General features: G+C 30.4%; 52 protein-coding genes, 1 tRNA gene and 1 other RNA gene (2 of these 54 running past the window's edge). 21 read left to right on the top strand and 33 right to left on the bottom strand.

Features of this window, described 5'->3' with window-relative positions; genetic code table 11:
* The 3 genes in view from D6T69_RS14255 to D6T69_RS14245 are tightly spaced (at most 5 nt apart) and all read left to right on the top strand, a layout consistent with a single transcriptional unit that may run on beyond the window.
* A protein-coding gene (locus D6T69_RS14255) for a T9SS type A sorting domain-containing protein (RefSeq protein WP_125068565.1) crosses the window boundary here: on the top strand, positions 1-1,331 show its 3' portion. The gene continues 343 nt to the left of window position 1, outside the view; only the last 1,331 of its 1,674 coding nucleotides appear in the window; the start codon falls outside the window, past its left edge; it ends in the stop codon at positions 1,329-1,331.
* A gap of 5 nt (positions 1,332-1,336) precedes the next feature.
* Entirely contained in the window at positions 1,337-3,673 is a 2,337-nt protein-coding gene (locus D6T69_RS14250) for a Tox-REase-5 domain-containing protein (RefSeq protein WP_125068563.1), read from the top strand.
* Positions 3,673-4,158, top strand: a complete 486-nt coding sequence (locus D6T69_RS14245) for an Imm52 family immunity protein (protein ID WP_125068562.1) — start codon at positions 3,673-3,675, stop codon at positions 4,156-4,158. The genes D6T69_RS14250 and D6T69_RS14245 overlap by 1 nt, the downstream gene beginning before the upstream one ends.
* 465 nt (positions 4,159-4,623) lie before the next feature.
* On the opposite strand, the gene D6T69_RS14240 is transcribed toward D6T69_RS14245, so the two are convergent.
* The 3 genes from D6T69_RS14240 to D6T69_RS14230 form a co-directional block, all read right to left on the bottom strand.
* Positions 4,624-4,697: transfer RNA gene (locus tag D6T69_RS14240), tRNA-Arg, on the bottom strand.
* 76 nt (positions 4,698-4,773) lie between these two features.
* Positions 4,774-5,007 carry a putative signal transducing protein gene (locus tag D6T69_RS14235; RefSeq protein ID WP_125068560.1) on the bottom strand — a complete coding sequence of 78 codons (234 nt, stop codon included), beginning with the start codon at positions 5,005-5,007 and terminating at the stop codon, positions 4,774-4,776.
* Positions 5,008-5,018: 11 nt separating this feature from the next.
* A complete protein-coding gene (locus D6T69_RS14230; RefSeq protein ID WP_125068558.1) occupies positions 5,019-5,171 on the bottom strand; it encodes an SsrA-binding protein in 153 nt (50 codons plus the stop codon).
* Positions 5,172-5,761: 590 nt separating this feature from the next.
* On the opposite strand from D6T69_RS14230, the gene D6T69_RS14225 reads away from it, so the two are divergent.
* From D6T69_RS14225 to D6T69_RS14215, 3 genes are all read left to right on the top strand, one after another.
* Positions 5,762-8,146, top strand: coding sequence for a TonB-dependent receptor (locus D6T69_RS14225; protein ID WP_125068557.1), 2,385 nt, complete (start codon positions 5,762-5,764; stop codon positions 8,144-8,146).
* An 89-nt stretch (positions 8,147-8,235) separates the two neighbouring features.
* Positions 8,236-9,309, top strand: coding sequence for a PepSY-associated TM helix domain-containing protein (locus D6T69_RS14220; RefSeq protein WP_125068554.1), 1,074 nt, complete (start codon positions 8,236-8,238; stop codon positions 9,307-9,309).
* 86 nt (positions 9,310-9,395) lie between these two features.
* Complete coding sequence (locus D6T69_RS14215; RefSeq protein ID WP_125068552.1) at positions 9,396-10,337, top strand: calcium/sodium antiporter; 942 nt, start codon at positions 9,396-9,398, stop codon at positions 10,335-10,337.
* Between the two features lie 72 nt (positions 10,338-10,409).
* Here D6T69_RS14215 and D6T69_RS14210 read toward each other — a convergent pair whose 3' ends face one another.
* A complete protein-coding gene (locus tag D6T69_RS14210; protein WP_125068549.1) occupies positions 10,410-11,420 on the bottom strand; it encodes a glutamine synthetase beta-grasp domain-containing protein in 1,011 nt (336 codons plus the stop codon).
* 184 nt (positions 11,421-11,604) lie between these two features.
* Here D6T69_RS14210 and D6T69_RS14205 point away from each other — a divergent pair, with 184 nt between their 5' ends.
* The 4 genes from D6T69_RS14205 (at position 11,605) to D6T69_RS14190 (ending at position 18,263) form a co-directional block, all read left to right on the top strand.
* On the top strand, positions 11,605-13,785 hold the full coding sequence (locus D6T69_RS14205; protein ID WP_125068547.1) for a glutamine synthetase III family protein: 2,181 nt from the start codon (positions 11,605-11,607) through the stop codon (positions 13,783-13,785).
* Between the two features lie 23 nt (positions 13,786-13,808).
* Positions 13,809-14,303: a GNAT family N-acetyltransferase gene (locus tag D6T69_RS14200; protein ID WP_125068545.1), complete on the top strand. Its 495-nt coding sequence runs from the start codon at positions 13,809-13,811 to the stop codon at positions 14,301-14,303.
* Positions 14,304-14,350: 47 nt separating this feature from the next.
* Positions 14,351-15,529 (top strand): AIR synthase related protein, encoded by a 1,179-nt coding sequence (locus D6T69_RS14195; protein WP_125068543.1) that lies wholly within the window; start codon positions 14,351-14,353, stop codon positions 15,527-15,529.
* A 178-nt stretch (positions 15,530-15,707) separates the two neighbouring features.
* Positions 15,708-18,263: an adenosylcobalamin-dependent ribonucleoside-diphosphate reductase gene (locus D6T69_RS14190; protein WP_125068541.1), complete on the top strand. Its 2,556-nt coding sequence runs from the start codon at positions 15,708-15,710 to the stop codon at positions 18,261-18,263.
* 41 nt (positions 18,264-18,304) lie between these two features.
* Here D6T69_RS14190 and D6T69_RS14185 read toward each other — a convergent pair whose 3' ends face one another.
* Positions 18,305-18,736, bottom strand: coding sequence for a DUF6265 family protein (locus D6T69_RS14185; RefSeq protein WP_125068539.1), 432 nt, complete (start codon positions 18,734-18,736; stop codon positions 18,305-18,307).
* 79 nt (positions 18,737-18,815) lie between these two features.
* On the opposite strand from D6T69_RS14185, the gene prfA reads away from it, so the two are divergent.
* The gene (gene prfA / locus D6T69_RS14180) at positions 18,816-19,892 is read left to right on the top strand and encodes a peptide chain release factor 1 (RefSeq protein ID WP_125068537.1); all 1,077 of its coding nucleotides are present in this window, start codon (positions 18,816-18,818) and stop codon (positions 19,890-19,892) included.
* A gap of 311 nt (positions 19,893-20,203) precedes the next feature.
* Entirely contained in the window at positions 20,204-20,392 is a 189-nt protein-coding gene (gene rpsU / locus D6T69_RS14175) for a 30S ribosomal protein S21 (RefSeq protein ID WP_125068535.1), read from the top strand.
* A 102-nt stretch (positions 20,393-20,494) separates the two neighbouring features.
* On the opposite strand, the gene D6T69_RS14170 is transcribed toward rpsU, so the two are convergent.
* The gene (locus D6T69_RS14170) at positions 20,495-21,061 is read right to left on the bottom strand and encodes an RBBP9/YdeN family alpha/beta hydrolase (RefSeq protein ID WP_125068533.1); all 567 of its coding nucleotides are present in this window, start codon (positions 21,059-21,061) and stop codon (positions 20,495-20,497) included.
* Between the two features lie 717 nt (positions 21,062-21,778).
* Here D6T69_RS14170 and D6T69_RS14165 point away from each other — a divergent pair.
* The 3 genes from D6T69_RS14165 (at position 21,779) to D6T69_RS14155 (ending at position 25,177) form a co-directional block, all read left to right on the top strand.
* Positions 21,779-22,738, top strand: a complete 960-nt coding sequence (locus D6T69_RS14165; protein ID WP_125068531.1) for a phospholipase D family protein — start codon at positions 21,779-21,781, stop codon at positions 22,736-22,738.
* Between the two features lie 6 nt (positions 22,739-22,744).
* Positions 22,745-23,671: a restriction endonuclease gene (locus tag D6T69_RS14160; RefSeq protein WP_125068529.1), complete on the top strand. Its 927-nt coding sequence runs from the start codon at positions 22,745-22,747 to the stop codon at positions 23,669-23,671.
* Positions 23,672-23,923: 252 nt separating this feature from the next.
* Entirely contained in the window at positions 23,924-25,177 is a 1,254-nt protein-coding gene (locus tag D6T69_RS14155; RefSeq protein WP_125068527.1) for a tyrosine-type recombinase/integrase, read from the top strand.
* A gap of 86 nt (positions 25,178-25,263) precedes the next feature.
* On the opposite strand, the gene D6T69_RS14150 is transcribed toward D6T69_RS14155, so the two are convergent.
* The 22 genes from D6T69_RS14150 to ssrA all read right to left on the bottom strand — a co-directional run bounded on the left by D6T69_RS14150 (position 25,264) and on the right by ssrA (position 48,133).
* Complete coding sequence (locus tag D6T69_RS14150; protein ID WP_125068525.1) at positions 25,264-25,989, bottom strand: AbiV family abortive infection protein; 726 nt, start codon at positions 25,987-25,989, stop codon at positions 25,264-25,266.
* A 32-nt stretch (positions 25,990-26,021) separates the two neighbouring features.
* Positions 26,022-29,177 carry a type I restriction endonuclease subunit R gene (locus tag D6T69_RS14145; RefSeq protein WP_125068523.1) on the bottom strand — a complete coding sequence of 1,052 codons (3,156 nt, stop codon included), beginning with the start codon at positions 29,175-29,177 and terminating at the stop codon, positions 26,022-26,024.
* Positions 29,174-29,626: a DUF6998 domain-containing protein gene (locus D6T69_RS14140; RefSeq protein ID WP_125068521.1), complete on the bottom strand. Its 453-nt coding sequence runs from the start codon at positions 29,624-29,626 to the stop codon at positions 29,174-29,176. The genes D6T69_RS14145 and D6T69_RS14140 overlap by 4 nt, the downstream gene beginning before the upstream one ends.
* A 59-nt stretch (positions 29,627-29,685) precedes the next feature.
* On the bottom strand, positions 29,686-30,255 hold the full coding sequence (locus tag D6T69_RS14135) for a hypothetical protein (protein WP_125068519.1): 570 nt from the start codon (positions 30,253-30,255) through the stop codon (positions 29,686-29,688).
* 4 nt (positions 30,256-30,259) lie between these two features.
* On the bottom strand, positions 30,260-30,919 hold the full coding sequence (locus D6T69_RS14130) for a hypothetical protein (RefSeq protein WP_125068517.1): 660 nt from the start codon (positions 30,917-30,919) through the stop codon (positions 30,260-30,262).
* Positions 30,916-32,253, bottom strand: a complete 1,338-nt coding sequence (locus tag D6T69_RS14125) for a Fic family protein (protein WP_125068515.1) — start codon at positions 32,251-32,253, stop codon at positions 30,916-30,918. The genes D6T69_RS14130 and D6T69_RS14125 overlap by 4 nt, the downstream gene beginning before the upstream one ends.
* A 20-nt stretch (positions 32,254-32,273) precedes the next feature.
* Positions 32,274-34,343, bottom strand: a complete 2,070-nt coding sequence (locus D6T69_RS14120; protein WP_125068513.1) for a hypothetical protein — start codon at positions 34,341-34,343, stop codon at positions 32,274-32,276.
* A 12-nt stretch (positions 34,344-34,355) separates the two neighbouring features.
* Positions 34,356-35,513: a restriction endonuclease subunit S gene (locus D6T69_RS14115; RefSeq protein WP_125068511.1), complete on the bottom strand. Its 1,158-nt coding sequence runs from the start codon at positions 35,511-35,513 to the stop codon at positions 34,356-34,358.
* Positions 35,497-37,080, bottom strand: a complete 1,584-nt coding sequence (locus D6T69_RS14110; RefSeq protein WP_125068509.1) for a type I restriction-modification system subunit M — start codon at positions 37,078-37,080, stop codon at positions 35,497-35,499. Before D6T69_RS14110 ends, D6T69_RS14115 begins: the two co-directional genes overlap by 17 nt.
* 177 nt (positions 37,081-37,257) lie before the next feature.
* Positions 37,258-38,862 carry a hypothetical protein gene (locus D6T69_RS14105; RefSeq protein ID WP_125068507.1) on the bottom strand — a complete coding sequence of 535 codons (1,605 nt, stop codon included), beginning with the start codon at positions 38,860-38,862 and terminating at the stop codon, positions 37,258-37,260.
* Entirely contained in the window at positions 38,859-39,881 is a 1,023-nt protein-coding gene (locus tag D6T69_RS14100; protein ID WP_125068505.1) for a hypothetical protein, read from the bottom strand. The genes D6T69_RS14105 and D6T69_RS14100 overlap by 4 nt, the downstream gene beginning before the upstream one ends.
* A 337-nt stretch (positions 39,882-40,218) precedes the next feature.
* The gene (locus tag D6T69_RS14095) at positions 40,219-41,208 is read right to left on the bottom strand and encodes a myosin/kinesin family protein (protein WP_125068503.1); all 990 of its coding nucleotides are present in this window, start codon (positions 41,206-41,208) and stop codon (positions 40,219-40,221) included.
* Between the two features lie 238 nt (positions 41,209-41,446).
* The gene (locus D6T69_RS14090) at positions 41,447-41,677 is read right to left on the bottom strand and encodes a hypothetical protein (protein ID WP_125068501.1); all 231 of its coding nucleotides are present in this window, start codon (positions 41,675-41,677) and stop codon (positions 41,447-41,449) included.
* 42 nt (positions 41,678-41,719) lie between these two features.
* Complete coding sequence (locus tag D6T69_RS14085) at positions 41,720-42,310, bottom strand: ParA family protein (protein WP_125068499.1); 591 nt, start codon at positions 42,308-42,310, stop codon at positions 41,720-41,722.
* A gap of 1 nt (position 42,311) precedes the next feature.
* A complete protein-coding gene (locus D6T69_RS14080) occupies positions 42,312-42,758 on the bottom strand; it encodes a DUF6730 family protein (protein ID WP_125068497.1) in 447 nt (148 codons plus the stop codon).
* Between the two features lie 2 nt (positions 42,759-42,760).
* Positions 42,761-43,519 (bottom strand): relaxase/mobilization nuclease domain-containing protein, encoded by a 759-nt coding sequence (locus D6T69_RS14075; RefSeq protein ID WP_125068495.1) that lies wholly within the window; start codon positions 43,517-43,519, stop codon positions 42,761-42,763.
* Complete coding sequence (mbpA, locus tag D6T69_RS14070; protein ID WP_125068493.1) at positions 43,516-43,812, bottom strand: mobilization protein MbpA; 297 nt, start codon at positions 43,810-43,812, stop codon at positions 43,516-43,518. The genes D6T69_RS14075 and mbpA overlap by 4 nt, the downstream gene beginning before the upstream one ends.
* A 72-nt stretch (positions 43,813-43,884) precedes the next feature.
* Positions 43,885-44,736 carry a toprim domain-containing protein gene (locus D6T69_RS14065; protein WP_125068491.1) on the bottom strand — a complete coding sequence of 284 codons (852 nt, stop codon included), beginning with the start codon at positions 44,734-44,736 and terminating at the stop codon, positions 43,885-43,887.
* A gap of 224 nt (positions 44,737-44,960) precedes the next feature.
* Positions 44,961-46,166: a primase-helicase family protein gene (locus D6T69_RS14060; RefSeq protein WP_047789884.1), complete on the bottom strand. Its 1,206-nt coding sequence runs from the start codon at positions 46,164-46,166 to the stop codon at positions 44,961-44,963.
* 88 nt (positions 46,167-46,254) lie between these two features.
* Positions 46,255-46,563, bottom strand: coding sequence for a hypothetical protein (locus D6T69_RS14055; protein ID WP_125068488.1), 309 nt, complete (start codon positions 46,561-46,563; stop codon positions 46,255-46,257).
* Between the two features lie 62 nt (positions 46,564-46,625).
* The gene (locus tag D6T69_RS14050) at positions 46,626-47,582 is read right to left on the bottom strand and encodes a hypothetical protein (RefSeq protein ID WP_125068486.1); all 957 of its coding nucleotides are present in this window, start codon (positions 47,580-47,582) and stop codon (positions 46,626-46,628) included.
* A 155-nt stretch (positions 47,583-47,737) separates the two neighbouring features.
* Positions 47,738-48,133: a transfer-messenger RNA gene (ssrA, locus tag D6T69_RS14045) on the bottom strand.
* A 230-nt stretch (positions 48,134-48,363) separates the two neighbouring features.
* Between ssrA and D6T69_RS14040 the strand changes: the two genes are divergently transcribed.
* From D6T69_RS14040 to D6T69_RS14030, 3 genes are read left to right on the top strand one after another with little or no spacing between them, the layout of a single operon-like run.
* A complete protein-coding gene (locus D6T69_RS14040) occupies positions 48,364-49,572 on the top strand; it encodes an NAD(P)-dependent oxidoreductase (protein ID WP_125068484.1) in 1,209 nt (402 codons plus the stop codon).
* A 40-nt stretch (positions 49,573-49,612) separates the two neighbouring features.
* Entirely contained in the window at positions 49,613-49,834 is a 222-nt protein-coding gene (locus D6T69_RS14035) for a DUF3820 family protein (RefSeq protein WP_125068481.1), read from the top strand.
* An 8-nt stretch (positions 49,835-49,842) separates the two neighbouring features.
* Complete coding sequence (locus D6T69_RS14030; protein WP_125068479.1) at positions 49,843-50,217, top strand: DUF1801 domain-containing protein; 375 nt, start codon at positions 49,843-49,845, stop codon at positions 50,215-50,217.
* Here the strand turns inward: D6T69_RS14030 and D6T69_RS14025 are convergent.
* Genes D6T69_RS14025 through kdsA form a run of 3 tightly spaced genes read right to left on the bottom strand, consistent with a single transcriptional unit; the run spans position 50,210 to position 53,026 of the window.
* Positions 50,210-51,175, bottom strand: coding sequence for a transglutaminase domain-containing protein (locus tag D6T69_RS14025; RefSeq protein WP_125068477.1), 966 nt, complete (start codon positions 51,173-51,175; stop codon positions 50,210-50,212). The genes D6T69_RS14030 and D6T69_RS14025 overlap by 8 nt on opposite strands.
* 42 nt (positions 51,176-51,217) lie before the next feature.
* A complete protein-coding gene (locus tag D6T69_RS14020) occupies positions 51,218-52,168 on the bottom strand; it encodes a transglutaminase domain-containing protein (protein ID WP_125068475.1) in 951 nt (316 codons plus the stop codon).
* 39 nt (positions 52,169-52,207) lie between these two features.
* Positions 52,208-53,026: a 3-deoxy-8-phosphooctulonate synthase gene (gene kdsA / locus D6T69_RS14015; RefSeq protein ID WP_125068473.1), complete on the bottom strand. Its 819-nt coding sequence runs from the start codon at positions 53,024-53,026 to the stop codon at positions 52,208-52,210.
* 67 nt (positions 53,027-53,093) lie between these two features.
* On the opposite strand from kdsA, the gene D6T69_RS14010 reads away from it, so the two are divergent.
* The 3 genes from D6T69_RS14010 to D6T69_RS14000 all read left to right on the top strand — a co-directional run bounded on the left by D6T69_RS14010 (position 53,094) and on the right by D6T69_RS14000 (position 56,366).
* Positions 53,094-54,092: a M28 family peptidase gene (locus D6T69_RS14010; protein WP_125068471.1), complete on the top strand. Its 999-nt coding sequence runs from the start codon at positions 53,094-53,096 to the stop codon at positions 54,090-54,092.
* 171 nt (positions 54,093-54,263) lie between these two features.
* Entirely contained in the window at positions 54,264-55,748 is a 1,485-nt protein-coding gene (locus tag D6T69_RS14005) for a S8 family peptidase (protein WP_125068469.1), read from the top strand.
* A 102-nt stretch (positions 55,749-55,850) separates the two neighbouring features.
* Positions 55,851-56,366 carry a DUF4136 domain-containing protein gene (locus D6T69_RS14000; RefSeq protein ID WP_164506732.1) on the top strand — a complete coding sequence of 172 codons (516 nt, stop codon included), beginning with the start codon at positions 55,851-55,853 and terminating at the stop codon, positions 56,364-56,366.
* A gap of 68 nt (positions 56,367-56,434) precedes the next feature.
* On the opposite strand, the gene D6T69_RS13995 is transcribed toward D6T69_RS14000, so the two are convergent.
* The gene (locus D6T69_RS13995) at positions 56,435-57,499 is read right to left on the bottom strand and encodes a phytase (RefSeq protein ID WP_125068464.1); all 1,065 of its coding nucleotides are present in this window, start codon (positions 57,497-57,499) and stop codon (positions 56,435-56,437) included.
* 2 nt (positions 57,500-57,501) lie between these two features.
* Positions 57,502-57,671: the final stretch of a TonB-dependent receptor gene (locus tag D6T69_RS13990; protein ID WP_125068462.1), read on the bottom strand. The gene runs 2,578 nt beyond the window's last position; 170 of the gene's 2,748 nt are visible here — the last part of the coding sequence; the start codon falls outside the window, past its right edge; its stop codon occupies positions 57,502-57,504.

Genomic DNA, 57,671 nt, shown 5'->3' with positions numbered 1-57,671 from the left:
TTAACATTGAGGAAGCAATGTATTATCTGAATCTAGATAAAAATAATGAAAAATCCTTATCAAAAGCTGTAGAATATTTAACTCCATGTGTTGAGTCAGGTAATGCTACGGCTCAACTTTTAATGGCTAGATTATATGCTATTAAAAAGACAGAAGAAGATTACATAAAAGCTTTTCAGTTGTTAAAAAAATCGGCAAAACAGGGTAACGTTTCTGCCATGACTGATTTAGGTGTTTTATATAAATATGGTAAAGGGTGTAAACTTAACTATAACAAAGCTATAAAATGGTTTAAAAAAGCTGCTGAAAAAAGAAATAACAAAGCTGCTTATAGTTTAGGGTATATGTATTTAAAAGGTTTTGGTACCGTTAAACAAGATTATGTCAAAGCAATTAATTGGTTTGAAAAAAGCGACTATCCAATGGCTAAATATTGGTTAGGAGTATGTTACTATTATGGTTATGGAATAGATAAAAATGTGGTAAAAGCAAATGAGTTTTTAAAAACCAATTTTGACAGAACAAAAGAAGTATCCCAAAGCTCAGAAATAGTAAATGTAGAGGAAATTAAACAAGCTCTGGAGAAAGAAGAAACCTCTACATTAGCAAAAGTTACCAAAAAACAACTTAATGGAGTATGGGAAGGAGATTTACTATTTTTTGATTGGTCAGCAACTCATATTGAAAATAAAATACCCTTTAAAATTACAGCAAAGTATGATGCAGGGAGTGACGTACTACATGTAACCACTACAATTGCTGACAAAGAGCAAAATGTAGATTTTATAAAACTAGATAACAGTCTTTATTTTAATGATGTTACTGTTGAATTACCTCATATTTCATTTAGCAAGAATATTCCTTCTGTTTTAGAACATCAATTACTTTCTTCTGATGTTTCTATCAAACAACTTAATTCAGAAACTTACTTAACAGGAAGTTTAGAAACATATGTGAATGCTTGGAAAGAATCAGGAGTACCTATTCGCTTTGTCTTAAAAAAGAAAAGAGGATTAGAGAATTCAGAGGAAGAACTTTCAGAAGAAGCCCTAGCAGCGCTTTCGAAACAAGAAGATAGTTTTATAAAACTATACCCTAACCCTTTTGAAAAAGATTTAATTGTTTCCTATTCATTAGAAGAACCAACAAATACAAAAGTAACCATCACAAATATAAATGGATTACAAGAAAGAGTCATAAAACCATACACAAGCCAAGAAGTAGGAAGTTATCAATACTACGTAGAGGGAAGAAACTTACCAAAAGGAGTGTACGTGGTAACAATACTATCGGGAGAAGAAAGAAACACAAGAATTATCATAAAAAAATAACTACAATGAAAAAGAATATATTACATATAATATTAATGGTTTTAGTATTTGCCTCTAGTGTAATATCCGCACAAGTAACACAAAGGATAATGCCTGGTGATGAATTTTTAGAAGATGGTCCAGTAATAATTGGTAACCCACAACCAAAAGCAGAATGTACAGAGTTTCGTTGCGAAGGATATGAAAATATCAGTTTTAGAAAGTATGATATTGAGCATACTTTACGAATGGAAAATTTAATTCATTCTATTCAATCTAAAGGGATAAGTGATTGGTTGTTTATACAAGAGAAATTAGTGAAAACTGAGTTAGACCGAATAACTTTTACCAATACCACTAGTAAATATGGTGATTATTATAAAGTAGCAAGAGACATTTATTTTGAAAGGCTAGAAAGGGGTATAACAACCAATAATGTAAATTACTACAATCGATCTTATGGTAGTTCTATAAATTCAAAAAAAGTAATGGGAACAGCTATAATGAAAGACGTAAAAGGTTTAACATTAAGGCATCAAGAAATAAAAAACGGAAACATTTATAATTCAAAATACGGCTTATACAAGTATAATGGACAACCTTTATCTAATTATAAATCATTAAGTGAAGTTGCGAATCTTTTAAAAAATGAATTATCAAAATACTATAGTAACGATGTTGCTATGAACGATAATCAAAGGATTAAGAACAGGCTAAACCAAATGATTAAAGATATGAGTCCTTCTTCTGTTTCTTCCGATATACTCCTAAAGAAGAAAAACTTTTTTGTTGATTTGTTAAGAAGCAAAGAATCACATTTTAAAAGCTTTAGTACTTGGAATGAGTTAAACTTGATGCAAAAATATATAAACAAGGTTTATAAAGGTAGCAACTCAGGAACTGTATGGCCTAAAGATTTTGGAACAAAAACATTTGTTTTAAATCATGCCAAAGCTAATAAATTAGGAGAGTTAACTGTTTTTCATCCAGATTATTGGAAAGTAATACTTAAAAACAAGTATGGAAATAGTTTTTTTAAACAACCTCAAGCTAAAGCAGACCATTTAAAACTTAAAGAAGCTGAAATTAATAGATTAATGGCGTTAACCCCCATTAATAATAATTTAGCAGTAGATTATATTGTTGAGGATATAAATATAACCAACCAAAACCAGTTAACATGGTTGAATAGTATTTCCGAAGAAGAAGCTAACCGAATAAAAGGAATTTTACAAATGGCTAAGGCTAGTTGGGGTTCTGATTTAGATTTAGGAAGTATTTACAGGCAAAAAAAGCAGATAGAGATACAGCGTATAAAAAATGCTGGATTGGTAGTGCAAATGGTAAAAGATTTAGGTATTACCAATACTACTCAAAAATCATGGTTATATAATAATATACCAGAAGCAACTGAAATAAGACTTTTTGTAGATGCTAATAAAACTAATGGAATAGTTAGTGCAGAAGCTAACAATTTTGTAGAGCAAGCTATAAAATTAGACATAATTTTAGACAGTAATCTAGAGGTAAAAACTACAGGGAAATATCCTGATGAAATTAGTGGTTGTTGCCCTGGAGATTGTTGCCCTGATCCAAATATTTATAATAATGATCCGATTATACAAGAATATGGAATAAAACCCGTGCAAGCAGCTGTAGATGCTACTTTTAATGCTTTAGCTATAATTAGTGGAGTTGTAGGTAGTAAAGAGTGGGTTGGGAAAAGAGCTCGACGAATTATGAAAGAATTAGGTATAGCAGTGCCTAATGATATTTCAAATGAACAGTTGGCAGAGTTATTTCAAATACGTAAAAAAGACGGTTTAATAATTGTAGAATACAGAGAAGGTATTTTAAAAAGTATGTTAAGTTTAGGTTTAGATTCTTTAGACATTCTTTCCTTTATATCTCCTAGCAAAGGGGGAGGAGCTTTTTTAGCAGTTAAAGGAGGAGGTATTATAGCAAAAACTAAATTAACTGAATACTTAAGAGTTTTAGCTAAAGGACAATGGAAAACTGTTAGTGAAAGTATGAGTGATGCAGCCAAAAGTTACCAAGAACTTATAAGTGGTAGAAAGTGGAATGAGAGCTTTGTTTTAAACAGTGTTAAGTTTGATGGGCTTAGAAATGGAATACTTAGCGATGCTAAATCAGGAATGCTTAATTTTGTGAATTCGGATGGTACTTTTAAATCTTTTTTTACAGGAAAAGACGCTATTGTTAGTCAAGCAAGAAGACAAAGGGCAGCAGCAGGTGATTTACCAATTGAATGGCATTTTGAGCACGATAATGTAAGATTAGCATTTGAAAAGTTATTAAAACCGCTTGGGTTAAATATTAAATTTATACATACACCTAGATAATGAAAAATAATAGTATTCAACAAATAACAATTACATGGGGTTTCAGGAAACAAACACTTAAAGAATGTACGGAAGAATTAATAATTTTTCTAGAGCGTTTAAAAAGATTTGATAACCGTTTGAACACTTGGTATAAAACAGGTTCCAGTAAAAAAGAAGCCTTGAAAGATAAAGTAGTTATTGAATATGATTATATAAAAAAAATGTTTTGTAAAAAATGTGCAGATGATGAATATCCTGAGTATTCATTTAACCTAGGTTTATGGAATGGTAATGTTATTGAGTTATTATCTTACAGTATATTTTTTACAATAGGAGGTTCTAAAGTCGGTAATAATATGGTTCAATTCACCTTTCCTAAAGAAGGGGAACTTTACGAGTATTATAGTATTAGAGAAAACTGGGAGAAACTTTTAGAGCTATTTATTAATCACTGGAAGCCAAACCAATATTATAATTTTAAAGATGATTTAATAGAATTGTAAATTATTAAATAGGGGTGCTATTTTAAAGTGTCCCTATTTTATATTCAGTAAAAATAAGAAGTTTAATAACTATGAAAAAACCATTAATAGTAGGTGTTGTAAATTTAGTATTTACGTTGCTGCTTTTTATGTTGTTAATATCTTTCGGTAAAGAAGAGAGTGTTTTTTTGTTACTACTAATTTTCTTGCTAATCTTATTAGGAATAATCTTAAGTACTCTAGGTTGGTTAGTAGGTTTTAAATATTTGAAAAGTAAGTTAATTTCGAGAACCGCTTTTTTGTTTAGCTTGTTTTTAAATTCTTTCTTTCCTTTAATTATTTTAATTTTAATATTAAGTAATTTGAAAGATGTTTTAAGATTATTTTGATGGATATGGAAATAACCTAAAATTTAATATACTTAACACTATACTTACCCTTAAAAATAAAACCCACTGAAAATCAGTGGGTTTTTCTTTGTTTTTGTGACCTCGGCAGGATTCAAACCTGCAACCTCTTGAGCCGTAATCAAGTGCACTATTCAGTTATGCTACGAGGCCTTTTTGCGGGTGCAAATATAAGAATGTTTTTTAAAATGTAAAGCAAAAAAATAATTTTTTTTTCAAGCTTTTTAAATTATTTGTCAGCTTCTATTTGATGCTTAAAATCGTCAATAATGCGTTGAGCTTTTTCAAGGTCTGATTCATAGATAAATACGTCAATAGAGTTACCTAAAGTTCCAAAACCAGCAACTCTTCCAGCTTCTTTATTATCTTTTACTAAATATGGAACTTCAATTTCATTAAGTAACTGACTTAGCCTGTTCACAAAGATTTGAGAACCTGAGAAAACTTTAATATGTTTGTTCATAATGGTAAATTTTAATCCAACGAATTTATTGTAACATAAGCACGCCATCCAATAATAGCCAATTGAAATTTTGATGCTTTCGATATATCCAATTCCTTTTTAGTAAAGGAAGGTAGTAGCGCCTTGTTTAGTTTGGCTAAAAACTTAAAATTTTTTTTTTTCATTAGTAGTTGATTCTACTATCAAAAATAACGAAAAATAATTTGTTATGATAAGAAAAACTAAACTTTACTTAGTTTAAAATGAAAAGTATAAGCTAAGGTTAGTCAATTTCTTAAAAGATAAATTCCAGTAATAAATAAGCAATTTTAATGGTTATTATAATTAGTTTTAAAGCAAGTATAATCATGTTAGGTTCATGTGTTTTTAGTTAGTAAATAATGATGAATTCCGGAATTGTTTTTTCAATATATGAGAAAGGAAATATTACAACCAAATTTTTGAATCTAATTTAATTGGATTGAGTTTGAATTTAAATCTATAAAAACACTATTAGTTTTAATTTATAACCTTATAATCTATGTTTAAATTATTAAATGAAACTTAAAAGTATCTTATTGGTCATATTTAATAAGGTTTTAAAGGGGCTTTTTTCACAGAGTTTGAAAAGTAAAGGAAAAAGAATCTTTAAAGTAAGTAGTTTTTAGGTGTTTCATTTCTTCAGAAAGAAAAAAATCAGTTTTTCGTAATAAATGTTTGCTACTATTTTGATAGGAGATATATTTGCAATTTAAAATAAATCTAAATAAATATAATGAAATTTTACATAGTAGCAGCAGCTTTATTTTTAACCTTCGGAGTATCAGCTCAGTCTAGTTTAAAAGGGAAAATAAAGGATGAACAAGGGCAACCAATTTATGGAGTTAATATTCATATTTCAGAGCTTCAAAAAGGTACTACCTCTGATGAAAATGGAGGCTTTATATTAAAAAATATAAAAGAAGGGTCTTTTATGGTAACTTTTAGTATGGTAGGTTTCAAAACAGAAATAAGGAAAATAGCATTTACCCAAAACAACACTGTGGAGATTTTACAAACATTAAAGGAAGATTCGGAGAGTTTAAGCGAAGTTGTTGTTTCTGCTAGTAGACGTTCAGAATATCTTTCAGAGATACCAGCATCAATAACTGTTGTCAACCAAAAACAATTAGTAGACTTATCAAATTCAACAACTAATATTAATGAAATTTTAGAATTTACTGTTCCAGGTTTAGCTGTGTCTACAGGAACCTTTTCTAACTGGGGGCAAACATTACGTGGTCGTTCTTTATTAGTTATGATTGATGGTGTTCCTCAATCTACTCCTTTACGTAACGGTCAATTAGGAATAAAATCTGTTAGTCCTAACGATATTAGTCGTGTAGAAGTAATAAAAGGGGCAACCTCTATTTTTGGAAATGGAGGAAATGGAGGTTTTATTAACTACATAACAAAAAAGCCAAATGCAAATGAAAAGATAGAAGGGACTACTAATATTTGGGGTACTTCTAACTTAACAAAGACGAAAGATGCTTTTGGATTCGGAGCTTATCAGTCGTTACGAGGAAAAATAGATAAGTTTAATTACTACGTAAGTGGTAGTTATGAGGAAACAGGAAATAAATACGATGCAGATGGTAAGGTTATACTTCCTACTTATGGATTAGATAATACAAGAATTTATACAGCTTTAGCTAAGTTAGAGTATGAAATATCTGATAGACAAAAAATAAGTATTGGAGGAAACCTGTATAATTCTTTACAAGACACACCATTTATACCTGTTCTTGGATCTTTTGAAGTGTATAATGAGAATGGAGACTACACCTTAACACCTGGTTATGGTATTGAAGGATCAGTCGAAGGGCAAGAACCTACCGGATCTAAACTCTACAATGGAAATTTGAAATATGATTTAAATTCTATTTTTGATGGTACAACAGATTTTACAGCTGATGTGTATTATCAAAAAACAAAAAACATATTCTTTTATTCAGATAAATTTGAAAACGGAGGTCAATCAGTAATTAATGCAGAAAAGTATGGTTTAAGGCCAAATTTTAACACTACACTTACTCCAAATGAATCAACAGAGATTTCATTAACCTATGGTTTAGATTTGTTAAAAGATAAAACCAATCAAGGATTGTTAGATGGTAGATTATGGGTGCCAAATATTGATATGTTTAGTTGGGCACAATACATACAATCTACAGTGAAATTTAATGATGAATGGGTTTTAAAAGCAGGATTAAGATATGATGATATGAATCTTACAATAGATGATTATAATACGTTACCATATTCACCTTTAGGAGATGGTAATTTTAATCCTTCAGTAGCAGTAGAAGGAGGTAAACTAGGATTTGATAATTTAGCGTTTAATGCAGGTGTAAGATATATTAAACACCAAGAGTTTATTCCTTATGTAAGTTACTCTCAAGGTTTTTCAATTGCTGATTTAGGTTCTGTTTTACGCTCAGCAAAAGCAGATAGTGTTGAGGATATTCAATTAGAACCGGCAGTAACCAAAAATTATGAGTTCGGATTTTTATCAAAGTTCAAAAATTTTAGGTTAGAAGCCGTAGGGTATTATAGTGTTTCTAATTTAGGTACAGGGGTTGCATTTGATGAAAATATAAATTCTTTTGTGCCATCTAAAAAGCCGCAAAATATTTATGGAGGAGAAATAGCAATAGATTATACTGCCTTTGATAGTAAATTACAAGTAGGAACTTCGTATTCTTATGTTGAAGGTTTAACTCATAATGTGGGAGATGAAAATAATTTAACTTATTTAGGGGGTGATGTAATTGCAGCTCCAAAATTAACAGCTTATGTAACCTGGGTTCCAACAAATAAAATAAGTACTTCTTTACGTATGACTAATTTAGGAGATAGAAATCGTTTTAATCCGTATTTAGATGCAAACGATAATTATACGTTTAGGCATACACAATTCCCTGTAGAAGGATACACTTTACTTAATTGGTCTATGAACTATAAATTGCAAGAAAATATATCAGTTTCATTAGCGGTAAATAACCTGTTAAACGAATATTATTTACCAGCAAGATCACAATGGGCAGCACCTTTAAGAACTTTTACAGGAACTGGAGAAGGGACAAATGCTAAATTAAGTGTGTTGTATAACCTCTAAAATAATAAACAACATCTTACATTTGCAAAATTAAGAACCCAGTGCCTATTAAATTATAGGTTCTGGGTTTTAAAAATAGGAGATACCAATTGCAGCATATACATAAAATAATTTGGAAAATACACCTATGGTTAGGTCTTAGCTGTGGGGTTATTGCTTCTTTTTCTGGTTTAACGGGAGCATTGTATGTTTGGCAACCAGAAATAACTTCAATGCTGAATTCGAAATTATTAAAGGTTGAAGATTTTTCTAAAATAAACGAAAAGACAATTTTAAGCTCTGCTTATTTTTTAGCTACACAGAACAAGGGAGAAGTAAATAAAGTTTTTTTGCCTTACAGAGAGCAGCAAACGATTTCAATAAATTATAAAAACGGTAAAACATTGTATTATCACCCGAAAACAAGAGTTTTGTTAGGTGAAAAATCGGTGTCAATACAGTTTTTTGAAACCCTCCTGAAGTTACACCGTACGTTAGGAATGCCTACAATTGGTAAGTATGTTATAGGTACTAGTGCTTTATTGTTCTGTTTCTTCTTGTTGACAACAGGGTTTTATATGTGGTGGAAAATATATAAAAACAACCTGTCAAAAGGATTTACGATGAAGTGGAAACCCAAAAAGAAACGATTTTACTTCAATCTACATAAAGTATTCGGAATTTATTTTTTGCTGCCTTTGCTAGTAATAGCCTTTACAGGGGGCTACTTCACTTATTATAAAACCTATAAATCTGCTTTATCTATATTCAATAGTTCAGATAAAACTGTATTGGATGAAGAAGCAAAGCAAGAAAAGATATTTTCATTAGAAGAAGCAGTTCTACAAACTGATGGGAAATATGCTTTAAGAGCTATTTATTACCCGAAAGATAGCTTAGGGGTATATAGACTTCGGTACATAAAAGATCGATTTATTAAAGCAGGGTTTAGAAAGACAAAAGAAATGGAGTTAAATCAGCAAGGTAAATTACGAACACTATCAAGTTTTGATTTCGATTCCAATAACAATCGAATAGCTGCACAATTTTATCCAATACATATAGGAGAAATAGTAGGAGTATTGGGTAGGTTTTTAGTATTTATTTCTGGTTTTATGCCTTTGGTGTTATTGATAACAGGCTTTAAAGTTTATAGTTCAAAACGTAAGAAGTTAAAGAGGTAACTTAATTAAGGTTTTATTGGTTCAGGAGCTTGAATTTGTTTTCATTTTTGCTTGGTAAAAACCTTATCTTCGCCAAAAAATATTTTATGAGCATTCTATATATTATTATTGGTTTAACATTGTTGGTTTTAGGAGGAAATTGGCTGTTAAAAGCAGCGGTAGGTTTGTCACTTAAACTACATATACCAAAAATAGTAATAGGTATGACAGTAGTGTCGTTTGCAACATCGGCACCAGAGTTAATTGTAAGTGTAAAATCTGCTTTAGACGGAGCTACAGGATTAGCAGTGGGAAATGTTATTGGGTCTAATATTGCAAACCTAGGTTTAGTATTAGGTATAACAGTGGTTCTATCCTCAATTGATGTGGAAAAAAGTTTTTATAAGACTGATTGGCCAGTAATGATGATTGCTTCAGTACTATTGTACTTTTTTATAGTAAATGATAAAACAATTCAGTTTTATGAAGGAGCTATCTTGTTTGGAATGTTAGTAGTGTTTTTAATCTATTTATTACGTTTTCAAAAGCAAGCTGTTGTTGATGAAATGCCTGAAGATGATGAAGAATTGCCCTTATACAAAATAGCATTGTTTTTAGCAGTAGGAGGAGTTGGTTTATGGGGAGGCTCAGAATTGTTAATTAATGGTTCGGTAACTTTAGCGAAGAACTTAGGTGTTAGTGATGCTATAATTGGAGTAACTGTAGTGTCAGTAGGAACAAGTGTTCCAGAATTGGCTGCATCAATTATTGCGGTGTTAAAGAAAGAAAAAGCCATCTCGTTAGGAAACCTTGTAGGGTCTAATGTGTTTAATATTTTAGCCGTTTTAGGTATTACAGCAATGATTACGCCTGTTCAGGTAAAACCAGACGCCTATAGTTTGATTAATAATGATATTTATTGGATGTTAGGAATTTCGTTTGCCATATTACCTTTAGTATTTATTCCAAAAGGATTACGTTTAGGTTGGAGAGATGGAATTATTTTGTTAGGAACGTATACAACTTTTATCTATTTAACAATTTCGTAAAAACGAATTAGTCATAAAATAAAAAAAGCCGCAATTTTACGGCTTTTTTAGTTGTGTTGTTGTGTTTGTTAATTATATGTTGGCACCTTTTACGGTTTCTATAATTCTTCCAGCTACTTTGTATGGATCAGCGTTTGAAGCAGGTCTTCTGTCTTCTAACCAACCTTTCCAGCCTTTTTCAACTGTGATAATTGGAATACGAATTGAAGCACCTCTGTCTGAAACTCCATAACTAAAGTCAGATACGTGAGCAGTTTCATGTAAACCAGTTAAACGCTCGTCATTATTAGCTCCATATACATCAATATGTTCTTCTGTAACAGGTCTAAAAGCTTCACAAATTTTTTCGTAAGTCTCTTGAGAACCACAAGTTCTTAATGTAGTGTTAGAGAAGTTTGCGTGCATACCAGAACCATTCCAATCTCCTTTTACTGGTTTTGGGTGATACTCAATATAGTACCCATATTTTTCAGTTAAACGATCTAGTAAATAACGAGCAACCCAAATTTCATCACCTGCTTTTTTAGCACCTTTAGCAAATAATTGGAACTCCCATTGTCCTGGAGCAACTTCTTGATTAATTCCTTCAAAGTTTAAACCAGCTTCAATACATAAGTCAGCATGCTCCTCAACAAAATCTCTTCCCCAAGTGTATCGTCCACCTACAGAACAGTAGTATTTTCCTTGAGGTCCAGGAAATCCACCACGTGGGAATCCTAAAGGTAAATCAGTTTTAGTATCCATTAAGAAATACTCTTGCTCAAAACCAAACCAAAAATCATTATCGTTATCGTCAATTTTAGCACGTGCATTAGAAGCATGTGGAGTACCATCAGCATTTAAAACTTCAGACATTACTAAGAATCCATTTTTTCTAGTAGGGTCAGGATAAATAGCAACAGGCTTAAGTAAACAGTCAGACGCACCTCCAGAAGCTTGTTCTGTAGAACTTCCATCAAAAGACCACATAGGACAGTCTTTTAATTCACCACTAAAATTTTCTTCAACTTTAGTTTTACTACGCATGTTTTGAGTTGGTTCATGACCATCTAACCAAATGTATTCTAATTTTGATTTACTCATGATTTTTGTTTTTGTGTTGTTATCGAGTTAATTACGAAGCAAAATTGAGTATTTTTTGTTAAAGGGCAAAATTTTTAAGGGTATTTTTATTTAAAATTAACTTTAAAATAATTTAACCCCTATTTTTTTAGGGGTATTTGATTTAAAAATGTATTTTTGAGTGTCTAATTTAATATTTTGTTATATGTCAACTTTAAGATTCAGTGCATTACAAGAGGTTTTACATAGAAAAACTGTTGTAGTAGAAGAAAAAGAACGTCGTTCAGAATTGTTTGGTAAAAATGTCTTTAACGAGCAAGCTATGCGTCAATATATGACCAAAGAAGCATACAAAAGTGTAATGGATGCTATTGAGTTTGGAACTAAGATTGATAGAAAAACTGCTGATCAGATTGCAGTGAGTATGAAAGATTGGGCATTATCTAAAGGAGCTACTCATTATACACACTGGTTTCAACCTTTAACGGGATCTACGGCAGAAAAACACGATGCCTTTTTTGAAACTGTTGATGGAGGAGCAATGGAAAAATTTGACGGAGGTCAACTAGTACAACAAGAGCCAGATGCTTCTAGTTTTCCGCATGGAGGGATTAGAAATACGTTTGAAGCACGCGGATATACCGCCTGGGATCCAACATCTCCAGCGTTTATTTATGGTACAACTTTATGTATCCCAACAGTTTTTGTAGCATATACAGGTGAAGCATTAGATAATAAAGCACCATTATTAAGGGCATTACAAGCAGTTGATACAGCGGCTACAGCAGTTTGTAAATATTTTGATAAGACTGTAAGTAAAGTAAATGCAACCTTAGGTTGGGAGCAAGAGTATTTTTTAATTGATACGGCTTTAGCAAATGCTCGCCCAGATATAATGATGACAGGAAGGGCATTGTTAGGGCATGCTCCAGCAAAAGGACAACAATTGGATGATCATTATTTTGGATCAATACCAACAAGAGTGTTAAATTTTATGCGCGATTTAGAACACGAATGTATGTTGTTAGGAGTGCCTGTTAAAACACGACATAACGAGGTAGCACCAAATCAGTTTGAGTTAGCGCCAATTTTTGAAGAAGCAAACTTAGCGGTAGATCATAATTCATTATTAATGGATGTGATGGAAAAAGTATCACAAAGACATAAATTCAAAGTATTATTTCATGAAAAACCATTTGCAGGAATCAATGGTTCGGGAAAGCATAATAATTGGAGTTTGTCTACTAATACGGGAGTTAATTTATTGAGTCCAGGCAAAACTCCGATGAAAAATTTACAATTCTTAACCTTTTTTGTGAATACTATCAAAGCAGTTCATGATTACGAAGAATTAATCAGAGCATCGATAGCAAGCGCTAGTAACGATCATCGTTTAGGGGCAAATGAAGCACCGCCAGCAATTATATCAGTTTTTATAGGTTCACAATTATCATCGGTATTAGATGAATTAGAAAATGTAACAAAAGGAAAATTATCACCAGAAGAAAAAACAGATTTAAAATTAAACATTGTTGGGAAGATTCCTGAAATTTTATTAGATAACACAGATAGAAATAGAACTTCACCTTTTGCTTTTACAGGAAATAAGTTTGAGTTACGTGCGGTAGGCTCATGGTCTAACTGTGCAGGACCTATGACCGTACTGAATACTATTATTGCCAAACAATTAAATGAGTTTAAAGGGGAAGTAGATAAGTTAATTGATACAAAAAAGCTTAAAAAAGACGAGGCTATTTTTAATGTATTGAGAGAATATATTAAAGCATCAAAGAATATCCGATTTGAAGGAGACGGATACGGAGAAGCTTGGGAAAAGGAGGCAAAGAAAAGAGGATTGTCTAATAACAAAACAACTCCAGAAGCTTTAAAAGTAAAAGTTTCTAAAAAGGCGATTTTACTTTTTGAAGAAATGGGAGTGATGAATAAAGTTGAGGTAGAGGCTCGTCATGAAATCGAGTTGGAAGAATACTCAAAGAAAATACAAATAGAAAGTAGAGTGCTAGGTGACATTGCAAGAAATCATGTGATACCGATAGCCATTCAATACCAAAATACGTTGATAGAAAATGTAAGAGGACTGAAAGAGATTTTTGGAAATAATTTTGAGAAATACGCTAACGAACAAATTGATTTAATCCAGAAAATATCCAATCATATTGCTGAAATCAATTCTAAAATAGAAGATATGATTGAAGAACGTAAAAAAGCCAATAAGCTAGAAGGGCAAAAAAATGCAGATGCGTATTGTAATAAGGTAAAACCTTATTTTGACGAAATTCGTTATCACTGCGATAAGTTAGAATTAATGGTTGATGATAATTTGTGGCCATTAACTAAGTACAGAGAGCTTTTATTTACAAGGTAAAACTAGATGTAAATTGATTCGTCATGATTCGAATTGAAAAAGCTACGAAAGAACATTGGAGTGAGATATCCGAAATCTACAGAGAAGGAATCCAGACCAAAAATGCTACTTTTAGAACAGAAACTCCCACATGGGAAGAATGGAATGCGTCACATCATCAACACTCTAGGTTTATTGCTGTGGAAGTAAATGAAGTAGTAGGTTGGTGTGCTATAGCTCCAGTATCAACAAGATTTGAATATAGAGGAGTGGCAGAAGTAAGTGTATATGTGAAACAAGGAGTGGTAGGGAAAGGAATAGGAAGTTTATTGATGGAGGCTGTTATAAAATCTTCAGAAGAAAATGGTATTTGGACTTTGTATTCAAGTTTATTTCCCGAAAACGAAGCAAGTGTTAAGTTACATCTTAAATACGGTTTTCGAAGGATAGGGTACCGAGAAAAAATAGCTCAGTTAGATGGGGTATGGAGAGATACCGTTTTGTATGAAAGACGAAGTAAAAAACAACAATTACTTTGATAGTTTACTGTTTTTAAAGTAATTTCGCGGCAACAACAACACAACACATGAGTAACGAAGTATCTAAACGCTACGCACAACGCGGAGTATCGGCATCTAAAGAAGATGTACACAACGCTATCAAGAATATTGATAAAGGATTATTTCCAAAGGCTTTCTGTAAAATAGTTCCAGATTACTTAACGAATGATGATGATTACTGTTTAATCATGCATGCTGATGGAGCAGGAACTAAAAGTTCTTTGGCTTACATGTATTGGAAAGAAACAGGAGATATTTCTGTATGGAAAGGTATTGCTCAAGATGCTTTAATCATGAATATTGATGATTTATTGTGTGTAGGGGCTACCGATAATATTATGTTGTCTTCTACTATTGGTCGTAACAAAAGCAATATTCCAGGAGAAGTTTTATCGGCAATTATTAATGGAACAGAAGAGTTGATTGCTGAATTAAAAGAGTTTGGAGTAACCATTCATTCAACTGGAGGAGAAACTGCCGATGTAGGTGATTTAGTACGTACCATTATTGTAGATTCTACGGTAACGGCTCGTATGAAAAGAGCAGATGTAATTGATAATGCAAACATCCAAGAAGGAGATGTTATTGTTGGTTTAGAATCTTTCGGACAAGCTACTTACGAGAAAGAATATAACGGAGGTATGGGAAGTAACGGATTAACTTCTGCACGTCACGATGTATTCCATAAATATTTAGCTGAAAAATATCCAGAAAGCTTTGATGCTTCTGTACCATCAGATTTAGTGTATTCAGGAAATACCAAATTAACAGATGAAGTAGCAGATTCACCAATTGACGCTGGTAAGTTAGTGTTGTCACCAACGAGAACCTATGCGCCAATTATCAAGGAGATTTTATCGAAATTCTCTTCGGAAGATGTACACGGAATGATTCACTGTTCAGGAGGTGCACAAACGAAAATTTTACATTTTGTAGATAATTTACACATTGTAAAAGATAATATGTTCCCGATTCCACCATTGTTTAAATTGATACAAGAACAATCGAAAACAGATTGGAAAGAAATGTATCAGGTATTTAACTGTGGACACAGAATGGAGTTATACGTGTCTCCTGAAGTAGCAGAAGAGATTATCGAAATTTCAAAATCGTTTAATGTAAATGCACAAGTAGTTGGTAGGGTTGAAGCTTCTGATAAAAAGAGATTAACTATCAAAAGTGAATACGGAACTTTTGAGTATTAAATTTTCTTAAAAAAGAAATAAAATAACAACTTTTTTATGTTGGTGAAAATGTAAAAGGCTAATTTTTAGTTTTTTACATTTTTTTTTGGTTGACTTTATGACTTTAATCATGTTTTAAGTTGTTTTTTTTGAGTTGTTTTATAAATGTCTTATTAATCGCTAAATTCTCAGTAAAACAATGAAATCAACAACACACAGCACACCTAAAAAAGTAGTCACACGAGACGAAGCATTACAAGCTTCACTTATTTATTTTAACAACGATGATTTGGCAGCAAGCGTTTGGTTAAATAAATATGCCTTAAAAGATTCTGAAGGAAATATTTATGAAAGTACACCAAACGACATGCATAAAAGGATTGCTAAAGAAATAGCAAGGATAGAACAAAAGTATGCCAATCCTCTAACAGAATCGGAAATATTTGAAGTGATAAAAAACTTTAAATATATAATACCACAAGGAAGTCCGATGGCAGGAATAGGGAATCCGTTTCAAATAGCATCACTTTCTAATTGTTTTGTAATAGGTAATGAAGGAGATTCAGATTCTTACGGAGGTATCATGAAAATAGATCAAGAGCAAGTACAGCTCATGAAAAGAAGAGGTGGTGTAGGTCATGATTTGTCGCATATTAGACCCAAAGGATCACCCGTGAAAAATTCAGCGTTAACATCTACAGGGATTGTCCCGTTTATGGAGCGGTATTCAAACTCAACACGAGAGGTTGCGCAAGATGGTCGTAGAGGAGCATTGATGTTGTCGGTGTCTATTAATCATCCAGACTCAGAAGATTTTATTGATGCTAAATTAGAACAAGGAAAAGTAACAGGTGCTAATGTTTCGGTGCGAATAGATGATGCTTTTATGCAAGCTGTAAAAAATGGAGAAGAGTACACGCAAAAGTATCCTGTCCTTAGTAAAAAGCCGAAATATTCAAAAACTATTGAAGCACAAAAATTATGGAAAAAGATTGTGCATAATGCGTGGAAATCTGCGGAACCTGGAATCTTGTTTTGGGATACTATAGTTAATGAGTCGGTACCTGACTGTTATGCTGACTTAGGTTATAAAACAGTATCGACTAATCCTTGTGGAGAAATCCCGTTATGTCCATATGATTCGTGCCGTTTATTGGCAATCAATCTATTTTCATATGTAGAAAATCCGTTTACCCAAAAGGCAACTTTCAATTTTAAACTGTTTGAAAAGCATATTGTCATCGCACAGCGAATGATGGATGATATTATCGATTTAGAGTTAGAAAAAATAGATAAAATACTAGAAAAAATAGATGCCGACCCAGAGTTAGATAAGGTAAAAGCAACTGAAAAAAATCTTTGGTTAAATATCCGACAAAAAGCCTACGAAGGAAGAAGAACAGGAATCGGAATTACGGCAGAAGGAGATATGTTGGCAGCATTAGGAATTCGATACGGGAGTGAGGAAGGAAACAAGTTTTCAGTAAAAGTTCATAAAACATTAGGGATAGAAACATATCGAGCATCAGTAAACTTAGCTAAAGAAAGAGGAGCATTTTCAATATTTGATGCGACAAGGGAAAAAAAGAATCCTTTTATTTTACGTTTAAAAGAAGCTGATAGCAAGTTGTATTATGAAATGTTAGAATACGGACGTAGAAATATAGCGCTACTTACCATAGCACCAACTGGTACAACGAGTTTAATGACACAAACCTCTTCGGGAATAGAGCCAGTATTTATGCCAGTATACAAGCGTAGAAAAAAAGTAAATCCGAACGATAAAGATGTTCGTGTAGATTTTGTAGATGAAGTAGGCGATTCTTGGGAAGAATATGTGGTGTTTCACCATAGATTTAAACAATGGATGGAAGTGAATGGAATTGATACTACTAAAAACTTTTCACAGCAAGAATTGGATGCTTTGGTAAAAAAATCACCTTATTATAAAGCGACCTCTAACGATGTAGATTGGTTAAGCAAAGTAACCATGCAGGGGGCGGTTCAAAAATGGGTAGACCATTCGATAAGTGTAACTATTAATTTGCCAAATGATGTTAGTGAAGATTTGGTAGGCGAATTGTACTTAAAAGCATGGGAGGTAGGTTGTAAAGGAGTTACCGTGTACAGAGATGGTTCGCGTTCTGGAGTGTTAATTTCAAATGATGAAAAGGAAGAAACAAATCAAAATAACATACTTACGTCATTTCCTATCAAGCGTCCGCAAATTTTAGAAGCCGATGTGGTTCGTTTTCAAAATAAAAAGGAAAAATGGATTGCTTTTATTGGTTTGGTTGATGATAAACCGTATGAGATTTTTACAGGATTAGCCGATGATGAAGACGGAATTTTAATTCAACGTTGGGTAGAAAAAGGATGGATTATTAAAAATAGAAATGAAGATGGAAGCTCACGTTACGACTTTCAATACAAAAACAAACGTGGGTATAAAACCACGATTGAAGGCTTGTCACATAAATTCAATCCAGAGTTTTGGAACTACGCGAAGCTATTTTCAAGTACATTACGCCACGGAATGCCAATTGATAAAATAGTAGATTTAATTCAGAGTTTACAATTAGATAGCGAATCTATTAACACATGGAAAAATGGAGTGGTTCGAGCGTTAAAGCGTTATGTAGAAGACGGTACAAAAGCTAAAGGGCAGACTTGCGAAAATTGCAAATCGGATAATTTAATTTATCAAGAAGGGTGTTTAACGTGTAATGATTGTGGTACTTCAAAATGTGGGTAGATAATGTGTAAAAAAAATCACGAGTTCAACTCGTGATTTTTTTATTCTATTTTATCAAACACAAAATCAATTGAAAATTCATCGTTAGCCACTTTAGCTTTTAATTGATTGTTTTCTTTCCAGTATTGTATCACTTTAGGAAACTCGTTTAGTTTGTTTTCTGCGGTAAAAGAAGTATCAGTTTGTTGTGTGAAAACAAATAATGTAGGAGCTTCATTCACTCCTGTAACTTGTAAAAACAAAGAATTATTCTTGGTAATAATATGTAATACTTCTTTAAATACAGTATCTTTTTCTTTTAAAGTGAAACCAATTCCAGAAAAATCATTACTCCAAAACTCATACGTAAGTTTATCAGGTTGATTGTTTGTACGTTTCCATTTTCCAATCAACCATGTAGGTTTTTTGATCTCTGCCGTATTTTGACAAGAAAAAAGTAAAAATCCGGTAATGAATAGTAGTAAAAAACGCATGATAAAACACTTAAAGGATTAAAGATAATGAATTAAATTCGATAAAAAATCGTAAATTCGCACCCCAAGAAAAGATACTATGCTAGATAAATTACAGATAGTTAAGCAACGTTATGATGAGGTATCAGATTTAATCATCCAACCAGATGTTATCTCTGATCAAAAACGTTATGTGCAATTAAATAAAGAATATAAAGATTTAGGAAAGGTTGTTAAAAAGGCAAACGAGTACGAAACTTTATTAAACAATATAGAAGAAGCTAAGGAAATTATTGCTGACGGATCGGATGCAGAAATGGTGGAAATGGCAAAAATGGAAATGGATGAAGCAAAAACTCGTATTCCAGAATTGGAAGAAGAGATTAAGTTTTTACTAATTCCTAAAGATCCAGAAGATGCTAAAAATGCCGTAGTTGAATTACGTGCAGGTACAGGTGGAGACGAAGCGAGTATTTTTGCAGGAGATTTATACCGTATGTACACTAAATATTGCGAAAGCAAAGGTTGGAAAGTATCTACAGTAGATTTTTCTGAAGGAACCAATGGTGGATTTAAAGAAATTCAGTTTGAAGTTACTGGAGAAGATGTATATGGAACCTTAAAGTTTGAAGCAGGGGTACACCGTGTACAACGTGTGCCACAAACAGAAACTCAAGGTCGTGTACATACGTCGGCAGCGACATGTATGGTGTTTCCAGAAGCAGAAGAGTTTGATGTAGAAATCAATCCAAAAGATGTACGTATTGATTATTTCTGTTCGTCAGGACCAGGAGGACAGTCGGTAAACACTACCTATTCAGCGGTGCGTTTAACGCATATCCCTACAGGATTAGTGGCGCAATGTCAAGATCAAAAATCACAGCATAAGAACAAAGAAAAAGCGTTTAAAGTATTACGTTCTCGTTTATACGATTTAGAATTGGCTAAAAAACAAGAAGAAGATGCTGCAAAACGTGGTTCGATGGTAACTTCAGGAGACCGTTCTGCAAAAATTAGAACGTATAACTATCCGCAAGGACGTGTAACAGATCACAGAATTGGATTAACCTTATACGATTTATCGAATATTGTAAATGGTGATATTCAAAAGATAATAGACGAGTTAATGCTCGCAGAAAATACTTCTAAGTTAAAAGAATTAGGAGAAACAATTTAATAAAAAGGCGTTACCAATTGGTAACGCCTTTTTATCCGAAAAGAATTACTATCCACAATCCTTGTAGAGCCGATAAATAAAACATACCTTTGCTGAGTATTAATGTTCTGTCCTTTTAGGAGAAAATCTACAAGTCTTTATACTATCTTCTGTTACCATCAGATTCCATAGTCTTCAGTTGCTTTACAAAGCGTTTTCAATAGAATTTTTAATCTAAAATAATTATCATGTAAATCATAGTTTGTGCTATGTGTAGTGTTGCGCTGTAATTTATATGACTTAAAGTATGTCTAATAATAAAACCTTATAGTATGTTAAGAATAGTTGTAAAAGAAGGTGAAAATATCGATAGAGCCTTAAAACGTTACAAGCGTAAGTTTAGAAATGTAAAAGTGTTACAAGAATTAAGAGAGCGTAAGCAATACACGAAGCCTTCTGTAACAAGAAGAGCACAAATTCAAAAAGCGGCTTATAAAGAGCAGTTATTTACAGAAGAATAGTGGTATAGCTATATAAAAATACAAAAGCGCAACCAATTTGGTTGCGCTTTTTGTTTTATAAAAGGTTAATGTAGATTGAAATGATTGAATTTATTTTCAATACTATTTATTAAGATTCATTAACATACTTATTTCTTTTACAAGGAAAGGAAATTTAATAAAACCATCTCTATCTATAAAGTGTTTTCCTTCTTCGAGAAGAGTAAACTTAGCCTCTAATTTTTCTGCCATTATTTTAGAATATTCAAAAGGAATAATGTCGTCGTCAATAGCAGATATAGCAATTCTAGTTTTGGCTATTTCTTTTAAGTGGTTGTAATTTAATTTTGGTTTTACAAATTCTATAAGTTCGGGTATTGGAGAAGATTCAATAAACCCTGAAATAAGAAACAATCCTTTAATTTTAGTTGCTTTAAATTGGTTTAAGAAGTTTAAAATGCTCACACATCCTAAGCTATGACCAATAAAAATAGTATGCTCGTCAATATCTTTTATATGATTTTCCATATAGGTAATCCAGTCGCTAAGCTTTGGATTTTGGGAATCAGGCATGTTTAAGATTGAAACGTTAATAAACTCATTTTCCAAATTGTTTTTGAAATCTTGGAACCAGTTAGAATCAGGAGAAGCCGTATATCCGTGAATTAAGTATATATTATGTTTTTTCATTTCTATTATTTATTTGTATTGTTAGCCTTAGCATAAAATAAAAAGCACAACCAATTTGGTTGTGTTTTTTGTTTTGCAAAAGTATTGCTAAAAGAGTTAATAGTTATCTCGTTTTCTTTTTAAAAAATTAGTTATGCTAATTGCAATAGCAAAAGCAGTTAATGTTATTATGATAGATTTTAATTCAACTATAGATATAGATGTGTTTTATGCATTAAAATTACTTTATGATAATTAAAAGTCTTAATTATTTATTTAAAATAAAGTGAGAACTTTAAAAACAGAGGTAAAATCCCTTGCCATTTAAGGTTTAAATAATTGTTAATACTATAAAATATTAGAGATGAACTCAATATATTATAATTGTTATCATAGGGTTTACATGCTTACCTTACTTATAAAAGAAAGAATAGCAATTTAATGAAATTTAATTTTTTGATGATCATAAAGTAATATAAAAGTAGAGGTAGAAGTAAATAAGGAAATCCGTAAGTTATAGTAAATAAAAATTTATATTTTTATTGATTAAGAAAATACTTTTGAATCTATTGTTATAAAGCAATGCTTCTCATTAAAGTGTAAATAGATAGTATAGTTATAAAAAAAATAACCAAATAATATACAGCTTAACAGAAGAAATCACAATCGAGGAGAAAAATTAATATCATTATGGAGGGTAAAGTAGAGTACTTTGTAATTAAATAAAGAAAAGGAAAAGTGAGTAAATTTTTATCAGGAAAAGAATTAGAAGACAAACTAACAGATATAATCTGGAACGCAAAAAAGTATATAATCATAGTATCGCCATTTATCAAATTAGATGATTATGTAAAAAATATACTAGAAAAAGTAAAAACGCATCACGATATAAAGTTTTACCTATTATTTGGTAAAAATGAGAATAGTCGTAATCGTAGTATAAGTAAAGAAGACTTTCAGTACTTTACTGAATTTAAAAATATAACTATTCTTTATAATAAAGACTTACACGCAAAACATTATTGCAATGAAAATGAGGGATTAATAACCTCTTTAAATTTATATGATTATTCTATGATAAACAACGTAGAATATGGAGTGCATTTTACAGATAGTCTTATAAGTACAGATAAACTTTTTCGAGAAACAGAAGCATTTACAGATGAATTGATGTATGCAAAGTCAGATGTTATTTATCTGAAAAAACCGCAATATTCTAAAGGGCTTTTAGGTTTAGGTAAAAAGTATCAAGATTCTAAAATTATATATGATATTTCAGAAGATTTCTTTGCAAACAACGAAAATTATGAAAAAAGAATTCTTGACAGTTTTGATTTAGAGGTTGAATCTGTTATAGAAAAGAAGTTTAACATTAAACCAACTAGAGAAGTTAAAAAAGAAAAGGTCTCAGAAGAAACTATAAATTCTAATGAGAGTTTAAAAGAAACAATTGAAGTTGATAAAGATTTACAATTTTCAAAAGCAACTAATGATTATGAAAGAGAAATGGGTTACTGTATAAGAACAGGTAGAGAAATACCTTTTAATCCAGATAAACCATTTTCTTTAAGTGCTTACCGTATGTGGGATGTTTATGGTAATTATGATTATCCAGAGAATTATTGTCATAAGACAGGGAAAGAATCGTATGGTAAAACTAGTATGGCAAGTCCAATATTAAAAGGGATTTATAAATAAAAAGAAATGCAAGAACTAAAAAATCGAATACCAGACTTTCAAACTATCATGTTACCAATGTTACAACTATTGTCAGATGGTAAATCAAAAACATTAAACGAGGTAATGCAAGCTTTAGCTCAACATTTTAAATTAACCTCAGAAGACCTAAAAATTAAAGTGCCAAGTGGACAAATGGGTTTGTTTAGAAACCGTGTAGGTTGGACGCGTAGTTATCTAAAAAAGGCAGGTCTTATTAAATATCCTGAGCGAGGTGTGTATCAAATAACAGAGGAAGGAAAAAAGTTTTTAGCAACCAATCCGTCTAAATTGCGTATGAAACAACTAGAGCAGTTTCCAAAGTATAAGGAGTGGCGAACTACATTTAACGGTACTAATACCAAACAAAAAGAAATCACTAACACTCAAGAACAAACTCCAGAAGAAGTCTTAGCAGCTACTGTAACCGAGTTAAAAAATGAGTTAGCAACAGAGTTGTTAGATAAGTTAAAAGAAAACTCTTTTCAGTACTTTGAAAATTTTGTAATCCAATTATTGCAAAAAATGGGGTACGGAGAGTTTAGAGAAGAAGCATCACAGCATACAGGAAAAACAGGTGATGATGGTATTGATGGCATTATATCACAAGACCGCTTAGGTTTAGAAAATGTGTACATACAAGCTAAACGTTTTACTAATAATTCGGTTGGTTCACCAGAAATAAGAAATTTTATAGGTTCTTTAGCTCTACAAGGTGTAAATAAAGGAGTATTTCTAACAACAAGTAGGTTTTCTTCAAGTGCTATACAAACAGCACAAGACAGTAAACAACAAAAAATAGTACTAATAGATGGTAAAGAGCTTACTGACTTAGCAATTGAATACAATTTAGGTGTACAAGTAGCTGACACTATTCAAATTAAAAAGATAGATTTAGATTATTTTGAGGAGTAATTAAGGTTGTAAAGTCAAATATTTTTTGACACCTAGAAACAAAAACCCTTATAAACATTGAGTTTATAAGGGTTTTTTGTGGAGACGCCGAATATACTTTAGCTTAATTTTTATTTGTCAGTAAATCTTTATATGTTGTTTAAATACAGGGGTTTGGCGGCTTTTTTTATGTCTTGTTAATAACTTTTATACTAATAAGATATAAGAAAATTATCAACTCAATTATCAACGCGTAAAAAATCAAATAAAATTATGAAACATACATTTTGTTTAAGAAAGCCAAAAGATGTAAAAGAAACATTAATTGTTTTTTCATGTTACTTTAAAAATGAGAAAAAGCAATTCAAATATTCAATTAGAAAATCGATACTTCCTGATCATTGGGATTTCGAAAATAAGAAACCAAAAAATAAAGGAAAAAATATATCTAAAGACCAAAAAGGAATAACAAAAAGAATAAATGAATATACAGATGCTTTTGAGGAAATGCATTCTCGTTGCGAAATGAGTAAAACAGAATTTACAAGTCAATTATTAAAAGAGCATCTAGATAAAACTTTTAATAATTTAACATTAAGTCAAACTTCGTTCTTTGAAGTTTATGACAAATTTACGGAGGAGAAAATTAAAAGAAAAGAATGGAAACATTCGACAATAAAGCGATATAAAAATATTAAGAACTTATTACAAGAATTTGAAAAAGTTAAGAAGTACAAACTAACATTTAGTAAAATAAATAATACCTTCTATACCGAGTTTATTGATTTTTGTTATGAGTATAAAGATCACTATACCAACACATTTAATAGAAACTTAGGGCTATTTAAAACATTTATGTTCTGGGCTTTGAAAAAAGAACATACCTACAATAATAAGTTTGTTGATTTTAAGAAACCTAAAAGAGTTTTAACTAGAGAAGAAGCTTTGTCTTTTGAGGATATTAAAGCACTCTATAATTTTACTTGTGAAGATGAAAGACTAAATAAAATTAAAGATGTTTTTATTTTTCAGTGTTTAACAGGAATGCGCTATGGGGAATTAAAAAGAGTAAATAAAAGAACAATTAATAATAATGGTTGTGTGATATTAAAGGAAGAGAAGGATAGCTCTAAACCGACTCGTGAAATTCCTTTAGTATCTATTTCACGATCAATATTAGAAAAGTATAATTATGAGTTGCCTTTAATATCTAATCAAAAACAGAATGATTATATCAAAGATATTTTAAAGGAAGCAGGATTTACTAATGAGGTTGAATATACAAGAACCAAAGGAGTAGAACAGAAAATCTTTATTAAACCATTCTATAAGCGTATTTCTACGCATACTGCTAGAAGAACTTTTATAACCATTATGCGAAATAAAGGTATTGCTGATAAAACGATTATGAGCATTAGTGGTCACAAAGATTTGAAGACTTTTAACATGTATCATCAAGTTGATAACAACGCTAAAATTGATGCTGTTAAATCTGTTTTTGAAAACTTTACAACTGATAATGTATAATAAAATATACATTATTAGTTGTGTTTGTATAATATATTATACGTTATGAAAAAATCATCTTTATTTACATAAATAGTAACTTCATTTTATGATAATTGATTACTTAGCTCTTTAAAAGAAAACTCTTTCATACCATCATTAATAATATTCTCTAATAATTTTTTGCCTTTTTGTATGGTTTCATTGTCTATATGATTACTTAATTTCTCATGAAATAGAATACGTAGAGTTTTATTAAATTTAAAGACTCTGTTTGTAATTAATAAGGTTTTTAAATAAGTAGATTCTGTTATTTCATCTTTAGGGAGTAATATTTGGTCTTTATAGTCTACATAGAAACCTTTGTTTTTTAAATTATTAAATAATTGAAGTTCTTGTATTCTGTCAGAAGATTTAATTAATGGTTCAGAAGCTTTTACAATATCTATAAAGCCATTAATAATGTTGTTAAGCCAGTTAATATTAGTTTTTAAAAAAGTTGAAGGCTTTTGATCATCATATTTTATCAATGATTCTGTGATACCAGTCCCTACCTCAATCAATTGTGCAATTTGATGTCTTATTTTATGATCAAAGAAAAACTTATGTGATTCATTAAGCTTATATATATTAAATTTTTCTGAATGTAGTTTGATTAACGAAGATTTGATAGATTCTTCAGAACTTAGTATTAGTAATGATGTTGCACTAGAAAATGATTTTCTACTTTTAGCAATTAGTTCAGCGTCTTTTTTTAACTGTAAAGCATTTTTATAGATTTCCCAATCTAAGCCTATACTTTCTTCAGGGGTTAAGTCTTTAAACTTTTTCATAGTTGTATTTTAAATTGTTCGTTTAAAAAAAATTAATTAACCCTATACTTTTTAAAATTCTCAGCTTGTTCAAATATCTCTTTATATACTTCATCTCTGTCTACAGGAGGGTAGTCATTTTCTGCAAGAAGGATTATTAAATCAGCTTTGAGTTCTGCTTTAATATCTTCTCGATCGTTCCAATCAGTATACTTTGCTTTGTCATCTACAACATTTTTAACTTGTTGAGCAAGATTAATTAACTTGTCATTAGGGTATTCAAAATCATATTTATGAGCAAGTTGTTTTAAGATATCGTAGAACGCTTTTTCCTCAAAGTCAATCCCTAATTCACCAAAAGATTCTTTTTCTTTTTTAAGAGCATGATACAAATCAATAATTTCATCAGTAAAATCTTCTAAAACTTGTGATTGTAATACATCATTTTCTTTACGTTCATTATATCGTTCTACTAAACTTTGAAACTTTTTAGAAAAATCTATTCCTTGGGCTTTATTCACCTTTTTAAAATCTGAAATTGCTTTAAGCAACAATTGTTGCAATAGTTTAATTTTTGTGTTAGGGAGTTTAATTTTTTGAATTTTAGCTATATAATTTTCGTTAAAAACATCAATTTCGGTTTCATCCTCATTTCCAAGTTTAAAAATTTCTTCAACACCTTCACTTTGTAAGGCTTCTTTAATCATTTCTTTTACTTTAGCATTCATTTGAGCAGAGTCAGGAGCATTACCTTTAGTTAATTTGTATATTATTGATCGAATAGCTAAGTAGAAATGTATTAAATCTCTTTCGTTTTCTGATAGGAGTTCACTCCCTGAGCAAATATCGTATGCAGCTTTTAAACGTTTAACCAAATACATAAAACGCTTTTCTAACTCTTGAGTTACTTGAACATACTCAGCCGCCATGTTAAGTGTTTGTAATTGTTCAAGGGCTGAACCGTTAAAATATTTAGAACTATTGAATTTATGGAAGATTTTAGCTAATAAATCTAAATGATCTTTTACAACTACAAGTGATTGTTGAATATCTTCAAAATTTTGTGCATCTACTTTGTTGTACATAGCTAAAGCCATGTTCATAGCTTTTTTTATCCCAATGTAATCTACAACCAAACCTTTGTTTTTGCCTTCAAATTTTCTGTTTACTCTAGATATGGTTTGAATTAAATTGTGTTTTTGTAAAGGTTTGTCAATATAAATGGTATCTAAAAAAGGAACATCAAAACCAGTTAGCCACATATCTACTACAATGGCTATTTTAAAATTAGACTTAGGATTTTTAAATTGTCTATCTAATTCTTTTCTGTAGTCTTTGTTTCCTAACAAATCCCAAAGCTCTTTACGATCATCTTTACCTCTGGTCATTATCATCTTGATACGTTCCATAGGTTTTATTTCTTTTTGCTCTTTTTCTGTCAATTCAATATCTTCTTCAGAAATCAATGCATTTCCCCATTCAGGTTTGATTTTTAAGATTTGTTGATATAATTCATAAGCTATTTCTCTACTACTACATACAAACATAGCTTTTCCTTTAATTGTAGAGCCTTCCTTTATGCGTTTAGTATAATGATTAACAAAATCTTTAGCTATAGCTTCAATACGATCTGGATCACCAATAATGGTATTCATATTGGCGGTGTTTTTTTTACTTTCTTCTACTTGATATTCACTGGCACCTTCTTCTACACAATTATCGTAGTAGCTTTCTATTTCTTGAAGCTTTTGATTGTTTAAAACTACTTTTGCAGCACGTCCTTCATATACAATACGAACAGTAATTTCATCTTTTACTGATTCAGTCATTGTATACGAATCTATAATATCTCCAAATACATCTAGAGTAGCGTCTATAGGTGTTCCTGTAAAACCAACATAGGTTGCATTGGGTAAAGAGTCGTGTAAGTATTTTGCAAAACCATAGGTTTTTTCTACACCTTTTTCTGTAATTTTCACTTTTTGGTTTAAGTTTACTTGACTACGATGTGCTTCATCAGATATACAAATCACATTAGTTCTTTCTGTCAATACATCTAAATCTTCTGTAAATTTATGTATGGTGGTTAAAAATACACCACCGGATTGTCTTCCTTGTAGTTTTGTACGTAAATCAGCTCTACTTTCAACAGAAACTATGGTATCATCACCAATATATTGTTTAGCATTGCTAAATTGAGCTGATAGTTGATCATCTAAATCAGTTCTGTCAGTTATTACAATAATAGTAGGACTAGCAAAATCTTTACTCTTCATTAAGAGCCTTGAAAGAAAAAGCATTGTAAAGCTTTTACCACAACCTGTGGCTCCAAAATAAGTACCACCTTTACCATCACCAAAAGGCTTTTGATGTAGTTTGATGTTATTTAATAGCTTATTAGCAGCATAAAATTGAGGATAACGACAAACAATTTTAATTTCTTTATTTCCCGAGCTGTCAGGTAAATAAATGAAGTGATGAATTAATTGACGTATATCTTTACGGTTAAGCATTCCTTTTACAAGAGTAAAAAGGCTTTCTATACCATCTGCCTCGTTATTTTCTTGAAATAACTGTCTGTCTGATTCCGTTCTCCAAGCATAAAAGAATTCATAAGGGGCAAAGAATGAACCTCCCTTAGTATTTACACCATCGCTTATAATGCAAAAAGCATTGTATTTAAATAACTCAGGTATATCTCTTCGGTAACGAGTGGTTAACTGTATATACGCATCATGAATCGTAGTGTTTTCTTGTATAGCAGTTTTAAATTCAAAGACAACTAACGGTAACCCATTAATATATAAAATACCGTCAGGAATACGTTTTTCGTAACCAACTATAGCTAATTGATTTACAAAACGAAATGTATTTTTGTCATTTGAAGAGTAATCTATAAGCTGAATGTATAAATCCTTTTTATGTGGATCCTCGCGTTTTAATAAAAAACCATCTGACAACCATTGCATAAACAATTTATTTGAAGTATACAGGTCAGAGCTAGGTAATACTTCTAGTTTTCTTATAATTCCTGCTATTTCATTATCGGTTATATCTAGATGTTTATCTTTTAAAAAAGCAATTAAGTCTTCTTTAATAAGTACTTCACTTTCATCTCTGTTGATAGAAGTTCCAAGTAGATGAGGGATTTCTTGAGCTTCTAATAACTCTATTACTGCTTGTTCTAGTTTTGCTTCTGTAAATTTCATAGAGTTTTAATTTTTTGACCTTGTGGAACTTGCTTGTTGAGTTGTTTTAAAATTCCTTTTGAAAGAGTATAATAGGTTTTATTATATGATTTAAGCCTTCTCTTTACAATATAATTATTATGTATAAACTTACCAGGACCATTAAAAAGCTCTTCTATTTTACCATCTTCGAGTATATTAACACTTAAAAAATAATCGGGAATTTTACTTTCTCCATAAGGGAAATAACTATTATTTTTAAATGTTGCCTTGATTTGAATTAGTTTTCCAGTAGCAATTTCTTTACCATCGTGTATTGTAGTGTTTTCAGAGTATAATTCAATTCCATATTTTTCTGCACATAGGACTTCACCTATATCACCTACCAAACGTCCGTCTAGAGGAAAACTTCTTTTGTATCTTTCTCTTAGTTTATTTGTTATCTCCAGAAGTTGCTTTATCTCTTTCATATTTTTATATAATTATATAATATTAAAGACTGAAAAGAATATTACTTTTCTAATATACTCTAAATTTTATCAATAATTTTAAGAGGTATTGAGTGTTTAAGACAATTGTTTTCAAAATCTTTGAGTTGAATAAGGGTGTTTTCTTCTGTGAAAAAGTTCTCTAAAGCGTATTTTTTATAAAATACTTTTTGTTCTTCTATATACCCACTTTCGTTTATAGTAGCTTCTTTTAAAATGTCAAAATTCCAATTAGGTTCTCCTGCCATAAAAATTAAATCAGTAGATGATTTTTCTACATCTTTAAATTTTTCTATATCTAGTCTATCAATACTAGAGTCTTCCAAATTACTTTCAAAATATCCAGAGTCGTTCTTTAAAATAACAGAAAACCAAAGAGTATCGTCTTCTTCATTTCTTTGAAAATGAAATTCGTAACAATACATATATATCCAATCCCAAGCCCAATTATCTAATCTGTTAGTGCCTCTAGAGCTAAATAAAGGTTTTCCTTTTTTATAAGGGATATTATATGTTGAACCTATGAATTGTATCAGATTTAAAATTCGACGTTGATAATCAAACAATAGGCGATATGCTTTTCGGATTTCTAAAGGTAAATTCTCTTTCATTTAATTAAAAGTTAAATTGCTGAATAGCATTGCTGTTAATTTTATAAGTATCACAATCGATTAACCATTTTTTTTGATGAAATCCATGCATAGCAAAAGCATTAATTAAATCATTAAATAAAAAGATTAAAGGTGATTGATCTGGTAATTGTTGATTTATTATTTTGTTATGTAAGTTTGTTATAACCAATAACAAGCGACTCCAATTTGTTTTAGATTGGGCTATTTTTTTACTCTGCATATAAATACTGTCTTTAGTGCAATTTTCTTGTAAACCACCGACCTGTAATAAATAAAGGTCTTTAGCATCTTCTTCGTATTCGTTAAAATAGCCAATGACTTCATTTTCTAATTGCCCATTATATTGTTGGTTAGCATCATACCGTTTAGCTTCAACAATTAAATCGAATTCAGAAAAGCGAATAAATACATCTGGTTCTACAAATTTACTGTTGTAGGTGTTTTCGGCAGACCATTTAGGCCAAAAAACGATTTCTTGTATTTCACCAGAAAATTTCGGTAAGGTATCTAAAAGTAAAGAGTCTTTAAGGATGGTCCAAAAATAATGAGTAGGGAAGTACTTTAAGACATCAAATACACTTGCCGTTAAACTATCTTCACAAATACTTAGCTTATCTTTTCCTTCTTTAAAATAAGATATCATTTTTTATAATTTTTCCCTTTTTCGGTGAGTCTATATTTTTGTTTTGAACTTGTTGGTTTATCAGGAATAGTTAATTCTACAAAACCTAATTCTATAGCAGGATTTAAATATGCTGTTCTAAAATGTTCTCTATGTTTTACCCCTACCAACTCCATTAATTCACTTCTGTTTAGTTCTTTGTTTAAGTTTTTAATTAATTGAGTAACTTGCTCGGTAACTTGCTCGGTAACTTGCTCGGTAACTTGCTCGGTAACTTGCTCAGTAGCAGGTAGCGTAATGCGTAAAAAATTATCAGTAAATTTAAAACAATCTCTACTGTAAGTACTTAAAATTCTTGGGATTCCTGAACCTAATTGTTCTACTAAGTCTAAATCTTTAAAGATTCTTATAAGTTCTTTGTTTCTTGGAATAGAAAAACCTTCAAAAAATTCATTTTCGCTAAGTCCATCAACCAAACTTCCTGTAGATGTAATTTCAATACGATCAGAAAAAATTTCAAATTTAGGAGGTACTTCTCTACTAAAGTCGTTATGTACAAAAGCATTAATTATTGCTTCGCGTAAAGCTCTGGCATCCCATAAACGTTTTTCTTGTCTGTCTTTAGCTGTAATTTTAGCAATAGTTTTATTTTCTAACTCTAATTTATCTAATACTTGTTTACAAGCTTTTATAAGCGAAGTATAACCATATTCATTGGTCTCTATAAGTTCTACGCGGTCAATTCCTGAATACTTAGCTACCTTAATAGAAATGTTATTTACGTCAGATAGTAGGTACCCCGCATAGTTCCATTTATTATCTTCTGTTGTTAATTCTAACGTATTACCAAAATGAGAATTAAGGTTTTTATCTTTTGCTTGATAGTAAATATGTAATTGTTCAAATTGTAGGTTTTGCTTTGGAGATACAATTTTACTAATAGTGTTTCGTGTACGTGAAGCGTATAGAGTGTCTATAGTTTTTTGTGGCATAGGTTCAGATGCTGTACCTATACGGATAAAAGAACCCTTTTCACTCATACCATATTTCTTTTTAAAATATGGTTTTTCGCTACCACTTGCTATCGTAATTTTTACTAACTTTTTTTCTTCTTGCTCTATTATTGAAATATCAAACAAACCTAAGCAAGATGGTTGAATATTTGTTTTCAAGCGATCTTTAACACGAAGCATTACATCATCGGTATCTGTTACACCAACAACTTTTCCGTTTTTGTCAATGCCGATAATAAGTTCACCACCTAAGTGATAGTTTAAAAATGCAATGACTTCTTTTTCTATATCTACCTCTTTGGTAAGTTTTTCTTTATATTCAGTACGGTTGGTTTCCTGCATAATTTTAAAAATTATTTAAATTAGGCTATGGTTTCTTCAATTTTAGTCTTCAATTCTTTTCTTTTGTATTCAACATTGTCGCTCTTATATCTTAGAATGCTTCTCCAAATCAACCAACCACATGCAGCTAAAGGGAGGTAAAAGACAGTGCTTAAAAAATTTTTTAAAGCTTCACTTTGCCTAGTGTCAATAAAATTTAATATATTTTTACCAAAGTTTAGACGGTTTTCATTAAAAAAAATCGCAAAAACATAAAATAATAATATAAATAAAGATGTAGGTAAATAAAGCCAAAGCCAATTTCTCCATCTTCTGATACCTTTACTTACTTTTAAATTAATTAATTCATCCTTTAATTCTTTATTTTTCTTGTTTTTTAGAAATATTTCACTCTCTAACTCTTTATTTTCATCTTTTTTGTTTTTTGCTGTTTTAATTGTAGAGTTAATAACTTGACCTTTCCGAACCTGGTCTTTTTCTAATACCGAAACTTTTTCCGATAAATCTGAGACTTGTTTTTCTAATTCAGTTTTAGCGTAGAGTTTTGAATGTTCAATTATTTCTTTATCAGTATAATGAGTTTTTATGATACTACTAAAGTCTTTTTCAATAAGGTTAGTGACTAAGTACCGTTGTTGCTCTACACTAGAAGTCATTTCACTAATGCCTGATAAGATTAAATTTAACTTTTCTCCATCAATTATTTTTTCATTGTTCTTTAAGTTTAGAAAACTGACAAAGCTTTTATAATCGTCTTTTGTTCTATCAAAGTAACGAAGTAAAATGCTCATCCATTGACTAGGAAGAAGCACTACAGGAGTTGTAAAACCTCTATAATAATCCCATTTTCTTAAAAAATTATCTGTCGATATAAAGAAAAATGAGGTATCGAAAATATTTTCAACTTTACCTTTTCTTTTCTGCTCTATCCAATAAATATTTTCTGCATCATTTAAAACACTTTGAAAGTAAGCTTGCTTTTCTTCAGGCTTAGATTTATTAATACTAGCATATAAGTCGTTAATACTTTCTTGTACTTCTTTATCATCCTTTTTGTAAGGTACATTATAGTCTATTTCTATTCCTAGCCTATCTAGTAGTGTTCGGTATTCACTAATAACGTATGCTTCAAATAGTTCTAAATTACTATTGATTTTGTCTTTTCTCCAATTATGATAATATGAATTAATGTCTTTTAACGATTTGTACTCTAAAAATAGATTAGAGTTTACCTTCGGATTATGTATTTTTCGAAGCTTATCTATATAAAACTTAATACTATTTTTAAACTCTTCATCTGAAATTCGAGTTATTTTTAATTGCTCTCCAGCATCCTTAAACTTGTTAAGAAATGTAATAGTTCTTTTTCTTCTATCTTCACCATTAATGCCTATGGCTCTATAGATAACATTAGTATCAAGGTAAAAAATTTTATTTTTTAAATTGTTAAGCTTAAAGTTAGAGGATCCTTTCTTATTGGTTAATAAACAAAACTCTAAAGCATAACTTGAAATGTCAAAAATAGCTTTGTTTTTTTCTGTGTTCTCCCAATTTAAAAAGCTATTTATGTACTCAATTTGTTCTTCATTATATTTTGAATCTTGCAAAGAAATTACTGAAGAAATATCTTTTTGTTTATCAATTAACCTTTGAAAACTTGCTGTATTAATACTAAAAAGGTGATATAGGAAATCATAAATAGTATTTTTAAAGCCTATTTTGGTTTTAAATTCCAAACTATATTGATTAATAAAAAACTCTATGTTTTTCTTCTCAATTTTTGATTCTAAATTAGTTTTTCTTTTTGGTGAAAGACAGATTGTTTTCTTACCATCTAAGTTATTTGTTAAAAAAGATTCAGGATACTTTTTTACAATATTAAAAATTTCATCCTCACCTAATAGGATAGAATACTTATCATCTATGTAATCTATTAAAGAGTGTATGGTTAAATCTGTGTTATCACAATCTAGTAAAGCAGAATCTAATATTTTTCTATGAATAACTTTTGTTGAAACTTCGTAGTTATTATCTGCATATAATACTGCTGCAAGTCTAAATAGTTCATTCTTATTGTATTCTTTTGTCATATGCTTTTTATATCAAACAAGTTCTTTTTCAACCTCTACTTTTGTCATTTTTGCCAATAATAAACTTTGGAGTTCTTTAAGTTTTTGGGATTGTTCATTATTGGATTGAATATTGGAAATAATTTTTTCTGTTTTGATATTGAAGTCTATTCTAATATTTTTTTCAGGGATCTTAATTTTTAACTCATTTAATGTGCCTTGAGTAATCAAAGGTTGACCAGTACCTTCTCTTTTATCGGCTAGATTTAAATACTTTAAGAGATAAAAACAGTAATATAACTCATTGGATAATGATTTCCCCATTATTGCATTATCACTTACCCAACATTTCTTTCTTTCTAAATAAAGACTACCACAATAAGCACCAACTCTTCCAACAATGATACAATTCTCAAAATTTGAATCATTTACAAAATCTATAATACCATTTCCTCCATAAACAGGATACTTGCCCTTAGAAGAAGGCTTTTTCTTTCCATTTTTAAAATTCAATAATATATCCAACCTATCCACACTCCACCCCACAGGAATCTCCTTATCCAATTCCTCATTATAAACCATTTCACCACCAGAGGATTTATAAGGCTTACCTTCTTCGTTAGGGAATTCAAAATCTACAAACCAATGTTTATATAGCGCTTGTGCGGTTTCTTCTAATTTTAGGTTGAGTTGTTCGTTGAGTTTAATGCGGTTGGTAACGGTGTTGTATTCATCAACAATTTCTTGCTGTTTTTCTATGGAAGGGATGGGAAGTTCTACTTCGCACATTTCTTCCCAATCAAAAACTTCACGTACACTCCCGTGTGATTTAAACCTCGCATAACGGTCGAACTCTGGTCTGCGAAACCACATCATTAAATATTCAGGATGTAATTTATTTTCATCTATAATTTCAAAGACTGTGTATGCTTGAGAAACTAGAGCTTCTTCATATTCTTCAAGCATAGCCAATCCAATTTTATCTCCACGTCTTGAAGTATCAGCAATGTATACAAATTGATTTTTACAAACAATTTTATAATTCTTAAAATTTGTTCCTACTGTATTAGCAATGGAAGGAATGAATACTTTTTGAACACTAACCCCTAAAAGAGTTTCTACTTTTAATTCTTTGTTTCGTTCATTTATAGGTTGTATGTAATCACCAAGTTTTTTATAATTTGAGCTCATAACCTAATTTTTTAAACACATTTAACAATTCGGTTTTGCTCTCGGCTTCTTGTTCTAATAAGTCGCCTAACTCCTTTTGTAAGCTTGTCATTTTATCATCAAAATTGATGTTTTCATCACGGTTAACAAACTCAATATATTTACTAGGCACTAAGGAAAAATCCTTTTTAGCAACTTCATCTAAATTGGCACTATAACAATATTCAGGAACATTTTTATAAAGAGATTGCTTCTCTCCGTTCGCAATGACCTGTGTTTGCCAATTGTGGTAAGTTTTAGCAATATCTTGAATGTGTTGTTCTGAAAATTGGGTGTATTTTTTCTCAAATGGTTCGCCTATTTGGCGTAAATCCATAAACAAGATTTCATCTTCTCGGTTACGGTAGTTTCGTGTGACATCTGGTAATTCAACTGTGTGTTCGGTTTTATTTTTGTTTAAAATCCATAACGTCACACTAATATCTGTGGTATAAAACATACTTCGTGGTAAAATCACAATAGCTTCAATCAAACCATTTTCCACCAATTTTCTTCGAATCTTATACTCATCTCCACCACCGGAGAGAGCACCATTTGCCAAGATAAAACCAGCTACTCCATTTTCAGAAAGTTTTGATGCCATGTTTAAAATCCAACCATAATTGGCGTTACTTTTTGGTGGTATGTCGTAACCTTTCCAACGAGGGTCATCTATAAGTTCATTTTCACCTCTCCAATCTTTTTGGTTAAATGGAGGGTTAGCCATTATAAAGTCTGCTTTTAAATCGGGGTGTTGGTCTTTGGCAAACGTATCAGCAGGTACAGCTCCTAAATTGGCAGAAATACCTCGGATAGCCAAATTCATTTTTGCTAGTTTATAAGTTGTAGCGGTGTACTCTTGACCGTAGACAGAAATGTCTTTTTTGTTTCCCTGGTGGTTTTCAATAAACTTTATAGATTGAACAAACATACCACCAGAACCACAAGCAGGGTCGTAGATTTTACCTTTGTAAGGCTCTATCATTTCGGCTATAAGGTTTACAATACTTTTAGGTGTATAGAACTCTCCTTTTCCTTTTCCTTCAGCAATTGCAAACTTGCTTAAAAAGTATTCGTAAATACGTCCAATAATATCATTTTCTTTATCTTTTAGCGTATCAATATTGTTAATAGTGTCTAGTAAGGCAGAGAGCTTACTAACATCCATATTTAAACGAGAAAAATAATTATCAGGTAAAGCTCCTTTTAAACTAGGGTTGTTCTTTTCAATAGTAAATAAAGCAGTATCTATTTTTAATGCTATATCAGTTTGCTTAGCATTTTCCATAATATAGCTCCAACGACTTTCTTCAGGGAGATAAAATACATTTTTCATGGTATAGAATTCTACCATGTTACTATATTTTTCTTTTCCTTCGCTTATTAATTCTTGTTTACGTTCTTCGAATTTATCAGAGGTGAATTTTAAGAAGATTAAACCTAATACAACGTGTTTGTATTCTGAACTTTCAACGGTTCCTCTTAGTTTATTTGCAGATGCCCATAGGGTTTCTTCTATAGACTTTTGTTTTGTTGTTTTTTTTGCCATGAAGCAAGAGTAGTAATAAATATTGGTTTATAGAAAACAAATTTAAGAAGCTCTAAAATACTAAAACCCGTTGAAATATAATTATGGATTTCCATAATTATATAAATGTAAGTTTATAAAAAATAACTTTGAACAAATGGACTAGTACTTTCCATAGGTTACGGGTGTTGGTAATAGTTATTCTTTTACTCCAAATTTTTCAAGTATCTCTGAAAATGAATTTACATAACTACTTTGAAGAATTTGACTGTCAGCAAAACTGGAATAATCAATAACATTTACATTTTCTAATTTTAAGTACTTATCAGAATCATATTCTTCATCTTTTAAAGTAGATGTTAATATAACTTGGTTGTTTAATTTCACATATTCTTCAATCATAATATTTTCTTTGTTAGAAGACAATTCGCCCTCTCTAAAAGAATCTATTATTATAGGGAGTTTAGTTTTTAAAATTTTGTTTAGAGCCAAAAGCTTACAGAAATAGTATTCCTGTTCTTCACTACCTGAATATGTTTGACCTGATTTTGTGAATAAATCTTCAAATTCTAGTAACCCCTCTTTGTCAATTATTCTGTAATAACGCTTCATTTCAGAAATAATGTTTTCTATAACTATCTTTTGTAAATCTTTATTAATCAGGATTTTACTTTCGTTGTTGTTGATTTTTTGTTGAACTTCATCAAGCTGTTTTTGAAGCTCAAGTATAATTTTGTCTATATCTTTGGAGCCTATTATTTCATCTTCAAATAGAATGTAATTTTTAGCGTCTGGTGTTGAAGTCTCTAATAATTTTTGAATTTGAGTTTGCTCTTTATGGATTTCGCTATTGAATTCAGTAACAATTTCTTTTTTGATGGAAATACTTTCTTGAATTGATTTTAATATGTTTTTACGGACATAGCTATTACTAACTTCAAATTCAAACTCTTGGTTTGCAAAAATAATTTTATTACTACCGCAATCAGAACATTTAACTTTCCCCTCATTTAAATTTCTATTTAGAGAGTTTAATTCAATTATTAAATTTTCTAGTTTAATTTTTCTATTTTCTTCTCTATTTCTCTGTTTTCGCAAATCTGCAATTCTTTTATGTAATTCATTAAGCTGTTTTGAAGTATTTTTAAAATCAATATTGTTTGCGGAAGAACTAATAAATGTAGCTATTTCAGGATTCTTTTTTAAAACTGAAATTTTTCTTTTTTCAGTTTTAATTTTTAAATCTAATGATTTTTTCTGCTCTTTAAGTTCTTCAATATCATATTTATTTGTACTAGATATTAGAACATCTTGCATTGCAAAAATCATGTTCTTAAAATCCTGCTTATTATTTCGCCCTTTTACTATTAAGTTGGAAGAATTTCTTTTGTCTTGCCCTAGGAAAAATAATTCATAGAATAAAGTTAAATCTACGGGTTTTAATTCTCCTTCTTTTTCAATTCTTGGTAACTCATATATGTGTTTATCGAAATAATATTTAAACTCACTTATACTGTTAAATACATTAATATTCCCATTTTCGAATAAGATAATAGAATTCCCTTTTCTAAGAAATTCGTAATTTTTTTCTTTTATTATAATGTTTGAATAGAAAAAATAATTTTTATAGTTAAAACCACTTGGAAAAATGGAATCATAACCTATTGAGTACATTAACCCTTGAATTACTAAAGTTTTCCCTCTGTTATTATCATTACTGAAAATAATATTAGTGGCATCTTTAAATCTATTTTCTATAAATGCTTCTTGACTATTTCCAAAAGCTGTTTTTTTTATAATCATTGTTTTCCGTCAATTGTAATAGCAATTAAATATTTAATAGTTATTGGGGTTAAATAAGATATTCTAAACTTATATTTAGTGAATAAATTATTGAATATCATTTCCACGTCTGTTAAACCGTTAGATTCTAAATATTCAATTATTATTTCGCAAATTTTCCAAAATTCACGATTGCTGTTTTTATTAAAAAAAGCCCTTGATAGGTTTGAATTGCATTCTTGAATTGTATCTTTTTTATCTTCAAAATCCAAAACATCTATAATAGGTAAGAAGTGTAATGGAATACCTTTATAATCAAACACCTCACATCCAATTATTCGACTGATAATTAAAATTTCTATGTCTTTAGTATATAAGTGCCTATTAAATTTTAAGACATCTTTTATTTGGCTTATTATTGAATTTTCAATGTAAGAATTCTTTTTTGCAGATTGAATATTTCTTAAATCTTGAAATACACTTTGATAAAAGGCGTCTGATTTTATTTCTGATTTTTTAAATTTTGTAACGGTTTTAATGTATTCGTTATCTAGCTCTGTATCTTCGACAATAGTCACTTTCTTTAAAAAGTTTTCTTGCTCAATACTATAATCTATTGCTTTACCTTTTACTCTAATTACTTCTTCTTTAAGACCATTTTTTATTCTGATTAGAGTATCATCTACTATGTTTTCAATTCCATAAATATTTAATTTTTCATCAACTTTGTATTTTGGTTTTAATACTGGACAAAAGAAAATAAACTCTGTAAAATAGAATGGTGAAGTATGATTATCAAAAAGAGTGAAAAAGTATTTTCCAATTTTTTTAGGGCTTAGACTTTTTTCATTTTTTGATTGAATATCCCAAATTTTATCTGAATTTTTATTAATTCCACTAACGTCATTAAAACAGTCAAATGCAATATATTCAACTTCTTTACTATCTTTCCGTCTTCCTATTAGATATAATAATGATTTTGTTTCAAAGTCAGTAGCCTTCTTGTTATTTATTTCTGTATTCTTGAAGGTGTAGTTCATTAACTAGGTGTTTGTTTTAATTACCGTCAACGTGTTATATATAAACAAATAGTTTGTTTATATAGTTTATGTTTCAGGATAAGAGAAGTTTATATCTTGACTTATCCTTTTTAGTTATTCTTTGCTTAGTATATTCTTATAAAAAATAAAATGAACAATACTACTACTTCATCAATACTTGATTTAATATAAGTTTTTAGAGTCTAGCAATTTTTTGTTAATAAAAGAAGTTAAACATAGCAAGTTAACTGGCATAAATATAAAAATATAATTCTATTTTTATATAAATATAGAATAAAAAAGCTCTTCTTTTGAAGATAAGAAGAGCTAGATGTTTTTAGAAGTCTAAATTACTCCCTAAATTTTTTAAAAATTCTTGAATTCCTTGTCTTAAAATTTTAGGGACATTTGAAATTGGCTTTTGTTCTGGGAATTTTTCAAATTCAGAGATTGGAACCAACGTGAAATATAAGTTGTCATTTGCTCTTTCCCATTGCGCAAAAACATATTCAATACCAGGATTAATAACAATTTGTTTTTTAAAGGTTATTGTTCCTGCATATAACGGACTGTCAGGATGAAATTTTTCTTTATTAATAGTAAGCTTAAGCTTTAATTCGTTGGTTTCAGAGTTAAAACTAGCTTTAGATTCGGAGTTGTTTTTATGAGTAGTAATTTCATTTTTGAAGTCTTTTAGTTTGTTTAAGTACTGATAATTAATTATATAATCCCCTCTATCTCTTTCGAGTATAATTAATTCTTGGTTCTCAATGTTATATAAAGCTTTAATTAGTTGTTTGAAGTTTGTTGATCCTAAAATTTTCCCATAATGATTTTTAAGGGGGTCAAAATTCATTTCTAAGCAATTCTTTAAAACACCCTTTTCAAAATTTGATAGGTTTTTCCAGTTTTTATTCTCAATAGCTTTATCTAACTTCTTTATTAATTCGTTGCGCTTTCTTTCTTGTTCTAAATGAAATTGTTGTTTTTGAACTTCCTTACAATGATTGCATTTAAAAGACTGATAATAGCGACTATGGAATTCTCTTATAGTTTGATTAAAACTAGATTGACTTTTTGCTTCATGTTTTTCAAATGAATGGCAATGATCACAATATAGATAAAAAGTTAAAGTACTGTAAGTAGCTGTTGTTTTAGTTAATTCGGATTGAGAAATAGTATACTTTCTTTTAATTGCTTTTGGAGCATTTACAAACTCAGTTTCGTTAAGTTTCCAATATTGTTGAAGAATTTCTTTTTCTAAGTCAGAACAGTTTTCTGATAAGTGTAATTGAATGTTGGCGATTTGTTTGTTTTGATTTTCCATGATATAAAATGAATAAAAAAAGCGTGGAACTGAAACTTATCGGTCTTAGAGGTCTCGCCAGAAACCTTTCCTCCAAATAAGAACAGCCCACGCAGAACGTGGGCGTCTTAACTTTGATATTGGAGGAATTAATAACCTGGCGAGTTTCTAAAACCAAATCAAAAGCTAAACGCTTTATAAATTAATGTGTTTTTTACATCCGTAAATCTCTTGCAAGATACTACAGATATTTTAAATGTTACGTTGTTTTAATATAGTTTTCTAAGGCTTTATTGATAATACTTTTAATACTTTCATCTTCGTTCAAAGCGTGTTGTTTAATCTTTTTAAGCAAGTTTTTATCTAAGTAAAAAGAAAACTGAACTTCTTCATTTTCTTTAGTAGGAATAGGAACTACCTTTTGAATTGTTTTCGCTTGATTATTAGTCTTAGCTTTATTGATTAAATCGTTAAAATTTTGTTTTTCCATAATGCTAGAATTGTAGTTTTATATAAATGTAGATGTATAGAATTATATGAGTTTTGTTAGCACTTCTTTTGTTAGGTTGTCTAATTGCTTTTGAGCATTTTTATCATTCTGAATACCACCTACTAAAACCGAACGAGTAAAAGCAACTAAGTCTGATATATGAGTTTTGGCAATAGGAATATTGTATTCTTCTAATCCAATCAAAATATCCAAGGTTAAAGTGGTGTTAGCTTTTATCATGTTGAAAACAATTAACGTTTTATCAGCTTTATTTTCGTTTTCAATGAGCTCAATAGTACTTTTAATGGCTAACAGATCTAACACGCCAGCTTTTGTAGGTATGATGATTAAATTAGATAGTTGAATAAGCTCAGGTAATTGATTAGATAGGTAAGGTGGAGTGTCAATAAAAATAAAATCATACTCCAGGTTCTGAATTTCATTAATCTTCCCTTTGTAAGGAATAATATCAAAACCAGAAGCTAATTCCTTAACTTGAGATAAACTACCTTGTAAATCTAAATCAAGAATAGCTACTGAAGCGTTTTCAGATATGTTTTGAGCTAGGTTAAAAGTAAGTGTCGATTTACCTACACCACCTTTTTGATGTGTGATTAAAATAATTTTTCCCATGTTAGTCGTTATTTTTCCATTGTTGATATTGTTTGAGTGCTTCAGGATTCTTTTTGAAAAACTCTTGGATATGATTCGTTATTTCTTCACGCCCTTTTATATAGTTAGTTTCCTCTACATTTTTAAATTTTTGATATTGATAAAAATTTATTGAAATACTCAAAAGACAGATAATGAAAAACGAGCTGAATAAAACTATCATCCACTTTGGAACAATGATGGTTTTATTCAGTTTGTTTTGAAGTGTACGAATTTGATTTTGTTGTTCTTTTAAGTTAGAAGTTAGTTCACTGTTAAACTCTTTAAAAACTGATTGAATTTGAGAAGTGTCAACAGTAATCTTGTGATTTTTAATTTTATCAGTGTCTTTACTTAATTGATTTACTGCTTTTTGAAAAGTTTCAATTTCCTCGATGAGTAAAGCAGTTATTTCTTCGATTTTAGCCATGATTATTTAGTTATAGAGATTTGTTTAAGAGTAGCTTTTGCAATTTCAAAGAATTTACTTTTGAGTTTGTTTATAGATAAACTTCTATGTACCTCGCTACCTTTTAGATTGATGTTGTTAAGTTGATATCGGAATCCTTGAAGTTGATTAGATTTATTTATTACAGGTTTAACCTGGATGTTAAATTGTCTCATTTGATTGATATACTGCTGATAATTCTCAGGATGAAAAAGCTTAAATGAAAGCTCATGCTTTTCTTTGATATATTTTCTAATCTCCTTTAAGTTCTCTAATTTCTGTTCTTTGATCTGCTTAACAGTTTGTAATTCTAGCTTTTCTGCGACTTTTTCTGCTGTTTTTTGTGAACGTTTTCCAATAAAATTGTCTTTGTAAGCAGTTCCATTAAAATCGATTCGATTCACATATAAATGAATATGTTTATGGTTTTTGTCGTTGTGAACAAATGCGATTGCTTGATGATTTTCTAACTTTAAGTCCTTAACAAATTCAGATGTTATTTTATTAAGATCTTTTAAGTCTAGTTTTTTACCATCTTCAATAGTTGGACTAATAACAAAACTGAAAGTATTACGTTCGCATTTATCATTCATCGATTGAATGATTTTAAACTCTTCAGTAATTTCTTTAGGAGTTTCTCCAGCTAGATTTTTCTTATAAACTATCTCAGCATCTTTTTCTTGATTCCAACCATATTCGATGGAAGCTTTTGTATGTGATATTGCTTTTCCTTTACCAATCATTTTTTAAAATTTTGAAGATGATTTTTTATTTCATCAGCAGTTTGATACACATTTTTGTATAAATCGGGATGTCTCTTTTTGATTAAATTCCCAATAGATTTAAAGTTATTATGATACTGAACTAGCATTTTGTAAAGAGAAATTTGTTCTTCTGATAATCGTTCAGAAATTACTTTTTCATTAGCCGATTTTCTACAAAATTCGCTTAATGATAAGCCAGCTTTTTTAGCTTTTACTTTTAAAAGCTTTTTCTCATAAAGAGTGCATCTAAATTCAATTTTGTGATTTTTCATAATGCTGTTCAACTTTTGCGACCATAGGGAGAAAAAGCGAGATTTGTCCTGACAAGGACACATCTCGAAATACTAATTAATCTCCTTTTTGTAATTAATTAAATAATCGTTTAAATCGTTGTGGTTTTTATAGTGAATTCTACAGTCAATTAACTCTTTAGATACTTTTTCTTGGAGGTGTTTTATAGCTTTGTTTCCAGCTTCATCATTATCAAAAAAACATTTGGTTTTAGAATAATCTTTAATTAGGTTGGGAACCTTTTGAATAAGAGAGGTAGAATTCAAAATGATAAAATTTTCATTTGGAATTATTTTTTTTAAAGTCAAATAAGAAAGAAAATCAGACCAAGATTCAAACAAGGATATAACATCAGAATTATTATTTATAGTTGTAATACTTTTTTTACCTAAGCATCCTTTAAAGAATTTGTTTCTAATTTCTAGTCCTCCAAAATCATTCATAAATCCAATTCCATAATATTCTTTTTCAGAATCAAAAGAGTAGTGGACTTGAAATAAAAAACGCTTAGCATATTCAATATTTATTTTCCTAGACTTCAAATATTCTATCAAAAAAGAGTTAGTTAGCTCTCCTACTTTTTTGATAGAGTATTTTGGTTTGCCTTCAGCCTCTTTTAGATTTTTATGCTGATGAAAAGAAAAAGTATTATTGCTTAACAGATTTAAAGAATCTTTTAGGGAACAATTATGATACTTCATTATAAAATCAATTATTGTTCCTCCGAACCCTTCCCCGAAATCGTACCAAATATTTTTAGCTGTATCTACTTTAAATGAGGGTGAATTCTCACTCCTAAATGGAGAGCAAAACCAAACTTCATTAATGTTTGTTTTCTTGGGAAAGAAGCCATTGTTTTTTAGATAGGAAACAAGGTCTATTTCTTTTGCTTTTTTACAGTTCATGATTAAGTTTTTTATACACTATATTTTATTTTATAAAATGATGAAACGATGCGTGAACGTTCTGTATCCCTTTGTTTATAGGTTCTGTAGCTTGTCATCATTTTGTCATCGTTTCATCACTTTTGATTTTATTTTGTCATCACTTTTGAAAATGATGACAAAGTGATGACAAAATGATGACAGCCTGTATCCTTTGTCTTTACTGACTTATAGATGAATAAAAGTTAGTCTGTCATCGTTTCATCAAAATTTTTCTGTAAAAAATCTTTTTTTACAGAAAAGTACCTTCCTTTCGATTCTGTTAAAACAATTTCACCGTCACTTAAAATTGTAAATCTTCGATATTGAAGTGAGTTTTTTTGATTGGTTAATTTCCAGTCTTTTTTTAGTAAGGATCTTAATTGAGTTTGATCAGTTTTTACTCTCGTTTTATTTAATCCATTTAATAAATCCATTGGAACAAATTCAACAGAATCTAAGTCGTGTTTTTCGATTACACTGATTAGTAGTTGAGCCAACTCTTTTTCAACTCTGTTTCTATTATTATTCACAAGTTTTTTTAGAGCAGGAGTGTATATTTGTTTAGCAGTAAACCACATTCTAGTTTTTCTTTCACTGGCAAACTTTCTTTTTAAAGTGAAATCTAGAAAAGCGGGAATTTCATCTATTAATTTGTCTAAAAAATTAACGTCTTCAGTTTTTATTTTTGGAACCTTAATTATCCAAAATCGGATTTCGTCTGCATCAATTTTAATGAAGGAATCTTCTTTATTACTACACATAATAAACTTTCCAAAAAAGTCTACTTCAAATCTCTCTTTTCCTTTAGCTTCTATTTTGTTTTTATTTGAAGTTGAGAGGTACTTAATTTTTTCAGTGATTTCTTCTTTTTGAAAAAAGGCTTCGTCTAAACCTAATATTAGTTTATTGCCCCAATCTAAATTAAAGTTACTGTTTAAAGAATGACTATCGAGATAACTCATATTATGACCAAAGACTTCTTTTAAGTATTTTAAGAATGAGCTTTTACCTGTTGAACGCTCTTTGCTTACAAGGCATAATACAGGAAGTGTTTGTGTTGGGTTTTCATATAATAGCTTAAAATAGTCAAGCCCAAGATCTAACTGTTTACCAAATATGTGTTTGAAAAAAGTTATTGTATTATTAAAACTTCCTGTTTTTGGAAGATGTTTAAGAGGGGAGTATGTATTGTAAAAACCATGTATTGTCTTTGAGAAATTAATGTGATTAGGAAAGCATATGCTTCCATCGTATTTGGGGATTTTGGTTAAATAATTTCTGTTGTGATCTTGAATAATGGTATTTCTATCCCATTTAATGAGGATCTCATTGAATTGATTATTAATCGTTGGTACTTGAACAATTTTAAAATAAGACGTACCAATTCTTAAGTATGGTATTTCTTCCATAATTTGTTTAAGAATTAACCGTATATTTGTCCTATACGGTAGTTAATACTGTTTTAGAAAATATTTAAAGCGTAATGGATGAGAGCCATTACGCTTTTCTTTTGTATTTGAAGTTTTTCAATGTTTGATCTTCATTGAAAATTTGGTAGTGGTGGATTAGTTTTTTCTTAGGGCCAAATTGCTCTACTTTAATCCAGCCTTTATCAATATAATTATCTATTGTTTGTATAGAAGATTTTGTTAGGATTGAAACTTCCTTTCTGGTGTAGTACTTATTAATGTGATCTTCTTTTTTAATAGATGATACTAAAGAATTAACTGTTTTTTTTAACTCATTTAAAGAAACTAAAACATCCTCATAAGGATGGCTTTTGTATTTAGAATTTGAAGTATACATAAAATTGAATTTTAATGTTTAATACTTCAAAATTAGATTGTTGAATATGATTTAAACTCCGATTACTCAGAATCTGAGTGAAATTTATTATGATTTAGGATTAAATCGCTATAAAGTGTGAAGTTTTGTACATCACTAAGATGATTGTTTTTAAAATAATCCCAATTTCCTGAGTTCAAGCCATTTTTAGCCGATATAGAAAAGTAATCATTAAATAAACGATATATAATTTCTCTAGTATTTTTTTTAGGAATGTTATAATAATCTTGAAAAAATACTAATAAAATTTGATATGATGTTACTTCATAAATGTCATAACTGTTAAAAAGAATTAAATTATTTTCGCTGTCAAAATTTGAAAAAACTTCAAGTTCTTTTTTGAAAATTTCAAACTTTTTTTTAATAGCTTCCTTTCTTCTCTCTATCGTTATTGAGTTCCTTTTCTTAGGTTCCAAATTTTTCTTAATTATTGAAATCTCTTTCTTGATGTCGTTATCAAATTGTTCGGAGCTCTTTTTGAAAGAATCAAAACTGTTCTTTAAATCTTCAATATCTGATTTCGTTAGAAATGCTTTTTTTTGAATGTTAATTGTAGTTTTTTCTATATGACTTACTTCAGAACTTAACCCTTCAAACTTTTTAAATAACTCATTTAATTTAATATTTAGATCTTCTGTTTTACCTTTAATAATCTTTTTTGCCAGGGTAAAAGGAGCAATCTTTTTAATATCAAACCAGATAAGAAACAATATTAATGATATAATTATTAGGAAGACAGAATAATTAAAAATAGCATTATTAGAGTTGAACTTAATGAAAGATTTCATTAAAGTGCCTGGAGTAATTAAAAAAGCAAGAGATAATAATAGTTTTAATCTATCTACATTAGGATCCCAGTTAATTTTTCCATTCCAAAAATATGGTGCAAGTTTTTCTGTGTACCGTTTTGAAAAGATACCTATTTGAATTAAATATACTCCTATGAATAACAAAAAAAGAGGTACGTAATAATTTGTCATAATTTTATGTCTTATAAGTGCTTAATAAGTATAAAAATATTAACTTTGGTAAGGAACAGCAAATTAAAGTTTTGACAATAAGGAAGTTTGAATTATCAACGCGATTATCAACTCAAAATAAAAACCCTTACAAACACTGGGTTTGTAAGGGTTAATAGTGGAGACGCCGAGAATCGAACTCGGGTCCAAACAAGTAGCTCAAAGGCTTTCTACATACTTAGTTTTTGTTTAATTTTCGATTAAGACCTGACCAAAAACTGTCCAATCTTAACTTATCTTCTTTAGTTTCGAAAACCTATCGAAGTTCTAAGTTCTCTATGTTTACTTTTACGATGCCCAAAAGTGAAACGCCGTAAACCAAGGCTTTTCGTGGACATTTAGCTTGCGCACCTTGTGTGCCGAGGCTCTATCTTACTATTAATTCAGATTAAGCAGCTAAAGCGTAGTTATCTTCGCCGTTTAAATGTTTGAAATAAGTTTAACGAGTTGTCATTTCACTCCTCGGTATGCTTACATTTTCACTAATCTTGCTGTCAAAACCAGTCGTCCCCAATATGTCAAAGATGCTAGAAGTATCCTTGCAAAAAATATACCAGATAATCTTTGTAATTCTATGCAATTTCGTTTGGCAGCAATATAAAACAATACTGCTGAAACAAGAGGATGCAAATATAAAAAAATACTACTTGTACAATCATTTTAAAACAAGTATTTTCGCTGCAATTGTTATAAACTATAACATTATATGTAAAATTGTTTAATTTTAATACAAAGATCAATTATGAAATTCGGAATTATTAAAGAACGTAAAAATCCACCTGATAGAAGAGTTGTGTTTTCTCCAGAAAAATTGCAAGAGTTTAAAGAACAGTTTCCTCAAGCAGAAATAGTAGTGGAAAGTTCTGATATCCGAGTTTTTTCTGATGAGGCTTACACAAAAGCAGGTTTTGAAGTAACCAATGATGTTTCTGATTGTGATGTGTTATTAGGAGTAAAAGAAGTTCCTATTGACAATTTAATTCCAAATAAAAAATACTTTTTCTTCAGTCATACTATTAAGAAGCAACCGTACAATCGAAAGTTGTTAAAAGCGATGTTAGAGAAAAACATTGAAATGTTCGATCATGAAACTATCGTAAAAGAAAATGGAGCCCGTTTAATTGGTTTTGGTCGTTATGCTGGTTTGGTTGGAGCTTACAATGGCTTTAGAGCCTTAGGCATACGTGAAGGATTGTTCAATTTACCCAAAGTAGAAACGTTACCCGATCTAGATGCTGTAAAAGCTGAATTGGATAAAATTACTTTACCAAATATCAAAATTTTACTAACAGGAACAGGAAAAGTAGCTAAAGGAGCCCAAGAAATTTTAGAACATTTACAAATTAAGCAAGTAAGCGATGCTTTATATTTAACAAGTGAGTTTACTGAACCTGTATATTGTATAGCCGATGTTATGGAGTATGCAAAACGAAAAGATGGTAAAGTAGGTGATAAGTTTGAATTTTATAAAGATCCAACAGGTTACGAAAGTAATTTTATGGCGTATGCGAAACAAACTGATTTCTTTATAGCGGGTCATTTTTATGGAGATGGAGCTCCGTATTTATTTACACGTGAAGATGTAAAACACCCTGAGTTTAGAATAAAGTATGTAGCAGATATTTCATGTGATATTGATGGACCAGTAGCGACAACACTTCGTGCGTCAACAATTGCAGATCCTATTTACGGCTACAACCCAGAAACAGAATCAGAAATTGATTTTAAAGACGAAAAAGCCATCACGGTAATGGCAGTAGACAATTTACCTTGTGAGTTACCAAAAGATGCTAGTGAAGGTTTTGGAGAAATGTTTTTAGAGCATGTAATTCCGGCATTTTATAATGATGATAAAGACGGAATTTTAGCTCGTGCAAAAATGACAACAAATACTGGTAAATTAACCGAACGTTATGCATATTTGCAGGATTACGTAGACGGAAAAGAATAACATTTAATAACTCCCGCTTCGGCGGGATTTTTTATTTAAGATGATACCAGACAAACAGTTTTTAATCGACACAGCAAACATGAAAATGCCTTTTGGTAAATATAAAGGAACGTATTTAATTGAAATTCCTGAATATTATATTGTTTGGTATAAAAATAAAGGCTTCCCTAAAGGTAAGTTGGGCACCATGTTAGAACTAGTTTACGAGTTAAAGTTAAATGGACTAGAAGATATTTTGAGGAAAATTCGCCAAGTTTCTTAAATTTGGGGATGAAACCAGCCGAAGAATACATACTCAAACAACCCGAACCATTCAAGTCTATTTTACTGCATCTACAAGTATTAATAGAAAGTAATTTTCAGAATTTAGAGCTAAAGTATAAGTGGAAAATACCAGTATATTATATGAATGGTAAGCAGTTGTGCTACATTAATGCATCCCATAAAAAAGGATTTGTAGATGTTGGTTTTTGGGCAAAAGGTATTTTACAGGATTTTGATGCTTTTTTAGTTTCAGAAGGGAGAACGGTGGTAAAATCACTTCGTTATACTTCAGTAGAAGAAATTAATGAAGAAATACTACTACAAGTGATTGAGGAAGTTTCAAAACACAATCATAAAAGTTTTTGGAGGAAAGCTAATTAACTTTAACTTTATATTCTAATGATAGTTCATTATTTACATATATATGTAAGGTTGTATTTTTTTTAGGAGGTTTAAGATAAATTGAAGAGAAAGCTTCTTTGTTAATAATCTGTGCATTATGTATTTTGTAGTTGCTAGAAAATAAATATTTTACATCTTTTATTTTATCTGTCTTTTTTAGTTTTATATGAATTCTGTTATTATTACTTGTAACAATCTTACCTGATTTAGGAGCTAAAACTTCTAGTTTGTTTTTTTGAAAGCCTTTTTTGTATAGAGGAGCATAACAGAATTCTTTTAAAGGTTTTTGGTTTAAAAATGTATGCCATTTAATATCAGCCGGAAAATGAGTTAGCCTAAGTTTACTTCTTTTTACATTAAAATACTCTAAGTTAAGATGTCTTTGCCATACATTTTTATATAAGTACCCAGAACCAAAAGTAACATCCATTAGAATCCATTCATTATTTATTTTGACGGCATTCCATACATGATTTTTTTCCTCAGGAATTATCCCAATTCTATCAGCAGAAGTTCTTGTATAACCATAAATTAATTCACTTTTAATATTAATTAGGTTACAAATATTATGGAAGAGATAGGCAAAACCTATGCAAACCCCTTTTTTTGTCTTAAATGTTTTTTGTGCCGCCTGCCTTATTTTTCTTTGTTTTATTCTTTTTAAATCACCATCATTGTTAAAAACAAAAAGTTCAGGAGATTTTAATAGTTTAGAAGGAAAATAATCATACTCAATATTTAGAGCAATCCATGTATAAATAGCCCTTACTTTTTCTATATCAGTTTTAAAATCATAATCTATTCTTTCAGATAGTTCCTTGATAGAAGTTATCCCATTATAAGAATACATGATTTTATCAACCTTAGTTAAGTCTTGAGAAAATGAAATATTACTAAAGAAAAGAAGTAAAAGAAGAAAAGATAAAGTTTTTTTCATGAATCAATTTATTGCAATATAAACAATAAAGGTGAAAAATAATTATTGAATCAAAAATTCAAGCATAACCTCTTTATCTATAATTAAAAATAACTGTTTGCTATTGTCAAGTGGAGTTGTTGTAACTGTAGTAATATTATTTTTAGTAGATATTTTATCTGGTTTTACAGCATATCGATATCCACTATAGCCTAGGAAAATTGATTGATTAGGGTGTATGTTTTTAATTTTTAGTTCAATAGTAGCGTTTTTGTCTAATATCCCTTTTAAAGGTGAAATTAGTTCTAGGTCAGATTTTAAAAAAGAAGCATCGTAAATTGGCTGATTGTAAAAGTCTTTTTTATCTATTCTACCAACTCTTAACTGCCAAAGTGTTTTTTCTGGAAAATGTGTTCTAAAGTACTTTTCTTTAGGAATGTTATAATAATAAGAATTAAATAAAGGTTGCCATCTGTTATTATTTACAACTCCAGCTGCCCAGGTGACATCAATATAAATCCATTTACCATTCAGTTTAACAGCGTTCCAAGCATGATTGGAATTGATTTTAGGATTTGCTATATCATTTGATGAATTTCTGATATATCCTTTTATAACTTCATTTTCAATTTGGAGTATAGAGCATATTTTCGAAAAAGTTTGCGCATACCCCTCACAAATAGCTTTTTGAGTTAATAAGGTTTCATTTACAATTTTATCCTTTATAGCTTGTAATTTCTCTAACTTTTCTTGCTCATTCCTGTATCTAAAAGAAATTCGTTTGTTTTTTGGACGATAATATGCATCCAAATCATATCGTATATTATTACTAAGCCAATAAAAAGCAGCTTGTACTTGTTGTTCGTTAGTTTTAAAGTCGCTTGCTATCTGCTGAGCTAGACGTTCTACTTTACTAAATTTAGGGTAACTATTTACTTTCTCTTCAATTAAAGAAAAGTCTTGTGCACTTACGATAGTAGTAGCTAGAAAGAATAAAAAAAGAAGTTGTTTCATATATGAATTAAAAACAATTGTATGAAACAAAAATTGTGCCTATAAATTATTAATGGTTTTTCTAATGCTAACCAAGTTGGTTAACAAACCTTCTAAATAATCAAGATGTAACATATTAGCACCATCACTTTTAGCATTAGCAGGATCAAAATGTGTTTCGATAAATAAACCATCAACATTATTTACTACACCAGCACGAGCAATAGTTTCAATCATATCAGGACGCCCACCGGTAACACCGCTTGATTGGTTTGGTTGTTGCAAGGAGTGGGTAACATCCAATACCGTAGGAGCATATTCACGCATAGTAGGAATTCCACGGAAATCAACAATCATATCTTGGTATCCGAACATAGTACCCCTATCAGTTATCCACGCTTTTGGGTTTCCCGCATCATGAACTTTTTTTACAGCATGCTGCATAGCTTCAGGACTCATAAATTGTCCTTTTTTCAAATTCACAACTTTACCAGTTTTTGCAGCAGCAACTACTAAATCGGTTTGACGAACTAAGAAAGCAGGAATTTGTAATACATCTACATATTGAGCTGCCTTTTTAGCATCAGAAACTTCATGAATATCTGTTACAGTAGGAACATTAAAAGTTTCAGAAACTTTACGTAAAATTTTAAGGGCTTTTTCATCTCCAATTCCTGTAAAACTATCAATTCTACTACGATTCGCTTTTTTAAAACTCCCTTTAAATACATAAGGAATTTCTAATTTATCAGTAATGGTAATTGCCTTTTCAGCAATTCGCATTGCCATATCTTCTCCTTCAATAGCACAAGGACCAGCTAGTAAGAAAAAGTTGTTTGAATCAGTATGTTTTATGTTTGGAATATCAGTTAAAGTCATCCTTAAAAATTTTCAACAAAATTAAGAAATTAAATTGGCTATATTTAGGCTTTTAAATAAATAAAGAATGAAAAAAGTTTTATATCCATTAGCACTTGTAAGTATATCAGTTTTACTGTCGTGCAAGCAAACTAAAAAGACTAGTAACGAAGTTGCTGTGAATACTGTTGAGGTAACTCAGAAAGAAGAAAGTAAAGAAGTATTAATTGATTCTACTTTAGTAAGAAAACACTTATATACACTTGCTTCAGATGAAATGGAAGGTAGAAAACCAGGAACTGAGGGAATGAAAAAAGCAACTCAGTATATAGAAAATGAATACAAAAGAATTGGGTTAAAAACTTTTGACACATTAACTACGTATCGTCAAAATTTTGAATACAAGGGTATTAAAATGAGCAATATTATAGGCTTGTTAGAAGGAAAGTCTAAAAAAGATGAGTTTGTTATTGTATCTGCACATCATGATCATTTAGGTGTAAAGAAAGATGGAGAAGGTGATAGAATTTTTAATGGAGCGAATGATGATGCTTCTGGTGTTACTGGTGTATTATCATTAGCTGAATATTATGCTAAAAAAGGAAACAATGAGCGTAGTATTTTGTTTGTATGTTTTACTGCTGAAGAAATGGGATTAGTAGGTTCTGAATACTTTGGAAAAGGAATTGATGCTAGTAAATTTGTAGCAGGAATTAATTTAGAGTTAATTGGAAAGCAACCTAAAACAGGACCAAAAACGGCATGGTTAACTGGTTTTGATAAATCAGATTTTGGTAAAATAATTCAGAAGAATTTGGAAGGTTCAGGATATAAGTTGTTTCCAGATCCGTACCCTAAATTTCAATTGTTCTTACGATCAGACAATGCTTCATTAGCTCGTTTAGGGGTACCGTCCCATACATTTTCAACCACTCCGATTGATATCGATGCGGATTATCATAAAGTAACAGATGAAGCTGAAACCTTAAATATGACTGTATTAACAGAAACTGTTAAAGCAGTTGCTAGAGGAACTCAAAGTATTATTGAAGGAAAAGACACACCTACTAGAGTAAAGATGGAGTAAACATATTGAAAACTTAAAGTAAAGAAGGAGCCATGAGCTCCTTTTTTATTGGGATTGGGTGTTGTGTTTTTAATAAAACGTTAATTATATATATTTTAAATTGTTTAAAGTGTTAAAGTTATATTAAAATTTTACTATATTCGAAAAGTTTTAATTTAAACCCCTTCGAAAATGAAAAAAATACTTTTAAGCCTAACAGTTGTTTTAACTATGATCTCATGTTCTAATAATGATGAAGCATTAGACATAAAACAAGATCAAGATTTACTTACCAAAAAAGAAATCAATTCAAAAATTAAGGAATCTTTACAAAAAACTGGAGATTTCAAATGGATGTCACAAGATGCTCATACTATATGGAGTGCAGTAAATCATGGAGAAAATATCTTAACAATTGGTTATGGTACTTCAAAAAACAATTATGCTAGGAGTGAAGAAAGTACTAATATTAAAAATGAGTTACTAGCCTTAGTAAGGAGCTTTGAACCTACTTCAGCAAAAGGAGAAACGGAACTATATGTAAACGAAAATATTAATGTATTAGACATTAAAGTTACCAACAAGGAAACAATAAATGTCTTATTAAAAGATAGCAGAGTTCGTTATATAGAACCAGGAGGATATAGTTTTTTAGAGTCAACTGCACAAGCTAAATCAGATTCATCTGGTTCTTCAGGGTGTGGTTACGGAACCGCTACTTTAAATACAAACGATTATCGTACTGTGGTACCTGGGGCGAAAGTACCTTGGTCTTTTGATGCTCATCAAATTCCACAAGCATGGAATTACAGTACTGGAGCAGGAGTAACTGTAGCGATAGTAGACTCAGGATTATCACCAGAACAACGATGGATGAACCAATATTTTAACGATGGATATTCATCAGGAAGAACAGTTCAAAAGTATGGGACTTTTGTAGATTCTTGGTGGGCATGGTCAAACAATTATGACGGAGTTAATGATAAGTGTGGTCATGGGACTAAGATGGCTGCTATAGCTACAGCACCAAGAAATAATGATAACTTACCTGTAGGGGTTGCTTACAATGCTAATTTGGTAACTTACAGAGCCGTTGAGAATGTAGTTATTGACGATTATCATGAAAAAAGAGGAATTGTTGAGGCGTTAACAGCTTTGGCAAACAGAAGTGACGTGAAAGTAATATCAATGTCGTTAGGATATCCGTTTAGTATAGGGAATGTTTCAGATGCAATAAAATATGCACATAGCAAAGGAAAAATGATCTTAGCTGCCGGAGGAACGTCTACTTCGTTTACTACTTGGTATGGAGTAATTTTTCCAGCAAGTATGTCTGAAACTGTTGCGGTAACAGGTGTTAAAGAAGGACAATATAGTAAGTGTGATGTATGTCATACAGGATCGCAAATTGATTTTACGGTACAAATGCAACGTACTAACGGAACGGATAATAAAATTCCTGTGTTGAGTTATTACGATGGTCAAACAAATTATGTTGGAGGATCGTCTGTAGCTACAGCTACCACAGCAGGTATTGCTGCTCTAGTATGGGCTAAGCACCCGACTTGGTCAAGAGAACAAGTTTTACAAAAAATGAAAGAGTCTGCTGATTTTTATCCAAACAAACATTCAGAGTTTGGGTATGGAAATATTGATGCGTTAAAAGCAGTTCAATAAAAATCAACTAATTAACCTTAGAAAAAAGTCTCGTGTAAACGAGGCTTTTTGTATTTTTATAAGGTATAGTTTTTGATTAATTATATGGTAAAGAATTTATATATGAAGTATTACAAATATTTTTTTCTGTTAGTTATTATTGGTTGTGCCTCTTCTAAAGTAGTATATGATTACGATAGTCAAACAGATTTCAGTCAGTATAAGACTTTTAATTTTTTTGAAGATGCAGGTAAAGGTTTAAATGAGTTGGATGTAAAAAGAGTCACTTATGAAATAACGACTGCTTTGGAAGCCAAAGGGATGCAGTTAACTGAAAACCCAGATATGTATATTAATATTTTAGCTGAGGAAAGAGAATCTCTTAACAGAAATACGATAGGTGTTGGCTTAGGAAGTGGTGGAAGAAATGTTGGATTTGGAATTTCAGGAGGTATTCCTATTGAAAGTAGAAAAATAAACCAGCAGTTAACCATTGATTTTGTTGAAAGTAAAGACAACCAGTTAATATGGCAAGGAATTGCTACTAGTGAAATAAGAGAAAAAGCTACTCCAGAACAAAAGAAATTACATTTTCAAAAAGTAATTGGTAAAGTGATTAATAATTATCCGCCGAAATAAGATATTTAAAAAAGCCTCTTGGTTTTACCAAAAGGCTTTTAAATTACATAACAAACACACTAATTTGACTAATCTAAATGTAGACTTTTAGAAATTTTTTGCCAATCAATGATTTTAAAATTTTGATGTAAACTGTCTTTATCTTGGGTATTAGCACCATCTTGCGCAATAAAGAATCCTTTAGGATATTTCGCGCCAAAATTAACAGAGGTTACATCAATTCCGTCCGTATCGTAGGTACCGTCAATAGCACCGTCTTTTAATGAAAAACTTCCTAGGTATTGATTGCTAACTCTATCGAAAACAGCATAACTGTTATTTCCTTGTGAGGATAAAATAATGTATCCTTTTCCGTTTCCAGCATCGTATAAGGTAACACCTTCAAAATCATCTTTCATATTCAAGTCTTTGGTACTGATAACCTTTACACGGTTGTTTTCAGCATTGGGTTCTGCATCATATTTCCATAAGGCTTTGTTCTCTTCTCCAATATATACTTTGGCATGTACATCATCGGCAACAATACCTTCTCCTTGACTTCCTAATGAAAATTCACGGACTAACTCGGCATCAATTTGAGTGTTGTTTTCAAACAATTCCCATTGTTCAACACCGCCTTTTTTACCAACCATAAAAACATAAAATTTGTTAGTTTTAGGGCTCTTGTACATCCCTAAACCGTATACTTCTTTTAAGTTAGAAGTTATTTTTCTTGCAGCAGCATCTTCTAGTTCACCTGTAGGTTTTACAGTTAGTATAGAAATAGTATTGTAGGTTCTATTACTAGCGGTAACTACTGAAACTTCTTTTCCGTTTAGTGAAAACCCATCGCGAATATCAACATTGTTTACACGTCCTATTTTATAAGAATACAAGCGTTTACCTTCTAAATTATAAACTTCTAAACCTTCTTTTTTGTTTGTACCAATTATGGTTGATTTTGTTACATCAGCGGGATTTATCCACACACACGGGTCATCAGCAGCATCGTCAAAAGAAGTTACGGGGTCTGTTTCAGCATCAGCAACTAAAGCTACTACTGGTTTTGCTTGCGGGTTTTGATGGACTATTTTTTCAACTTTACAAGCGCTTAAAATAAGGCAAGTAAGTGTTATTTTGTATACATTATTCATTCTTAAAAATTGTATTTTAAACCAGCATTCCAGTTATAGTTATAAAACTCAGCTTGCATTGTTTGATGCTTTGCTCCTTGATAAAAGCGTAATTCTTGATTGGTTAAGTTTTTTGCTTCAGCAAAGATTTGTAAGTTTTTAGTAATACGGTAAGAAGCATTTAGGTCTACAA

The organism is Tenacibaculum singaporense (genome assembly GCF_003867015.1).
GTDB classification, from domain to species: Bacteria; Bacteroidota; Bacteroidia; order Flavobacteriales; family Flavobacteriaceae; genus Polaribacter; species Polaribacter singaporensis.
This window is presented reverse-complemented; position numbering and strand designations above follow the sequence as displayed.

Bases quoted from the DNA above. Each gene is read 5' to 3' on its own strand.
- D6T69_RS14250 (WP_125068563.1), top strand. From the start codon at position 1,337: ATGAAAAAGAATATATTACATATAATATTAATGGTTTTAGTATTTGCC.
- D6T69_RS14245 (WP_125068562.1), top strand. From the start codon at position 3,673: ATGAAAAATAATAGTATTCAACAAATAACAATTACATGGGGTTTCAGG.
- D6T69_RS14235 (WP_125068560.1), bottom strand. From the start codon at position 5,007: ATGAACAAACATATTAAAGTTTTCTCAGGTTCTCAAATCTTTGTGAAC.
- D6T69_RS14230 (WP_125068558.1), bottom strand. From the start codon at position 5,171: ATGAAAAAAAAAAATTTTAAGTTTTTAGCCAAACTAAACAAGGCGCTA.
- D6T69_RS14225 (WP_125068557.1), top strand. From the start codon at position 5,762: ATGAAATTTTACATAGTAGCAGCAGCTTTATTTTTAACCTTCGGAGTA.
- D6T69_RS14215 (WP_125068552.1), top strand. From the start codon at position 9,396: ATGAGCATTCTATATATTATTATTGGTTTAACATTGTTGGTTTTAGGA.
- D6T69_RS14210 (WP_125068549.1), bottom strand. From the start codon at position 11,420: ATGAGTAAATCAAAATTAGAATACATTTGGTTAGATGGTCATGAACCA.
- D6T69_RS14205 (WP_125068547.1), top strand. From the start codon at position 11,605: ATGTCAACTTTAAGATTCAGTGCATTACAAGAGGTTTTACATAGAAAA.
- D6T69_RS14200 (WP_125068545.1), top strand. From the start codon at position 13,809: ATGATTCGAATTGAAAAAGCTACGAAAGAACATTGGAGTGAGATATCC.
- D6T69_RS14195 (WP_125068543.1), top strand. From the start codon at position 14,351: ATGAGTAACGAAGTATCTAAACGCTACGCACAACGCGGAGTATCGGCA.
- D6T69_RS14190 (WP_125068541.1), top strand. From the start codon at position 15,708: ATGAAATCAACAACACACAGCACACCTAAAAAAGTAGTCACACGAGAC.
- D6T69_RS14185 (WP_125068539.1), bottom strand. From the start codon at position 18,736: ATGCGTTTTTTACTACTATTCATTACCGGATTTTTACTTTTTTCTTGT.
- prfA (WP_125068537.1), top strand. From the start codon at position 18,816: ATGCTAGATAAATTACAGATAGTTAAGCAACGTTATGATGAGGTATCA.
- rpsU (WP_125068535.1), top strand. From the start codon at position 20,204: ATGTTAAGAATAGTTGTAAAAGAAGGTGAAAATATCGATAGAGCCTTA.
- D6T69_RS14170 (WP_125068533.1), bottom strand. From the start codon at position 21,061: ATGAAAAAACATAATATATACTTAATTCACGGATATACGGCTTCTCCT.
- D6T69_RS14160 (WP_125068529.1), top strand. From the start codon at position 22,745: ATGCAAGAACTAAAAAATCGAATACCAGACTTTCAAACTATCATGTTA.
- D6T69_RS14155 (WP_125068527.1), top strand. From the start codon at position 23,924: ATGAAACATACATTTTGTTTAAGAAAGCCAAAAGATGTAAAAGAAACA.
- D6T69_RS14150 (WP_125068525.1), bottom strand. From the start codon at position 25,989: ATGAAAAAGTTTAAAGACTTAACCCCTGAAGAAAGTATAGGCTTAGAT.
- D6T69_RS14145 (WP_125068523.1), bottom strand. From the start codon at position 29,177: ATGAAATTTACAGAAGCAAAACTAGAACAAGCAGTAATAGAGTTATTA.
- D6T69_RS14140 (WP_125068521.1), bottom strand. From the start codon at position 29,626: ATGAAAGAGATAAAGCAACTTCTGGAGATAACAAATAAACTAAGAGAA.
- D6T69_RS14135 (WP_125068519.1), bottom strand. From the start codon at position 30,255: ATGAAAGAGAATTTACCTTTAGAAATCCGAAAAGCATATCGCCTATTG.
- D6T69_RS14130 (WP_125068517.1), bottom strand. From the start codon at position 30,919: ATGATATCTTATTTTAAAGAAGGAAAAGATAAGCTAAGTATTTGTGAA.
- D6T69_RS14125 (WP_125068515.1), bottom strand. From the start codon at position 32,253: ATGCAGGAAACCAACCGTACTGAATATAAAGAAAAACTTACCAAAGAG.
- D6T69_RS14120 (WP_125068513.1), bottom strand. From the start codon at position 34,343: ATGACAAAAGAATACAATAAGAATGAACTATTTAGACTTGCAGCAGTA.
- D6T69_RS14115 (WP_125068511.1), bottom strand. From the start codon at position 35,513: ATGAGCTCAAATTATAAAAAACTTGGTGATTACATACAACCTATAAAT.
- D6T69_RS14110 (WP_125068509.1), bottom strand. From the start codon at position 37,080: ATGGCAAAAAAAACAACAAAACAAAAGTCTATAGAAGAAACCCTATGG.
- D6T69_RS14105 (WP_125068507.1), bottom strand. From the start codon at position 38,862: ATGATTATAAAAAAAACAGCTTTTGGAAATAGTCAAGAAGCATTTATA.
- D6T69_RS14100 (WP_125068505.1), bottom strand. From the start codon at position 39,881: ATGAACTACACCTTCAAGAATACAGAAATAAATAACAAGAAGGCTACT.
- D6T69_RS14095 (WP_125068503.1), bottom strand. From the start codon at position 41,208: ATGGAAAATCAAAACAAACAAATCGCCAACATTCAATTACACTTATCA.
- D6T69_RS14090 (WP_125068501.1), bottom strand. From the start codon at position 41,677: ATGGAAAAACAAAATTTTAACGATTTAATCAATAAAGCTAAGACTAAT.
- D6T69_RS14085 (WP_125068499.1), bottom strand. From the start codon at position 42,310: ATGGGAAAAATTATTTTAATCACACATCAAAAAGGTGGTGTAGGTAAA.
- D6T69_RS14080 (WP_125068497.1), bottom strand. From the start codon at position 42,758: ATGGCTAAAATCGAAGAAATAACTGCTTTACTCATCGAGGAAATTGAA.
- D6T69_RS14075 (WP_125068495.1), bottom strand. From the start codon at position 43,519: ATGATTGGTAAAGGAAAAGCAATATCACATACAAAAGCTTCCATCGAA.
- mbpA (WP_125068493.1), bottom strand. From the start codon at position 43,812: ATGAAAAATCACAAAATTGAATTTAGATGCACTCTTTATGAGAAAAAG.
- D6T69_RS14065 (WP_125068491.1), bottom strand. From the start codon at position 44,736: ATGAACTGTAAAAAAGCAAAAGAAATAGACCTTGTTTCCTATCTAAAA.
- D6T69_RS14060 (WP_047789884.1), bottom strand. From the start codon at position 46,166: ATGGAAGAAATACCATACTTAAGAATTGGTACGTCTTATTTTAAAATT.
- D6T69_RS14055 (WP_125068488.1), bottom strand. From the start codon at position 46,563: ATGTATACTTCAAATTCTAAATACAAAAGCCATCCTTATGAGGATGTT.
- D6T69_RS14050 (WP_125068486.1), bottom strand. From the start codon at position 47,582: ATGACAAATTATTACGTACCTCTTTTTTTGTTATTCATAGGAGTATAT.
- D6T69_RS14040 (WP_125068484.1), top strand. From the start codon at position 48,364: ATGAAATTCGGAATTATTAAAGAACGTAAAAATCCACCTGATAGAAGA.
- D6T69_RS14035 (WP_125068481.1), top strand. From the start codon at position 49,613: ATGATACCAGACAAACAGTTTTTAATCGACACAGCAAACATGAAAATG.
- D6T69_RS14030 (WP_125068479.1), top strand. From the start codon at position 49,843: ATGAAACCAGCCGAAGAATACATACTCAAACAACCCGAACCATTCAAG.
- D6T69_RS14025 (WP_125068477.1), bottom strand. From the start codon at position 51,175: ATGAAAAAAACTTTATCTTTTCTTCTTTTACTTCTTTTCTTTAGTAAT.
- D6T69_RS14020 (WP_125068475.1), bottom strand. From the start codon at position 52,168: ATGAAACAACTTCTTTTTTTATTCTTTCTAGCTACTACTATCGTAAGT.
- kdsA (WP_125068473.1), bottom strand. From the start codon at position 53,026: ATGACTTTAACTGATATTCCAAACATAAAACATACTGATTCAAACAAC.
- D6T69_RS14010 (WP_125068471.1), top strand. From the start codon at position 53,094: ATGAAAAAAGTTTTATATCCATTAGCACTTGTAAGTATATCAGTTTTA.
- D6T69_RS14005 (WP_125068469.1), top strand. From the start codon at position 54,264: ATGAAAAAAATACTTTTAAGCCTAACAGTTGTTTTAACTATGATCTCA.
- D6T69_RS14000 (WP_164506732.1), top strand. From the start codon at position 55,851: ATGAAGTATTACAAATATTTTTTTCTGTTAGTTATTATTGGTTGTGCC.
- D6T69_RS13995 (WP_125068464.1), bottom strand. From the start codon at position 57,499: ATGAATAATGTATACAAAATAACACTTACTTGCCTTATTTTAAGCGCT.